This is a genomic window from Magnetospirillum sulfuroxidans (assembly GCF_018224925.1).
GTDB lineage: Bacteria > Pseudomonadota > Alphaproteobacteria > Rhodospirillales > Magnetospirillaceae > Magnetospirillum > Magnetospirillum sulfuroxidans.
The window spans coordinates 1-47,126 of record NZ_JAGTUF010000026.1; the positions used below are offsets into that span (position 1 = coordinate 1).

Here is a 47,126-nt window from a genome sequence, read left to right on the forward strand (position 1 = left end):
CATTCCTGAACCTGTCATCAGAGTCGTCCTCAAGCAAAGTTAACACCTTTGCTCTCCACTCTTTCCGGGCAAGTCCATTTCTTCGCGAGAGCCGAAGTGAGCTTCCAGACGTTTCATCGCCTCTTGCGGGGTGATGTCCACGCTCATGCCCGTTCTCTGTTGTTTAATCTGCCCTGAGGGGATTTCGTCCCGGGTTTCCTGCGCTCATCAGGAACAAAGGAAAACCGCTCAATGGTTTAGTCCAGCACAGATCGTTGTTCTCTGTCAACATTCTGAGCCCGTACCGTTAGGCGGCAGTCAATAGCTCGCGGAGAATACGGGGCAGAGAGAAGAGAAAATTGGCCGAAATTCTGTCGCCACAAGACTACACGGTCAACAGCTACTGGCCGCGAACGGCGCAGAGCCTTGGGCCTTCGCCCAAGGCTCTATGCGTCAGAGAATCTATTCTTTAGAAGTAGTGGCGGAGGGAGAGGAATCCGCTGTTATGATTGCAGAGAACCTTCTGTGGTTGCCACTGTCCTCCATAACAAACTGATTATACGTAATTTTTGCTTCCTGACGTATTCCGACGTCCACCGATATCCGTTAGAATCCTCGTGTCGATTGGGGGTTGGTTTGGGGGTTGGAGGTGATCATGGCGCGAACGTCGAATAGATTGACGGCGATGACGGTTCAGAAAGCGAAAGAACCGGGGCGCTACGCCGATGGAGGCGGCCTTTATCTACAGATCGGACCAACAGGGGGGAAAAGCTGGCTGTTCCGCTACACCCGCCAGGGTAAGGCCCGTGAAATGGGGCTGGGAGCCCTGAACGTATTATCCTTGGCAGAGGCAAGGGAGGCCGCTGCATCCGTGCGTCGGACTTTGGCCGCCGGACATGATCCCCTTGACGTGCGGAAAGCCGAGCGACAGCAGCAGGAGACCCAAGCGTCCAACGGAATGACTTTTTCTGAATGCGCTTCCGCCTACATCGAGGCCCACAAATCCGGATGGCGGAACGAAAAACATGTCGCTCAATGGTCCTCTACCATCAAGACCTACGCAGCCCCCATCTTCGGCACGCTGCCCGTACAGGCGATCAATTTGGAGATGGTTCTGAAGGTGTTGGAGCCGATTTGGCACACCAAACCAGAAACCGCGGCTCGTTTGCGGGGGCGTATAGAAGCCGTCTTGGACTGGGCGGCGGTTCGGGGGCATCGCTCCTCCGATAACCCAGCTCGTTGGAAAGGACACCTCGACAAACTGTTACCCCCAAGGTCCAAGGTGCAGAGTGTTCAACACCACCCAGCACTGCCTTACGAGGAGATCGGCGCCTTTATGTCTGAGCTTCGGCAGCGGGAGGAAGGGGCTGCGCGGGCACTGGAATTCACCATCCTGACGGCTTCCCGGACCAGTGAAGCGTTAAATGCTCGATGGGATGAGTTCGACCTGAATGCCAAAGTATGGCGTATTCCGGGTAAGCGAATGAAAGCAGGAAAGGATCATCGGATTCCCTTGTCGGAGGCGGCAATGACCATCCTGACCAGGACGGCCGAAATCAGACAATCCGCCTTTGTGTTCCCCGGCCAGAGGAAAGAACGCCCCTTATCCAACATGGTGTTCCTCCAGTTACTGAAACGAATGAAGCGACCTGACCTCACAACCCACGGCTTCCGTTCGACCTTCAGGGATTGGGCTGCCGAACGGACAGCCTTTTCCCGCGAGGTGGCGGAAATGGCGCTCGCCCACACCATTGGCGACAAGGTGGAGGCGGCTTACCGTCGGGGTGACTTATTCGAAAAACGCCGAGAGTTGATGGCCTCATGGGCCGATTTCTGCTCTATCGGGGATTGACGGCACTATCTCCTGGCCACGAACATAACAACCAATGAGGGGTGATATCCCAAATTGGGAACCAATCCTCAGGTGACATTCCCAAGGGAAAGTGCCATCTTTGCGATGGGATTTTGTAGCTTAAAAAGGTAAGTAACGATGGGCGCCAGCAGGAAGCGTCACGTCCTGGGTGGCACACGAGTGTCGGCAGTCGGTCTCGACAAAGCATCAGACTTGGCTATCGAGGTGGTCAGATGACCGACCCCAAGACTGGTCAATTGAAAGTGACCTGCGTTCATCCCGTCATATCGAGCGGTTCCGACGAAACGTCCATTCAATCGGATGTTTCATTGAATGATGCGACATGTGAAGCCCTGCTTGAACGACGCTGGCCCCAGAACGCGCTTAACTGCGTAGATCTCTTCGCTGGCGCAGGCGGCTTCTCACTTGCAGCGCGAAGAGCTGAGTTGACGGTCAGGTTGGCTGTCGAACTCAAAAAACATGCCGCATCAACCTACCGTGACAATCTGTGCAAAGTCGAGCCGAAGCCCTATCTGGCCGAAGGTGACATTCGGGTGCTCGATCCAGTCACGCTTTCGAGGGCGGCATTCGCGGATGGGCAGCCCTGCGATCTCATTCTTGGTGGCCCCCCCTGTCAAGGTTTCTCGTCACATCGTTTGAACGACTCCGGTGTCGGAGATGCCCGCAACGATCTGATCCATATTTACTTCGATTTCGTGCGTGCGTTTTCCCCGGCGGCTTTCCTTATGGAGAACGTTCCTGGCATGCTCTGGCCACGCCACAAACCGGCGCTCGACCGCTTTTATCGGGAAGGCCGTGAAGCGGGCTATGACGTAAAAGCCGCTGTCGTCCTCGACGCTCGGGATTATGGAGTGCCTCAGCGACGCAAGCGCGTGTTCATTTTGGGGTGCCGGCGCGACCTTAACCCTGTCCTGACATGGCCTCCCGCACCGACGCATGGCAGTGAGGGGAAGCGTCGTGAAAATCCTGCACTTTCGTCCTGGGTGAATTGCAAGGATGTTTTCGGAGCTGCACCGAAAAACGATCCCAACGACACTCACATGTCTCATACGGAAGAGCTTGTGCGCACCTTCGAACGGACGCCTCCCAACGGCGGGAGTCGGCACCAGTCGGGACGCACGCTGAAATGCCATGAAAAACACGACGGTCATAAAGATGTCTATGGTCGTATCAACCCTGATGAGCCGGCCCCGACCATGACGACCGCCTGCATCAATCCCTCAAAAGGACGCTTCGTCCACCCGACCCTCCACCACGGCATCACCGTCAGGCAGGCCGCACGCATCCAGACTTTCCCAGACGATTTCATCTTCTCCGGCGGTCTGATGGCGGCGGGTGAGCAGGTCGGGAACGCCGTCCCGGTGGCGTTGGCGCAGCTGCTGATCGAGCACATCAAGCCGATACTTAGTGCCGGTCGGGCACAAGCGGCAGATATCTCACCACCGGCGAGGCGGGCGAACGGATGATCGGTGCCGCATCATTCCAGACAAAAGCCCGGACCGTCGATCACCTTGGCCGCGAGCAGATCGCGGACTGTCCGACGGCGATTTCTGAATTATGGAAGAACGCATTCGACGCCTATGCACGAAGCGTCTCCCTGGACATCTACGACGGTGACGAACCCGTCGCGGTGATCAGTGATGACGGGCATGGCATGAACCGCGCCGAATTCGAGAATCGCTGGCTTGTCGTCGGTACCGAATCCAAGGCGACAGAAGACCGCACGCCGATTGATGATCGTAACGACCTGAAGGTCAGACCCAGGCAGGGGCAGAAGGGTATAGGCCGCCTGTCGTGCGCCAATCTCGGGCCGATACTTCTACTTGTTTCCAAACGAAAAACCGCGCCCTTCGTGGCGGCGATGGTTGACTGGCGACTGTTCGAAAACCCGTTCATCAACTTGGCCGACCTCCGTGTGCCCATTGCCGAGTTTGAGAATAAGGACGCGCTCCTTACGCTCGTTCCCGGCCTCGTCGCTGAGTTGGCATGCAACATTACCGGTGGCGGTGACGCCGCACGAACGGACCGCCTGCGTGCTGCCTGGGCTGCCTATGATCATCTTTTCCATGCCGAGAATGAAGCCGGCGTCAGCAACAAGCTTCGCCCCCCTTCCGAGGAAATTCTCGAAGGATTGGCGAAAATCGAGTTCAAGGAACGGCATCTCGCTCAATGGCCGGTCTGGTCGGATGAGCGGCCACACGGCACGGCGCTGCTGGTCAGCCAAATAAATTACGATCTCCAGGTGGAGCTCGGCGACGACAAAACTGATTCGTCGGCAATTGAGGCCAGAAAGCGCTTTTTTGAAACACTGTCCAGTTTCGTCGATCCATTTTTTGATCCTGCGGACGAGCAATCTACTGCCAGCAGACTCGAATTCTCCTATGCCGTCCGGGCATGGAAAGGCGAAGTGCCGCAGACGATCGTAGGTACGGATAAACAATTCGACCGCCGCCAACTTGATGGCATGGAGCATCTCCTAGCCGGCTCGATTGATCGAGATGGCGTTTTCCGGGGACGGGTCAAAGCATTCGGCCAATGGATTCCGGAAGAGTGCGTCATTGCACCACCGAAAGACCTTCATATCCCGCGAAGAGCGGATTCCGAAGTCGGCCAACTCGACCTTTACATTGCCTCGATGGAGTTCGAGTCGATAAATTCGACGCTTCCGCGTCTTGAGTTTCAGCGATTCGAGGAGCTTGCTCGTCTTTACGCGGGTTTTATGATTTTCCGGGATGGCCTGCGGGTATTACCTTATGGTCGCACCGATAACGATTTCTTCGAGATCGAATCCCGACGCAGCAAGCACGCTGGCCGAGAGTTCTGGAATCATCGGCAAATGTTCGGACGCCTCTCGATCACGCGAGCTGCGAACCCAAACCTTAAAGATAAAGCCGGTCGCGAGGGCTTGCTTGACAATCGAGCCGCGAAGACCCTAAAGGGGATCGTCTCCAATATCCTTAAGCAGTCGGCACGGCGATATTTCGGCTACGATTCGGAAATTCGCCGCACGGTTTTGCCCGGCATTAAGGCGTCTAACAAGGAAGAGCGTGCGAATGAGGCGCGCAACAAACTCCGGAAGAAGCAACGCAAAGAATTTCGGACGAAACTACAGGTTTTTACTAAAACCCTCCCGCCTTTTGTAAAAGAAGTCGAAGAATTCGCTCGCACGCTCTCTGTTCGAGATGAGGCGGAAATCGCAGCGACCCAGCAACACCTTGAAGAATATCGGGAAAGGGCCTCCGAATTCCGATTGCCGGGTGCGCCAACGTCCTTGGGACCGCTGGAGACGCCCTACGCCGATTTCCGAGAGAATATACGTGATCTGAGCGCACTCCTGGGGGCTGCTGCTGCCGATCTAGAAATACAGATCGAGCGCATCAATCCGAAGAAGCCGCGTGAACTGCTCGAAAAGCAGATCGCACGGAACGCCGCTCAAATTCACCATCGTATCCAACAATGGAAGCGGACGATCGACATCCTTCAGAAAAGCGAATTCGAGCGGATCAGGGACGTTGTCGGTCAGCGGAATAAAGTTTTTCACGCCGAAGCGATACCTGTGGTCGCAAGGTTTGATCGCGGTGAAGTGACCTACTCCGAAGCTGTAAAACTATTGGAGCGGCTGAAAGAAGAGACGGACACCCAAAACGCAGAGCTCTTCGTTCCCTACATCGGTGCGCTGGAAAGCCTGAAAGAGAGCATTGACCTCGATCATTTGGCTTCGTTCGGTATGGAAGAACTCGGGGACATGCGGGCCGAACTGGACCGCCTCAATGCGTTAGCGCAACTCGGCATCGCCGTAGAAATCGTCGGCCACGAGTTGCAAGCCTATGACGATATTATCGGTTCCGCCATTAAACGACTTCCGGAAGAGGTCCGACAAAGCAAGGCCGTCCACGATATCGAGTTCGGCTATGATGGGCTTACCGACCAGCTCCGGTTTCTGTCTCCGCTGCGACTGGCGGGCCAACGCATCCAACGTTGGATTACCGGCGGCGAGATCGCTGACTACCTAGCTGAGTTTTTCAAGCTGAACCTTTCACGTGCTGAGATCATATTTGATGTTGATCCTCGGTTCCGGGCCATGCGAATTTACGACCAACAGTCGCGCCTCTATCCCGTGTTTATCAACCTTATGAACAACAGCATCTATTGGGTCGGCACACGCCGTGACGGTGAGCGGCGGATAGCGCTCGCGGTGGTGGGGGATGAAGTCATGGTCTCCGACAACGGCCCCGGTGTCGATGCCGAAGACATCGACAGCCTGTTCAGTCTGTTTTTCACGAAAAAGGCACATGGGGGACGTGGCGTCGGTCTCTACCTTTCCAAGGCGAACCTTGCGGCAGGGGGGCATCGTATTCGCTACGTTTCGAAGGGCGAAGGTCTGCCGCTGCCGGGGGCGAACTTCGCTATTACGTTCCGGGGGGCTGAGTTCGATGTCGGGTGAGCATTATTCGGCGTTCATCAAAGAGGCATTCATCGATCCGATCCGGTCGGTCCTGATCGTCGATGACGACTACCCGACCTTTGACGAAGTGCTTGACGCGCAACTGAGTTCCTCCCAAGGCGGTGCAAAACCGAGCGCAAAAGCGTGGTCGAAGAACCCTGAGCGTATCAAGAAGGTGATCGCCCGTTTCCGCGATCCGAAACACCCCTTGCTGGTCGATATTCACGACGGTACGAACGTCCCGGCAGGTGCCGAGAGCAAGATCGCCGCACATCTGCACCAGTCGGACCTTCTCGTCCTCGATTACCAGCTCGATAAGTCGAAGCCCAATGACGGTTCGATGGCGTTCGAGATCATCCGAAGCTTGATGCGCAACGATCATTTCAATCTGGTAGCAGTGCATACGAGCGAGGATATCGATCAGGTTTTCCGGAATACTCTGATTGCCGCGCTCCCTCCTAGCGGGTGCGTGCAGGCCGATGCAGATGCTGTGAAGGCGAATGAGCTGCTTGCCGAGTGTGAAGACACGATTGAAGGCAGCTATGATCGTATTCGAGCGAGCATCGATGTCGATGCCTATCTCTTTGCGCGTCAGAATCCGGACAAATACATGCGGGCGATAGGTAAAGGGCAAGCGCCCTTCACCGCTTTTAAAGATGCATGTGATGCGCTTGAATGGCCCAATCCTGATCGGAAGATCGTGGTCGCATACCTCCTTGCCGAGGTCGAGAGCCGACTGATGCCGCGCATGAACCCGAATCCGGCACCTGGCCTCGTCTGGAGTGATGGGCCTGTGAAATACATAAAGTCGGACTCTGTGTTTGTATCTTTCTCGGCCAAGGGTGATGAAGGCAACCTACTTGAGGACCTCCTTCTGGCGCTGAGCACATGGTGTCCACGCCCTTCTCGCCTCTTTCTGGCGAAGCTTCGCGCCGAAATGGATGAATATGGCGCGATAGCGCAGGGTGCGGCGCTCGAGAGTCGCTTCGCGCTTGCTCACTGGTACCGGCGCCTCCTCAGCTCCGAGGGAAGCGAGCGCCAGTGGTATATCGACGACAGCGTTGCCCGTCACTCAGAGCAACTGATGAACGGCATCCTTCCACGTGTGGCAGCCTTTGCGAAACGCCTCGTTGAGACCGAGGCAAAGCTTGCTTCGGCGGACGAGACCACCAAGGCGCATTTCGGCGTCGATTTCCAGAAACTCGACGAAATGTTGCGGGCAGAGCGCGAGCATAATGCCCTCGTCAGTACCACGACACCCACAGGTTGGCACCTGACGACCGGGCACGTTTTCGAGGTCGAGAATAAAATCTGGGTGTGCGTCTCTCCCGCATGCGACATGGTGCCGGGCCAACTTTCATCCTCACGCCGTGAAGCCTTTGGCGAGCGATTGCCTTTCATGGCTGTTTGCCTCACAGAAACGAAGAAAGGTAAGATTCTTGATGCCCAATCGAATCGTTACCTCTTCCTCCCGCTCAATGGGACGGTGACAAGCTTCTGTTTCAATGATCCCAGCGATGATGCGTCCGCTCCGGTCTGGCACACGCTGTATGCAGAAAAAAGGGGCGTATTTGAGGCTGACGGGCTCGGCTTCACGGTCTGCATGACGGAGTGCGATGGCGATGCCCTTGTGCAGAAAAATCGCCCGGCCCGCGTCGTCGCACAACTGAGGTACGAGTACGCGCTGAACTTCGTCCAGAAACTCGGAGGGTCTATGACGCGCATCGGGCTGGATTTTGTCGGTCGCAAGGAAAAATAGCGATAGTGGGGTCGGACTTTTCCGCTGTGTCAGAAACTCGAAGCCGCAATATGAGTGCGGTGCGAGGCAAGAACACGGAACCTGAGATGAGGGTACGGCGTCTCCTCCACGCCAAAGGATATCGATTCCGGCTGCACCGCAGTGATCTGCCCGGCACACCCGACATCGTTCTCCCTCGCCACCGTACCGTGATTTTCGTCCACGGTTGCTTTTGGCACCGCCATACAGGCTGCAAAAGGGCCACAACGCCCAAGACACGCGTCGCGTTCTGGACGGAAAAATTCGAGCGCAATGTCGCACGTGACCGACTGAAGGAAACCGCTCTCCGCGAAATGGGGTGGCAGGTAATCGTGGTGTGGGAATGCGAGACCAAGGCGACCGAAATACTCGCTGCGAAATTGGTTGCAGCCCTTACAAACAGCTCTTACCCATCAGAATCCGGTACGTCTGAGGTTGACCATCGTGGGGAGTAACCCTGAAACACCCGCGGTTCGGATTGCCGACCATCATCATCCAAGACGATCATCATTCCGCTAGGTAACAGTGGAATATCACCCAGCGCAAACCCATTCGCCTCAGCGACAGCACGGCGCAACTGCTTCTCAGGCTCCGCCAGAATCAGGTATGCCTGCTCAAGACGGGAGCCTGGAAAGTGCGTATTTGCGCCATAACCTTGCATGCCCCTGAACGTCTCAAGGGCTTCATCGCTGAGAAAGTAGAAGTCCTCGCGCATCAATCCGCGCTCGACAGCATCATCCACCAGAATGCTGTATAAGCGCTCCATGAGGGCAAGCTTTTCACCGCCTTGGGCATCCACCGGCAATGACATGTCCGGGCGTCCATTGAAACCCGCATGAACTTCTCGGTGGCACTCGCGGCAAAGCGTGATGCCGTTTCCCGTATCGAATTGGGCCGTCATGAATAAGGATTTCCGGCAGATGTGATGCGCGAAAAGCCGGCCCTGCGAGTGGCAATCGACGCACCTGTGCCCGTCGCGCTCTCTTATGAACTCGCTCCAACGCTGAAGACAGGTGACGCGTGACCGGCCTGCGCTCAACGCCTCGTGCAGTTTCGTCAGGCGGTGGGAAATCGCTTCAAAATCTGGGGCGGCGACGGAAAGTGCATCTGATGTCACCACTGGACTTCCGTAGCGAGATACTCCGACAGGATGGACCGAACTCGGAGCCCCTCGGTTTGCTGGACTGCGTAACGATAGGTTCCTTCCTGCACCACGACCCAACCGTAGGCCATGTCTTCTCCGGTCAAGACTCGCGTCATCATCCGGCTGCCGACTTCCGGCCATGCGACAAGCTCGCCTCCGCTATCCAGGCATTCGAAGTTCGCCCGCTGGCTTTCAGATAAACACTCCAAGGGGGACGCCCAGACATGGACGGGCGGTTCCATCATCGGTTCACCATATTCGAAATAGGCGTGGCCTCGCGCATTTTTAAGGACTATCCGGTGGATGCGGTTCATATCTGGTTTCCAGACGACACGCGTGTCACCGCCGAGCGTCTGGTATTCGGTCTTCGTTCGCTCGATCATGGCGCGAAAAGCGGAACTCTCACTCAGTGCACGGGCGGCACTCGGGTTTTCTTGCTTTTCCGGATCAGTCGATCCGGCAAGGACGCAACTCAGAAAGGTGACGACATATTGTTCGTCCCGAGAGAAACCGTTATTGCATTCGCGGCAGATGGTGACGACCGGCAGGTGATGCGGGCGCGGTTTGAGAATCAGACTCTTCGTCGGAACATGATCTTCGTTCGTTTCAAGACCGATGAGCGGTCGGGTGCAGTGGATACACCAAGATTTCTGCCGCCCATCGACGAATTCTTCGATCCGTTCCAATGTCCCCTCCGATCACCCCAAAGCAGATGTCTTATTGAGCATCAAATCTCCGCGACTCATCATGTTTCTTCTAATGTGGAATGGCAGGAATTCTACTGATTAATGTACATTGACTTCAATTTCGCCAGATCTTCAAAAAATGCGCTTCCTAGCCTTTTAAACTCTGAATTAGCCGTTTGTATGGCAATATTGACTCTATCTTCTGGTAAATTTCCTGTACGCAGCCCATCAAATGACTTTCCCATGATTTCCAGAGCCTTAAGCCTCTGCTCCAAACCAGAGATCACGAGCTTGAGCTGATTTAAATGTTGCTCTTTATAAAAAATTTTCGCTCCGAACGCATCCAGCTGGATTATTTTTACGTCAACCAGTTCTACAAGTTTTGCCGTCTCAAGAACTGCCGATGTCAGATCAGCATCGTTTCCTTTTGCTGCATACTTAAGCAGCAGGTCTCTGCCTTGATCAATAACCCTGTTGGTTGTCATGGCGTCATTAATAAACTTTTGCAGATATTCCTCTCTATTCTCATCCTTTCCGGCTGATCGGACTTGCCTGCCTGCATTCATCTCCGGATTACGTGGAACACTGATTTCAGTTTCCTTCTTGGCATCAATGACGATCAACCCAATGCCCATCCCCAGCATGACGATGACGGCACCGGCGAACTTGTACCAGGGCATCGTTCGCGCCGCAGGTCTGAACGCATAGGCGGCTAGGCCGAGAACGGCCAAGGTGATAGACGCATACCCCAACAAGGTTTTCATATTTCCCTCCTCTGCCCTATTTCGGCGGCGACAGCCAAAAAATACGAATATGGTTTCGTTCTATCGATAGACGACACAATTGCATTCGATGGTCAAGTCGCTTCGCCCCAAACGACAATCGGGGGCATGACGATGGACCTGAAACAGTATGTCGGGGTGCAGGTGAGAGCGGCGCGGCAGAAGCGTCGGCTGACCCAGGAGCGCCTTGGCGAGATGGTGGGTAAAACCGCTGAGAGCATCAGCAATATCGAGCGAGGCCAAGTCCTTCCGCCGCTGGATACGCTCTATGACATTGCTCGGCAGCTTGACGTCCCGATGGGATTCTTTTTCGAAGAAATGGACCGCCCCCGCACCATCGCTCGTAATCGGATGGAGCTTGAACACCGTTTGCGGGCGCTGGCGGAAGATTTGGGCGATGGCGAACTACGGTTGGCCGTGGCAGTGGTTGAGGCAATCGCGGCGCAAAAACACTAAAACACGATCTATATGCGCATCCAAATCAACTATTCGCTATAAATAAGGAGGCGCAGGTGCCTGATACGGTCAATCCTCAGCGACAGGCTTGGATTACGTTGCCTCAGGCGCTCCGTTGGGTCATGGCCGGCGAGATGCCCACCCTCGAAAACAGGGAAACCTTACCCTCTTGTCCATCCGAGCACACGTCTCGGGCGAATCTGTTTAGTTTCTGGATTGATGGTCGTCTCAAGCTTTACGGTCTAGAAGGGTACGATCCCAACAGGCCATGGACCCCTTTGCAATCCTCGCTTACCTATGAATACGATTGTTGGGAGGGCACGGACCTTGTTTGGATTCGCCCCCAGGTTATTAAGCAGGCCAATTTCGATTCCATCGACTGGGAGCATGGCACTCTTGGCCGCTTCCACCTCCTTAAAGATGAGGTCGATTCCCACCCTTATTTCATCGATCTTCGCGTCCGCTGGAATGATCTTTACGCGATAACGACTGGGAAAGAAGCGCCAGCCTACGAAAAAAAATCGCACGGTGGTTTGGTCGTGGAGACGCCCAAAAGGCGAGGGGGACGAAAGCCACGGAAGGACTGGCCCTTACTCGCGGCTTTGTCAATTATGGTTGGTGATCGCAACCCTAATTTTTGGGCGGTTAGCACAGATGATAAGCTCGGAATCCTTCGTCCTATTCTTGAAGCAGGCCATCATGTTAGCCCCAACAACAACACCCTCCCTGGACGGAGCCAGTTCGATAAAATCGCATTGCCTTACATGAAGGTTGCGAATGAATTGCTCGCCGAGCGGCGTTCACTTGGCCTTCCCCTTATGCAGGACATGCTTCCATTCGTGGCCGCGCTGGTGGCCATCATTCGGGAGCATGATCGTGAACCTGGAGAAGTCTCGTGTGAAAGCAAAATGACCGAACAGGTCAAGTATCTGCTCAGTGCGACCGCTGATCTGGAGGGGAGCAATTTTCTCGGTTCATCGGACATTGGTCTTTATAAAAAGGCGCAAGCTGTCACGAAATATGCCAACGAAGCCCATAAAGAATTTTGCTGTAAACCACACCTAAGGCCCATTTGAATTTTCGGCAGTTTCCGGCAACTCCCAACAGCAGGGCTTTAAAATCAGCATTTCCGCCAATTTTAACTAACCACAACCACCAAAGAATGACGGCAGACTTCGGCAGACTTCGGTAATACAAACCGGGTTTTGGCCGCGATAATGGCCGATGTCAGGACGCGATATGACGCACTGCATCGGAGATTTAAAATGAATGTTGTTAATAATGTTAACCGTTTGACGCACTCTGTTTCAGAGGCGTGCCGCATCATTGGTGTTGGACGAAGCTCTTTCTATAAAGCCGTAAAGAAAGGGCAAATCACAATCCTGAAATGTGGGCGCCGGACTTTGGTTCCGACCGGCGAGTGCGAGGCCTTCCTGAGTCGTCTGGCTGAGGAGAGCGGCAAATGAGACACGACCGCCGTTCCAACCTATGCGCCAGGATCGCCTCCGCTGCACGCCAGCAGATGCCCGTCCTGGCATCGCAACTGTTTCCCAGAGGGCACACCGAAGGAAGGGAATGGGCCGTCGGAAACCTGAAAGGGGAACCCGGCAATTCACTCAAGATCGTTCTGGTCGGCCCCAAAGCCGGACTTTGGAAGGACTTCGCCACGGGCGAAGGTGGACGCGACGCGGTATCGCTTGTAGCCGCCGTGGAGGGCATCGGCCAAGCCGAGGCCGCTCGCCATTTGGCTAAGATGATGGGGGTGTTCCATGAATAACATACCCCCTCCCGATACCTCTCATCAAAGCAGGAACGGGCAGCTTGTGTCCCCCGTGCCTTTTTGGGACACCCAAATTCCCTTTCCCGCATCTTGGGGGGCACCGTCAAACTATTGGGCTTATCGAAACGAGCATGGCCACATTCTCGTTTTAGTCTGCCGGTTCGACGATGAAAACGGCAAGGCAATCCGGCCGCTGACCTTGTGGATGAAACCTAACGGGGAGACGGTCTGGAAGTGGGAAGGACTACCGACTCCCCGTCCGCTGTATAACCTTGATTGGCTGGCGGCGAATCCAAGCGCCTGGGTGCTGGTTGTGGAAGGTGAAAAAACGGCAGACGCGGCGAGATCACTTTTTCCTGCCTTCGTGGTCACCACCAGTCCCAATGGCGCCAACGCGGCCAACAAGGCCGATTGGTCTTGGCTGAAAGGCCGCCAGATCGTCATTTGGCCCGATAACGACAAACCCGGCCGCACGTATGCTGCGAACGTGTTCCGGTTGGCTAAGGAAGCGGGCGGCAGCCGGATTGCGGTCGTGAAGGTACCTGTCGACTTCCCGCCGAATTGGGACTTGGCAGATTCTCTACCTGAAGGATACGTGATTGACGATCTGCGGCGATTGATCAACGAGGCCCAGGAACCCTCGAGCGATCAACTGGAAACAGTGACTGCTATTCCGGTCACATGGATTCAGTACATCAGACCGATGGTTGGCGGCATTGATCTTGTGGACGGTTTTATTGGTGTCGGACAGTCATCTGTCATCTATGGCGCATCCAACTCCAGCAAGACATTTCTTGCCCTTGATCTTGCCTTGCATATTGCTTCCGGGCGTTCATGGTTCAGTCGTCAAGTCGAGCCCGGTGGCGTGATCTTTGTCGCTGCCGAGGGCAGCTTCGGTATCAGCAATCGGGTCGAGGCCTTCCGCAGATACCATGGCATAAGACCTGACGTGGCATTGCCCTTTGCCATCGCCACTAGCAGCATTAACTTGTGCTACCCTCCGAACGATACCGATGCCTTGATTTGCACCATCAAGGACGCCGCCGCCGAAATAGATGGTCCGGTGCGGCTGGTCGTTATCGACACACTTTCCCGCGCCTTGGCTGGCGGCAACGAAAACAGCAGCGACGACATGGGGGCGATCGTCGCCAATGCCGACAGAATACGCGAAGAGACGGGTGCCCACGTGATGTTCATCCACCACAGCGGCAAGGACGCGACCCGTGGGGCGCGTGGCCATAGCCTTCTAAGGGCCGCAATCGATACCGAAATCGAGGTCATCCGTGACCAATCCAGAGGCATTTCATTCGCCAGAGTTACCAAGCAACGCGAACTTCCCGTCGAGGATGAACTCGCCTACCGTCTGGAGGTCATCGAACTCGGGACCAACCCACGCGGCAGGCCGGTCACAAGTTGCGTGGTGCTCCCGGTGAATGATGAGATCAAGAAGCCTCGGGCCGAACAGGAGCAAACGCTCCCGGCCAGTGTTGAGCGTGCGCACAAGATATTGGTTGATTGCATCGCCAAACACGGCCGTATCATGGAGGGGGAGCCTGCGATTCCACCGTTTCCGGCGGTAAAACAACAGGAATGGCATGAGGAACTGAGGAAGGCAGGTCTCACTGAAGAAGGTAAACCGGATAGTGAGCGATCCCTGCGGAGCCGTTACCGGAAGGAACTTGCAGAGCGCGGGATTATTGGGATTTTTGGTGATTTCGTTTGGCTCAATGGGCCGGGTGGGGTGAAACGAGACGAGACTCCCCCTACAGGGGGAGTCTCGTCTCGGGTCTCGCTTGCCACAGGCGTGGGGGCTATTCACTCGCTTTCGCAGCCACCGACAGCGACGGTATCGCAAGTCTCCAATCCGCATATGCCGTCCCCGGCACAGTTCCTACCATCCTTGACGCGATGGACGGGGCCTCCCGAGCATGGCGTATCCCTGAACCCCATGGCGGCAGATACACCTCCATCCACCATGCCGAAGTCCGCAGAAAACCTGCCCCTTAGTGAAATAGTGAGTGAATCGGTGGATACTGAAGACGATATCCAACTGTGATCTCATTGCCCATGCTTCCGTCACCGTCGCCCGTCCGGGCAGCGGCGGCGGGGCATGAGTAATAAAATTCACAGCTATACATCAAATTTTAAATGTATATTTTGAAAGAAATTCAATTTTTACTGGAAATTTTCCGTGGTTTTCCATATAATATTTTATGTATTAAATGGAGGGCAAATTGGATATTTGCACAGTTTCATTTAAATTTGATTCTGAAAATAAAAATATCACCGCACACTATATTGACTGGCTCATTGAGGCTGTCCGCAAATGCGAGGGCCGAGAAGGGCGCTTGCCGGAACTGGTATTATCGGCTGGCTACACGTGCGTTGATCGCACTGGATTGGTCGTGTTGGAGCATGAATTCGGCAACAAACAGATAACGCTCGCCGTGGAGATGCTCAATCCGACCGACAATCCATTGACCGGCCCAGAAAGTCCTGCGGATTGCGGTCAATTCTATATCGTCGGCAGAGGAAGTGGGATGCAGCTCGAGCCGAGGCAGCAGTTCAGCTCAACCGGCAATGTTTCAGATGAGCGGGTTCAAGCGGTTGTTGATGCTCTCGTTCCGAACGGAAGCAGACGATTCTCCATCCAATCCGCTCAAGTCGGTTGGCTCGAATGCGGCGAGATCAATGTGCTGTGTTGCCAGAATGATGAACAGAAAACTGGCGTCCGCGTTCGATACGAGGCACATGAACAGCGCTTTTTCGAGGCGGTCACGTCTCTCGACATAATTCTTAACCCGCAACACACGCGCATGAGCCGGCTCCATCTGCTTCGAAGGAAGATTGAAGCGCTTTCCGCTGGCACGATCCTTCGGGCTCCATCGGGGAAGCGTTGGCCTATCTATGTCGGGACGGCGAACTGGAACCATGCCCGTCAACGTAGATCGCAAAGCAACCTTCAGTGCGTCATGCGCGACGGGTTGCGAGTGCCGCCACGAGATGTAATCGAGACGGAAAACTACATCCTGTCCACTTTCTCGGTGGAAATGCCGCAGCGATAAGGCTGATGCAGCCACAACGCGGCCTTTCTTCAAGCACCCCCGTCCATTCGCTTCCCGCCGACCATCCTCGTGGTCGTGCGGTTCTTCGAGTTCGGCGAATTGCCATCACCACAAGGAGATTTCGATGATGAGTGTTCGGCTGAGTGAGATCCTGGTTGCCGTGCAGGAAACTGTAGCGATGCCGACTTTAACTCCCGAAGATACCGGACTGCCTATGGCAGTGTGTCTCTTGGGGCGCGACGGCAGCCCCTACGGGCCGAAGATCGGCGTATCGCCTAAGCATGGAAAGCGGCTGACCATGAACACAATGGTCTCCATATCCATATCGAACGATCCCAAAATCGTCGGCGGAGGATGGCTGCCGAACCCGGACCTCAGATTGGTGCGGGCGTGGGTGCTGCTGAATATGGATGTGCTGCTTCGGCATTGGAGGCATGAATTGCCGTCAACCGACATGTTGGCGGCGCTTCGACTGCTTGGGGAGGTGAGGGGGCGAAAATAATCTACCCCTCACAGTTCCGGGGACAGTCCCGCCGGAATGTGGAGCATGCGATCAACGACCCAGGGCATCCAAGCCGACTTTGGGGTGTCTGTCTGCCCAAGTGCGCGACAGTCCACGAGCGGAATGGGGGTTGGTTTGGGGGTTGGCGTTTTACCGCTGATAACAAATCACCTATCTTCAAATGGTTAGAAGACAGGTCTGGCGGAGGGAGAGGGATTCGAACCCTCGATACGCTTTTGACGTATACACACTTTCCAGGCGTGCGCCTTCGACCGCTCGGCCATCCCTCCGCATCACCGGTCCGGGCAAGCCCGGTCCAGAGAAGGCGGGAAAATACACGGAAGAGGGGGGGGGTGCAAGTCCAAAGGCGCGGTCGGGTAAAAACCCGAGGCTGATGCGGAAAACCGTTGAATTTTGGTCCTCTAAGGTGCAAACCTTGCGGTCTGACTTCAAAAGCAGAAAATCGTTGCGGGGGCATCATGTTGCTGGGCCGTGTCGTTGGGTGGTTCCTGATCGCGATTACCGTGATCATGGCGTCGGGGGACGTCGTGCTGGCTCTGGGGCCGGCAGATTATTCCGGCATTCTGACTGCAGATGTGATTACCCTGCTGCTTGGCGCTGCGCCCGAGCCGATACCGGAGCAGAGTTTGGCCGCCGCCGCCGAGGCCGTCATCATGGATTTGCCGGCCTGGGTCGTGGTCGGTTTTGCCGGCATCGCCTTGCTGGTGGCCAGCCGCAAACGCAATAAGCGGTTTCGCTTCCGTCGCTCCTGATTTCTTCCATCACCATATGGCGCTGATGGCGCCTGTCTGTTTGCCGTAGCGGCCGCTCAACAAGGCTCGGTCAGCGGCTTTTTCGGCAGACTGAAGAAGAAGGTGGTGCCCTGGCCCACCTCGGATTCGACCCAGATATCGCCGCCGTGTCGGTGGACGATCTTGCGGCACAGCGCCAGACCGATGCCGGTGCCGCCGAATTTTTCCCGCGTGTGCAGACGTTGGAAGACCAGGAAAATCCGATCGAAATATTGCGGCTCGATGCCGATGCCGTTATCGGCGACGGCAATCACCCAGCGCTCGGGCTCCTCGACAGCCCAGACGCGGATCTGGGGGGCGACATCCTGGCGCCGGTATTTCAAGGCATTGCCCATCAAGTTTTGCAACAAGCTGACCATCTGCACCTGATCGGCCATGACCTGGGGCAGCTTCTCGCTGCTGAGTGTGGCCGCCGAATCGGCGATGGCGCTGGTCAGGTTGACCTGGGCGATGGCGAAGGCCTTGTCCATGTCGGTCGGCGCGAAGGGGCGGCCGCGGGTGCCGACACGGGAATATTCCAGCAGGTCTTGGATCATCGCCTGCTGGCGCGCGGCGGCATCGACGGCAAAGCTGATGAATTCGCGGCCATCGGCATCAAGTTTGTCGGTATACCGGCGTTCCAGCAATTGCAGGAAGCTGGAGATGGTGCGCAAGGGCTCTTGCAGGTCGTGCGAGGCGACATAGGAAAACTGTTCAAGCTCGGCATTGGACGCCTCGAGCTTGGCTGATTTTTCCATCAGTTCGGCCTGATAGCGTTCGCGGTCGGTAACGTCATGGACAATGACGTGGACATATTGGCGGCCATGCATGCGCACCGGTCCCATATGCACCTCGACTTCGCGGACTTCACCGGAAGCCAGGCGATGGCGTGAACGGAAGAATTGCTGTTCGCCGTTGGCGCTGCGGCGCATGACCGCGCTTAACGGCTCTGCTTCCATCAGCGAGACCTGTTGGATCCCTGGGGCGGCTGCCTTATCAAAGCAATAGCCGTAATATGCTTGGGCGGCGGCATTGGCATCGACGACGCGGCCGTTTTCCGGATCAATCAGCACCTTGACGGCGCTGGAGCGTTCGAACATCTCGCGATAGGTCTGTTCCCGTTCGGCCAGTTCGCGCTGGACATCTTTTTGGTCGGTAATATCGACGAAGATGCCGTTCAGCGCGGTGGCGCCGTCTTCCCCGACCGCGGCGGCGGCGCTGCCCTTCCACCAGTGAGTTTCTCCGCCAAAGGGGTGATAGCGGCCCTCCATCTGCCAAGAATCGGAGCTGAGGGCGGCCTTGGCCATGGCCTGGGCCCAATGCTCAAGATCCTCGGGGGCAAAAGGCAGGTTCCGCCAATCCGCGATCAAATCCTCGGGGGGGATGCCGAACATCAAGGTTGATTGGGGCGAGACAAAAGAAAATCCGGGCGGCGCGTCGGGGGGTTGCAGCCACTGGAACACCGTACCGGGAGCCGAGGCGGTGACGCCGGCAAGGGTGCGTTCGGTCCGGCTGAGTTGGCCCATGGCCTGGGTGGCCAATTCCCGGCTTTGTTCCCGCGAGATCAGCAGCAGCAAGGCGGCGGCGGTCAGCGCCAGACTCAGCGCGACGCAGATCCCCAGCAGGGTCAGCGGCGCGGCGCCAAACCACAGGGCCGAACGCGGCAGATGGTGGTGAGCGCGCAAGGTCCAGCGGGTGCCGGCAAAGTCCAGAATCCGAAGGGTGGTGAATGCGGCGGAACCGGGAGTTCCAAGCCTGTCGACACCATAGATCTGATTGCTGTCGGTGACGGCGCCGGCATAGACCTGGATGTCGAGCAACGGATCCTTGACCTTGTCGACCAGATTGCCGATCAGGGTCGGCGCATGCAGGCCCAACAATAACCAACCGAACAGGGCCTTCCGTCGCTGATCGACGGTTGCGGTGGGGAAATCCGAGCGATAGATCGGATGAACCAGCAGGAACGAGCGGCTTTCGCCATTGGTGACCAGCAGGGTCAAAGGCGCGCTGAGGGTGCTTTGACCGCTGTCGCGCGCCACTTGCGCCGCCAGCCAGCGGGCGGGATGCGAGGCGATGTCAAAGCCGATGGCGGTGCCGGAGCGCGCCAGCGGGGCGATATGGGTAATGATCGCGGCCGGATCGCGGATGCCATCCGGGCGAACGGTAAAATCACGCCACAGGCGACGACGGATATCGGCGACAAAGGCTTGATGCTGATTTTCCGCCACCGCGACGGCCACGGCCAGCCCATCGACACCGGGATATCCGGCATCGAGCAACGAGCGTTGGACGAAGGTGTTCCATTCGTTGGCGCTCATTTCCGGGTGCTCGGCCCAGGTGCCGGCCCCGGCGCGCAAAACCGCCTGGAACGTATCCAGGCGGGCGGACAAGGCGTTGAACACCTGATCGGTGTTGCGCTCGAAATCAGCTTGGGCGGTGGCTTCTTCACGCTGCACTTCGGCCCACCAGATAAAGGTGGAGACAGCCAGCGCCAGCGTTAGCAAGGTGGCCAAAAAGCTGATCTGCCCGACCCGCAGGCGGCGTAATAATTGGCTAGGGTTCATGACGTTGTCGTCCGCGCAGTATCAGCAAGGTGATGGCCCAGAGCGTGACCACCAGTAAAATCGCGATCGGGAGGATGAAGCGCCACCCCGTCCCCCAAGAACCTTTGTTGAGGTCGGCGGCAGGTTCGCCGGCTTCCGCCATGGCCGCGACCACCCAATTGAAGGTGGGTTCCGTCTGCGCCCAGGCCAGCCAGGTCTGTGGCCGGCCGGTGTCATTGAGCGCCATGGCGAAACGGGTGGCGCCGGCCCCCTGTTTGCCGGCCTGCCAGATTGCCTGCAACGCCTCTGTTTCGGGGGCGTTGGCGAGATTGCTGATCTTGGTGCCTTCAAGGGTGGGGGAATCGGGGAACAGGCGGATGACCCCGTCTTGATCCAGCACCACCAGCCGACCGCCACGGGTCAGGCGCACGGCGCGCAGTCGTTCCAGAGCGTCGGCCTTGAGGCCGTCTTCGACCGCCGAGATGTAATCGCCGGTCCCGATCAGCCAGTTGAAGGGTTTGAACAGCCGGGCATAGGCGATTTTATCGTCCATGCGATCACTGACATTGGGCGGGTACCAGCTATAGCGGACATAGCCGGCATCGCCGGGAGTGCCGACGGCGCGGATCAGTTCGCGCATGATATAGCGCCCGGCGTCGTCACGGTTTTCAAGCAACGAGGTGCCTTCCAGGCGTGGGACGGTGGGCAGCAAGATGCAGGCGCCGTCGATGCTGTCGATGAAATAATAGCCGCGTCCGCTAAAAAAGCGGGGTGAACGCAAGCTTTCGCGAATGAGTGATTGCAACGCGGCAGCGGGCATACTGCCGGCGGCTTGGGCGTGGATGGCTTCGGCGACGGCGATGGCTTCGTCCACCCGATCGCGGATGCGTTCCTTCAGCACCACTTCGGCCTGAGATTTGACGATGGCCAAGTGACGCTGGGCGCTTTCCGTTTCATGGCGCAATACGGTGGTCAATTCCCGGCTGGGATCCAGTGCGGCGCGTTCCAGCAGAGCGCTGCGTTCGGCGCCGTATTGCCCGATCATCCAGAGAATCTGGGCGCAGGCAACCAAGGCCAGCGCGAATACGGGCAGGCGGAAGCTCCTTGCGGCTGGTGATTGTTCCGTCACGCGACGCCCCCTCGGATTATTCTTTTTCAAGAAATCCTATACCAACGGAGGTGGGTTGATCCATGCCTGACTGGGGAATGGGGGTTACAAAGGCAATAAGCCTTTGCGGGCGGCGGCCAGAATGGTCTGCGCCTTGGTGGCGGAGCCCAATTTGCGGCCGCAATTGGCCAAATGGAATTCCACCGTTTTCGACGAGATGCCGAGGATCGTCGAGGTTTCCCAGGCGGTCTTGCCCTGTGCGGCCCACAGCAGCACTTCACGCTCGCGCGCGGTGAGGGCGGGGACGATATCGTCCCCGCCGCGGCCGGCGGATACCTTGGTGAAGACCTTGACGATGCCGCCATCGGCCATGATTGCGGAACGGATGCGAATCAAGGTGCCATCGGGGCGGCGGCGGGAATAGGAATCGGTCAGGCTGGCTAGGCGTTGGCTGACGATCAGCCGGCGTTCGCCGGCGCCATGTTCCCCCCGACTGACATTGAATTCGACAAAGGTCAGGAACGGCGTTCCCACCTGCATCAGCTCGGCGGGAAAGCCCATGATGTCGATAACCGCCCGGTTCCAGGCCAGCAAACGCAGGTCGGCGTCAAAGCGAATCACGCCGTCTTCCAGGGCGTCAAGGGTCTGTTGCAGGACGGTGGCGGCGGTGGTGTTCATGGCAGCATCCTACGGGGTAACCAAGACGTCACCAACACTTCACTTCGCAAGTGCAAGCCTGCGGTTCATAACCAAGCAAAGCTCGGGGGGGCCGTTCCACCAGACGGAGGTAGGCATGCTCGACAACCCCTTCAACGTCTTGTTCATTTGCCGGCATAATACCGCCCGCAGCCAGATGGCCGAAGCATTGCTGTCGTCCATCAGCCGCCGCCGGTTCATTGCTTATTCGGCCGGGATCGAACCCAGGGCGGAAATTCACCCGTTGACGCTGGAAACCATTAGGAATGCCGGGTTGCGGACCGATGGCCTGACGCCCAAGGGGACAGAGATGTTCCGGGGTCCCGAGGCGCCGGCCTTGGATTTCGCCTTTACCCTGTGTGACGGCAACGAAAGCTGTCCGTCGGCCCTGGCGGGGGCGCCCATGCTGGCCCATTGGCCGTTTCCCGATCCGCTGGAGGCCGAAGGCACCCACGCGGAAAAAGCGGCGGTGTTCGCCGAGGTTTTCCGCATGATCCGTCGCCGGCTGGAATTGTTCGTGGAATTGCCGATGGAACGGCTTGACCGCCTGACCTTGCAGCGTCATGTGGATGGGATCGGCCAAAGCCCGAGCGGCGTCTGAGCCGCCCGGCACGGGCGTGCCACAGGCCAAAGCCCGAGCGGCGTCTGAGCCGCCCGGCACGGGCGTGCCACAGGCCAAAGCCCGAGCGGCACGGGCGGGGCCAACCCTATTCCAGCATCTTGAGGATGGCGGCGACGACGGCGCGGGCGCCGTCGTCGATCTGCGAGATGGTGGCGTCAAGCATGTAACACGGCGTCGTCACCAGCTTGTTGGCGCTATCGATCACCGTCTGGCCATGGCTGGCGATGACATGGGTGGCGCCGGTTGCCCGGACCGCGTCGGCGGTGCCGGCATCCGAACCGATCGTCACGGTGACCGCGCCCAGAACCTTGGCGATCAGGGCCGGCGCGATACACAAGGCGCCGATGGGCTTGGCGGCGGCGTGGGCGGCCGTGATGACGCGTTCGGTCTGCGGCTCGACCGTGCAATCGGCGCCGGCGACGGCGAAGGTGCACAAATTCTTGGCGGCGCCAAAGCCGCCGGGCAGCAGGACGGCGTCGAAATCGGCGATGTTCAGCTCTGACAGCGGCTTGATCGCGCCGCGCGCGATACGGGCGGCTTCGACCAAAACATTCCGGCTTTCGGTGCTGGGTTGGCCGGTCAGATGGTTGACCACATGCATCTGGGCGATGTCGGGGGCAAAGCATTGATAGCTGGCCCCGGCGCGGTCGATGGCCAGCAGACTGAGCACGGCTTCGTGGATTTCCGCGCCGTCATAGACGCCGCACCCGGACAAGACGACCGCGAATTTAGCCTGAGCCATGGCTGCCCCCTGATGATTTGGCTTGAACGGTCCCCATATTAGCGGGAAAACCCATTGCCCCGCCAGACCGTCACAGGAGTTTTCATGCCCCGCGCCTATGATCAGTTGGAAGCCCGCTTCAAGAAGGCCAGCGTGTTGGGCGACGCTTTGTCGGTGTTGCATTGGGACATGGCCACCATGATGCCCGATGGCGGCGCCGAAGCGCGGGCCGAACAAGTGGCGTTGTTGAAGACGCTGGCCCATCAGGCGGTGACCGGCGACGACATGGCCGATTTGCTGGCGGCGGCGGAAACCGAGGTGACCGGCGATTGGGAGCGGGCCAATCTGCGCGAAATGCGCCGTGACTGGGTGCACGCGGCCGCCGTTCCCGCCGGTTTGGTCGATGCCATGGCCAAGGCTGAATCGGCTTGCGAAATGGTGTGGCGTCAGGCGCGGCCCAATGCCGATTTCGCCGCCGTGCTGCCGTCCTTGCGCGAAATCCTTTCCCTGACCATTCAGGCCGGCCAAGCCAAGGCCGAGGCCCTGGGGGTGGGTATTTACGACGCGCTGCTCGATCAATACGAGCCCGATGGCCGGTCCGCCGACATCGACGCGGTGTTCGCCGATCTGGAAGGGTTCTTGCCCGATTTCATCGCCCAGGCACTGGACGTCCAGGCGGCCCGGCCGCCGGCGCGGTTGCCGGCCGGGCCGTTTCCGATCGAACGGCAAAAAGAGCTGGGGCAACGGGTCATGGCCACTTTGGGCTTTGATTTCCATTGCGGTCGGCAAGATGTCAGCGCCCACCCGTTCTGCGGCGGCTATCCCGAGGACGTTCGCATCACCACCCGGTACAACGTCGATGATTTTGCCTCGGCGTTGATGGGGGTGATCCACGAAACCGGCCATGCGCTTTATGATTTCGGCCTGCCCGGCGGCCGCTGGCGGACCCAGCCGGTGGGACGGGCGCGCGGCATGCAGATGCATGAAAGCCAAAGCCTGCTGATGGAAATGCAGGCCTGCCGTTCCCCCGGTTTCCTGCGTTATGCCGCCCCCTTGATGCAGGAAGCTTTCGATGGCGACGGCCCCGACTGGGGCACCGACAACCTGTATCGCCTCAGCACCCAGGTCAAGCGCGGCTTTATTCGCGTCGATGCCGACGAATGCACCTATCCCGCCCATGTCATCATCCGCTATGGCCTGGAAAAATCCCTGATCGAAGGCCGCATGGATCTGGCCGATTTGCCCGAGGCCTGGAACGACGGCTATCGCCGCTTGCTCGGCATCACCCCGCCCGACGACCGCGTCGGCTGCTTGCAAGATATCCACTGGTACGGCGGCTCATGGGGGTATTTCCCCACCTATACCTTGGGGGCGATGACTGCCGCTCAATTGTTCGGCGCCGCCAAGGCCGCCGACCCGGATATCGAACCGGGCATCGCCCGCGGTGATTTCGCCCCGCTGCTGGCGTGGCTGCGCGCCAACGTCCACGGCAAGGCCTCGAGCTTGTCGACGCGTGAGATTTTGATCGCGGCGACCGGCAAACCCCTGGATTCCGCGGTGTTCAAGGCGCATCTGCAAAGACGGTACTTGGACTGAGGTGCAAGTGCCGCTAATGTTGCCCGTTTTTCCGTGCCAGAGCAGGTAAATCCGTGAAGTATGTGAGCACCCGGGGCAGCGCGCCCGTTTTGTCCTTTGATGATGTGCTGTTGGCTGGCCTTGCCCGCGACGGCGGTTTGTACGTGCCGCAAAGCTGGCCGCACTTTTCCGCCGCCGAGATCCGGGCCATGCGCGGGCTGTCCTATGCCGAGATCGCCGTCACGGTGATGGCGCCGTTCGTCGAAGGCTGCCTGACCCGCGACGAATTGACGGCCTTGGTCAACGACACCTATGCCGGTTTCACCCATCCGGCGGTGGCGCCGCTGCGTCAGGTGGGCGCCAATCAGTGGGTGCTGGAGCTGTTCCACGGCCCGACCATCGCCTTCAAGGATTACGCCCTGCAACTGGTCGGCCGGCTGTTCGATCATGTCTTGAAGAAGCGCGGCCAGCGGGTGACCATCGTCGGCGCCACTTCGGGCGATACCGGCTCGGCCGCCATCGAGGCCTGCCGCGACCGTGCCGCCATCGACATCGTCATCTTGCATCCGCAGGGCCGCACGTCGGAAGTGCAGCGCAAGCAGATGACCACGGTGCTGGCGTCGAACGTGCGCAATCTGGCGGTCGAGGGAACTTTTGACGATTGTCAGGATATGGTCAAGGCGCTGTTCAACGATCACGCCTTCCGCGACACCTATAATCTGTCGGCGGTCAATTCCATCAACTGGGCCAGGGTCATGGCCCAGATCGTCTATTACTTCGCTTCCGCCGTGGCCGTGGGCGCGCCCGATGTGCCGATGACGTTCTCGGTCCCCACCGGCAATTTCGGCAACGTCTTCGCCGGCTTTTGCGCCAAGCAGATGGGGTTGCCGGTGGAAAAGTTCATCGTCGGCTCCAACAGCAACGACATCCTGACCCGCTTTTTCGAAACCGGGGTGATGAGTGCCGATGGCGTCGTTCCGACCCTGTCGCCCAGCATGGACATTCAGGTGTCGTCCAATTTCGAGCGTCTGGTGTTCCATTATCTCGGCAATGATGGCGCCGCCGTCGCCACGCTGATGGATGAATTCCGCACCACCGGCCGCATGGACATGCCCCAGGGCGCCTATGGCGCCATGCGGACTTTGTTTGAAGGCCATCGTTACAATGACCAGGAAACCTTGGCGGTGATGAAGACGATGAGGCAAACCGCCGGTGAGATGTTGGATCCCCATTCGGCCATCGGCGTGGCGGCGGGGATCAAGGGGCATGACCACAAGGCCTCGCCCCTGGTGGCCCTGGCCACCGCCCATCCGGCCAAATTCCCCGATGCGGTGGAAAAGGCCACCGGCATTCGTCCGCCGTTGCCCGATCATATGGCCGATCTGTTCGACCGTCCCGAACGCTTTGACGTCATCGCCAACGATCTGGCGGCGGTGCGCGATTATGTCGTCACTTTCGCAGGGCGGGCACGGGCATGAATAACGTTCGCGTCACCACTCTGCCCAGCGGTCTGCGCGTCCTCACCGATCCCATGGCCACGGTGGAAAGTGCGTCGTTGGGGCTGTGGGTCGATGCCGGCACCCGACACGAGCCGGCCGAGATCAACGGGATCTCGCATTTGCTGGAACACATGGCGTTCAAGGGCACCGAACGGCGTTCGGCCCGTGCGATCGCCGAGGAAATGGACGCGGTGGGCGGGCATCTGAACGCCTATACCGCCCGGGATCACACCGCCTATTACGCCAAGGTGTTGAAGGAAGATTCGGCCCTGGCGCTGGATATCTTGGCCGATATCTTGCAGCACTCGACGCTTGACGCCGAGGAACTGGCGCGCGAGCAGGCGGTGGTGGTTCAAGAAATCAACCAATCCTTCGATACCCCCGACGACATCATTTTCGATCATTTCCAGGCGGTGGCCTTTCCCGAACAGCCGCTGGGACGGCCGGTTCTGGGCACCGAGGAACTGGTCCGGGCCATGAGCCGCGACACCGTGCGCGATTACATGAGCACCCATTACTCGGCCCCGCGCATGGTGCTGTCGGCGGCCGGCCGCATCGATCACGACCAATTGGTCGAAGCCGCCGGCAACGCCTTTGCCGGTCTGCCGACCAGCGCCGACGTGATCCCGGCCCCGGCCGTGTATCGGGGCGGTCAATACCGTGAAGAACGCGATATCGAACAGGTCAATCTGGTGGTCGGCTATGGGGGCGTCAGCTATGACGACCCCGATTATTACGCCGCCTCGGTGCTGTCGACCTTGCTGGGTGGCGGCATGAGTTCGCGCCTGTTCCAGGAAATCCGCGAAAAGCGGGGTCTGGTTTATTCCATCTATTCCTTCGCCTCGTCCTATGCCGATGGCGGCCTGTTCGGCATCTATGCCGGGACCGGCGAGGATGAGGTCGAGGAACTGGTTCCGGTGCTGTGCGACGAGGTGGTCAAGATCACCCATGGCGTCGATTCCGACGAATTGCAGCGGGCGCGGGCGCAGCTTAAGGCGTCGATTCTGATGAGCTTGGAAAGCACGTCGTCGCGCTGCGAGCAACTGGCCCGGCAGGTGCTGGTTTACGGCCGGCCGATTCCGACGCAAGAAGTGGTTGATAAGGTCGAGGCCATTGATGGCGCGCAAATCGCCCGCGTCGCCCACCGGCTGTTTGCCACGGCTCCGACCATCGCCGCCATTGGTCCGCTTTCCAAGCTGGAAAGCCATGAATCCATGGTGGCGCGGCTCAAGCTGTAATGTTTTTGTCACCCTCTGCGCCTTGCCCGTTTCGGCTGTGTTGGGCCAAGATGCGCGCGTGATCGGGTGGGGGCGTCATGCGGGTTTCGGTTTGGGTCGCGGTGGTTTGTCCCGGTACCTCGCGGGTGCTGCTGGCCAAGCGCGGCCCAACCACCCGCAATGCCGGGCGCTGGAATTTCTTTGGCGGCGGCATCGACGACGGCGAGCACCCGGAACAGACCGCCCTGCGCGAGCTGGGGGAGGAGGCCGGCATCCACTCTTGCCGCGACGATCTGATCTATCTGGGCGAATGCGCCAGCGCTTCCAAGCGCAACCTGCTGTTCGTGGTCACCGCCGAGGCCGAATTCGAACCGATCATCAATCACGAAAGCCAGGATTGGTGCTGGATCGCCATCAGCGACCTGCTGTCCGTTCGACGGTTGCACGGACCGACGCAAAAGCTGTCGCCTTTGGTGCGGCGCTGGGTGGCGACCTTGCCGCCGGCGCCACCCGAGCCCGAATTGCCGCCGTTCAGCCGGTGGGAATGGTTGAAACGTCAGGTTGGACGGCACTGGCCGGTCTGAGCGAAGATCGGTCCCGATCAGCTTAGCGCTTTTGCGCGGCTTCCGCCGCCGCGAACATGGTGATGACGAAATCGGAGATCTGCTTCAAATCGCTTTTTTGGCCGATATTGGCGGCCTTGGCCCGTTGCACGATCTTGCCGATATAATCGGGGCGTCCGGGGATGCCGAAAGCCTTGAGGAACCGATCTTCGCCCAGGGCGCCATGGGCGGCCATGACGAACACCGCCAATTGATCGGTGCGTAAGCCCAAATCGCCGACCAGCATCTTGCCGACCAAGCCGTTGACCGTGCCGAAGATGCTGGTGACCCGGACCGTCTGTTCGGAATTGGGGAGCAGGCTGCGAACCTTGGGGTCCAGCAAGGCTATGGTGAAGGCGTTGGCTTTCAGGCGCTTGCCGTCGCCGGTCAGGATATCGGCCAGGCGGGCGCGCTCGTCCTTTTCGGTGGTCTTGACGATGTCGCCCAACAGTGGCGCCATGCCGTCGCTAAGGCGCTTGTCGGCGGTGGTGATCGGTGTCGGCATGCCCTTGCGGCCGGTTTCCAGCACATCGGGCAATTGATAGATCGGCTTGCCGTCGCCGTCCTCGGGGACCTCGATGACCGGGGTGGGCGGCGGCGGATTGTCGGGGTCGGCGCGTAAGCGGCGGATGTCTTCGGCCAGCCGGTAATCCAGAATGCGTGGGCCGAGACGGCGGACCATGCCCGGACTCATCAGGCAATATTCAGGAATGATCGGCACTTGCCAATCATGCAGCAGGTAATCCTGGAACGCGGCATAAAGGAGTTCGGCGCGGGACCTGGCGGTCTTGCGGACCGGTTGTGGGCTGGCGCTCAGCAGGGCGCGCAGGCGCGCCAGCAATCCTTGCCGATCCTGGCGGCGGGGGCGTTTGCGCAGGCTTTTGTTGGTGCCGTCAAGGCGCAGGCGGAAATGCCGTTTGGCGGCGGTGCGCACCACCATGGCGATCACCTGTTCGAGCGAACGCCCGCATTCAAGCAAGGCTTCGGCGTCATCGACCTCCACTTTGTGACGATCAATCAGCAAATGACGGAATTGTTCGGGGTTGGCGCGAAAGGCCTGGAAACAACGGTCCAGCAATTCGACGTTGTCAAGAATGGCTTCCAGGGCGCCGCGCTTGGGCAGGCGGCGGACTTCCGGGATCAGTTCGCCAAGAACATCGACGACCGGTCCTTGCAAGGTGGCGTTGATCCTGCGGACAACCGACATATGGTCGATCGCGGCCGTCGATCGCATGGCTATCCCTTAAAACCATTGCCGTTGGCACATGGGTGCATGTTCCATCATCACCGCAAGCGGTTAGGGAATTCCTAACAGCGAAATCAGGCGGGATCGGGGCGTTTGAACAAGTGGCGGACGAAATCGGCGCATTGCGCCAGATTGGACGTCTGGGTCAAGCCGGACTGACGGGCCCGTTGGGTCATGCGGATAACGACGGCGGCATCGGCGGTGGGGCCGAAAAAGCGGGCGAAAGCCTCGGGGCCGATGGTTTCATGGGCGACCAGCAGCACCGTCGCCACCTGATCCAATCGCAAGCCCAACTCGGCCACCAGCAGTTTCGCCGCCATGGTGCCGGTTTCGCGCAGGGGCGCGCTCAGGGGGACGTCGGCGGGGCGCGGGCGCAGTTGGGCGCGCAGCTCGGCTTGCTGCAACACCTTGGCGAAGGCTTCGATCTTCAGGCCGCCGCCGGGGGCCAAGATATCGGCCAGGCGGGCGCGTTCATCCCGGCGTGGGGCGGTGTCGGGGGGCGGCGCTTGCTGCTGTTCGGGGGTTTCGAACAGCTTGGCCGCTTCTTCGGGGTCATTGACCACCCGGCGCAGCATGGCGATGTCGGTGAGTTCCAGCAGCTTATCGCCGAGCGAACGGGCCAGGTTGGGCGACATTTCGGCGTAAGTGGGCACCAGCGGCACCTGCCATTCATGCAGCAGATTGGCTTTCAGCGCGTCATATAATTCGTCGGCGCGGCCGCGCATGGGGGTGGTGTGCATGGGCGGCGGCGGCGTCTTGAACAATTTTGTCAGGCGTTGGTGCAAGCGTTCATGCGCGGCCTTGGCTTGGGGGCGAAGAGGATTGTGGCGGCGGCGGAAATGACGCTTGGCGGCGGTGCGCACGATCATCGCCACCACCTGTTCCAGCGAGCGGCCGCAGGCCAGCGTGGTCGAATCGTCGGTTACCGGCTGTTGTGTTTCATCGACCAGCACGGTTTGGAATTTGTCGCGCTGGCTGCGAAAGACCTTGAAGCAGCGTTCCAGCAAGGGAATGTCGTCCAGGGTCTTTTCATAAGCGCGTCCGGCCGGCAGCTTTTTCAGCTCCGGCAAAAACTGGGACAAAATAGACAAAACCGAACTTTGCAGGGTCTCATTGACCCGGCGCACGGCGTTGCCGCCGCTTCCCGCCACTTCACTCGCCGCCATTTGGCACCCGGACCTTTCCCGATGCGCCCATCCCCCCGTGCCGGTATTTTTATTGTAGGATCCCGACCGGACAATGAAGCGGGCAAGCGTCGGCTGATGTCAACAGGCGGTAAATGAGCTCCTACTCATAGGGGGGCTGGTGCCACCCTTTCGGGGAGGCGGTGAAGATCTCGCAGCCGGTGGCGGTGACGCCAATGGAATGCTCGAACTGCGCCGACAGCGATTTGTCCTTGGTCACCGCGGTCCAGCCATCGGACAGGATCTTGGTTTCAAACCGGCCCGAATTGACCATGGGTTCGATGGTGAAGAACATGCCTTCCTTGAGCGTCATCCCCTGACCGGGATTGCCGAAATGCATGACGTTGGGCGGCTCGTGGAAAATGCGGCCAAGACCATGGCCACAGAAATCGCGGACCACGGAAAAGCGATGCTTTTCAACGAAGCTTTGAATGGCCCAACCGATATCGCCCAAGGTGGCGCCGGGCTTGACCACCTCGATGCCGCGCATCAGCGCTTCATAGGTGACTTCGATCAGCTTGCGGGCTTTGACGCCGATCTTGCCGGCGCAATACATGCGGCTGGAATCGCCGTGCCAGCCATCGACGATGGGGGTGACGTCGATGTTGACGATGTCGCCGTCCAGCAACGCCTTGTCGCCGGGAATGCCGTGGCAGACCACATGGTTGATCGACGTGCAGATGGATTTGGGAAAACCCCGGTAATTAAGCGGGGCCGAAATGCCGCCGCGTTCGGCGATGAATGCGGCGCACAGCCGGTCCAGTTCGGCGGTGGTGACGCCGGGTTGGACATAAGGGGTAATGAAATCCAGCGTCTCGGCGGCCAAGCGTCCAGCCTTGTGCATGGCTTCGAAATCGGCGGGGCCGTGCAGGGGCACCCGGTTGGCGTCGCGGTCGCTCAAGAGTTCGTCCTTTAGTTTTTAATCGGCAACGGGGCATCAAGGCTGATGCCATCCAAGCTTATATGGCACGTATAACAGATCGCTTCGACGCCGTCGCCTATGGCGGCACGCAAACCTGCGGCATAGGTCGGATCGATGTCGCCAGCGGTGCGAAAGGCGATGCAATCGCCGCGCTGAACCAGGTACAGCATCACGGCGCGGCAGCCTTGGGCGACCATGGCGCGCAATTCCTGCAAATGCTTGGTCCCGCGCACGGTGACCGCATCGGGAAATTCGGCGTCATCGCCGCGCTTGAGGTGGACGTTCTTGACTTCCACATAGCACGGCGGCCGGTCGGCGGCTTCCAGCAGCAGGTCGATGCGGGAATTGACCCCATATTTGACCTCGCGGCGGATGGTTTCATAGCCGGTCAGTTCGGCGATGGCGCCGGCGGCGATGGCCTCGGCGGCGATGGCGTTCGGGTGGCTGGTGTTGACGCCGACCAGATGGCCATCGACACGCACCAGTTCCCATGAATATTGCAGCTTGCGCTTGGGGTTGGCGGCGGGCGACAGCCACACTTCCATGCCCGGTTCGGCGGTGCCCAGCATGGCGCCGGAATTGGCCAAATGGGCGGTAACCACCTGACCGTCATCCAAGGTCACATCGGCCATGAAGCGCTTGTAGCGCTTGATCAGGGTGGCGTGGATCAAGGGGGCGTGAAAGCGCATGGGCTCAGTCTTTGGCCGGGGCCAGCACGCCGCCGGCGCAGCCGCCACTCAAAATATCGGCCAACGGCACATGACCGGTGCCGGGCGGCAGCGGCTGCGGCTGGCTGTGATGAGGTTTCCAGCCGGTGACGGCGACCAGATGGAAATCGACCGGAATGCGGCCGTCGGCGGTGGCGAACTTGTCTTGATACAGCGCCAGCGCCCGCAACAAGGTGGATCGGCGGGTCAGCGTCTTTCGCTGTTCGGCCACCGCGTTGGTTTCCCCCATGCCGCGCAGATCGGCCAGCAGGCGCATGGCGTCGCCATAGGACACCGAGATGTGATCGGCGTCGGCCACCGGCAGGGAAAAGCCGGCCCGTTGCAGCAACCGGCCCATGTCGCGCACATCGGTCATGGGCGAGATTCGCGGGCTGATTCCGCCTTCTTCGGCCAATTCCGCCTCGTTGAGGCAGTGACGCAGATCGGCCAGGGTCTCGCCGCCCAGCATCAGCCCCAGGAACAGACCGTCGGGCTTGAGGACGCGGCGGATCTGCACCAGGGCGCCGGGCAGGTCGTTGACCCAATGCAGCGACAGGCACGACAGCACCAGGTCAAAGGAATTGTCGGCGAAGGGCAGCCATTCTTCGTCCGCCGCCAGCGTCGGCTGACCATTGGCCGCCGCCTTGGCCGCCATGCGGGGCGACAGGTCGCATTGCACCAAGGTCTTGATGCCGCCGCGGCCATCCAAGGTGTCGGCCAATTCGCCGGTATGGCAGCCCAGATCCAAGGCCAGTGGAAAGGAACGGATGACGTCGCTCAGCCGGTCGGCCAGACGCTCGGCCGCCTCGCGCACCAGGAAATCATGGGCGGCGAAGCCGGCGGCGGCGCGGTCACGGCGCTTGCGCAACAGCGAGCGGTCGAAGATGCTGACAAGATCATTCATGCTTCTTCTATGGCATGGCTCGGGGGGAGGGGGGAAGGGGGGATGTGGCAGGTCAGCCATTGGTTCCGCACAGCCTTGGACGCGGTTCTGCCGCCCTTATGCCTGTGTTGCGGTGCCCAGGTGGCCGAACCGGGGGCGTTATGCGGCCGCTGCTGGGGGAGTTTACGCTTTGTCTCGGCCCCTTTTTGTCAGGCCTGCGGCCATCCCTTCGATGTCGACCCGGGCGGGGCGGAATGCCTGTGCGGACGCTGCATGGCCGAGCCGCCGGCATGGCGGCGGGCGCGGGCGGTGTTTTGCTATGACGACGCTTCGAAACCATTGCTGTTGCGTTTCAAGCATGGCGACCGGCTGGAAGGCGCCCCCGCTTTCGGCCGCTGGATGGCCCGTGCCGGGGCCGAATTGTTGGTTGAATCCGATCTGATCGTGCCGGTGCCGCTGCATCGGTGGCGGCTGTTGGCGCGCCGCTACAATCAGGCGGCCTTGTTGGCGTTGGCGGTGGGGCGCGAAGCCGGCCGGCCGGTGGCCGCCGACGGCTTGCGCCGCCTGCGCCGTACCCCGCCACAAGGCCATTTCAGTCGCGAGGAACGGCGCAAAAACGTAAAGGGCGCCTTTGCCGTGAAACCCGGTCTGGATGTGACCGGTCAAAAAATCGTCCTGATCGACGACGTGTTGACCACCGGCGCCACCTTGGGCGAATGCGCCCGGCTGTTGCTGAAAAACGGCGCCGCGACGGTGGATGTGCTGATCTTGGGGCGGGTGGTGTTGTCGCAACCTTAAGTCTTGCTATATTAAGGCCAATAGAAAGACGGAGTATTCCATGGCCCAGGTTGAAATCTACACCACCCAGACCTGCCCCTATTGCATCCGCGCCAAGCGCTTGCTGACAGCCAAGGGGGTGACGTTCGCGGAATACGACGTCTCCGATGATCCCGCCTTGCGGCGGACGATGACCGAGCGCGCCCATGGCGGGCGGACCGTCCCGCAAATCTTCATCGACGGGGAACATGTGGGCGGCTGCGACGATCTGCATTCGCTGGAGGCGGCGGGCGAGCTGGATGCCATGCTGGCCAAGGTGCCGGCGTGATGATCGGCGATACGTTCAAGGTCGCGTGCTTGCAGGTCAATGCCGGCACCGACATGGCGGAAAATATCGACACCGCCGCCCGGCTGTCGGTGGAGGCCCGCGCCGCCGGGGCCGAGCTGATCATGATGCCGGAAAACGTCGCCATGATGGAATGGGGGCGGACCAATATCGTCATGAAGGCGCAAGCCGAAGCCGAGCATCAGGCCCTGGCCGCCTTTCGCGAACTGGCCAAGGAATTGGGGTGCTGGCTGCACACCGGCACGTTGCATGTGTCGCAGGAGGGCGGCAAGGTCGCCAATCGTTCTTATGTCATCGACAAGAACGGCCTGATTTTGGGGCGTTACGACAAGATCCATATGTTCGATGTCGATCTGGGCGGGGGCGAAGCCTATCGCGAATCGGCGACCTTTACCCCCGGCGATCGGGCAAGCATGGTGCGGTTGCCGTGGGGGCGGCTGGGATTGTCGGTGTGCTATGATTTGCGCTTTCCCCATCTGTACCGTGCCTACGCCAATGCGGGCGCCGATTTCCTGGCCATTCCCGCCGCTTTCACCCGCACCACCGGCAAGGCGCATTGGCATGTGTTGCTGCGGGCGCGGGCGATTGAAACCGGTTGCTATGTCTTTGCCCCGGCGCAATGCGGCAGCCACGCCAACAACCGCGAGACCTATGGTCACGCGCTGATCGTGTCGCCGTGGGGCGAGATTTTGGCCGATGGCCTGGAACGTCCCGGCTTTGTCATGGCCGAGGTTGACGTGCGCAAAGTGGCCGAGGCGCGCAAGATGATTCCCAGTCTTGATCACGACCGGGCCTTCATCGCCCCGGTGCGGGATTAACGGCGACCGGGCCGGGGCCGTTGACGGCGCAGATGCGCTGGATCACGGCGGTTCCGGTGCTGCCATCCTCGTAGGCGACGATGGTCAGGCCGGCGCATTGTTCCAGCAATTCGCCGGGGCGCAGCAAATGCGCGGGATTGCGAGGGCGGCCAAAAGCCTCGTTGCCGGCAGCGAAGGTTTCGTAGATCAGCACGCCGTCGGCGGCCAGGGTTTGGCGGATGGCGGCGAATAACGGGCGCCACAGGTAATTGGTGACGACGATCCCGGCGAAGCGTCGTTCGCCCAGCGGCCAGGGCGCGCCGCCTTCAAGGTCGGCGGCGATCACTTCGGCCCCGGTGGCCAGGGTGCTTTGGACGACGTCTTGGTCAATGGCGGTGACCGGATGGCCGCGATCAAGGAACAGGCGGGAATGGCGGCCGCCGCCGCAAGCCAGATCAAGCACGGCCCCACCGGCCGGCACCAGCGGGGCGAAGCGCCGGACCCAGGCGGAAGCACTGGCGTTAGCGGAATCCTTACCCATATAATCTGCCCCGTAGCAAAGTTGGACGGCCATGATCCTGTTTCAGTTGCGTTGCGGCAAGGACCATCATTTCGACGCTTGGTTCCGCGACAATGCCGCCTTTCACTCCCAATCGGCCGCCGGTCAGATTGTTTGCCCGACCTGCGGTGACGACGGCGTGGAAAAGGCGATCATGGCCCCCCGCCTGAACCGGGCCACCGGCCAAGCCCTGGACGCCCCCGATGTCGCCCGCGCCATGCGCCAAGCATTGGGTGAATTGCGCAAATCCGTGCAAGACAATTGCGATTACGTTGGCGAAAGCTTCCCCGAGGAAGCGCGGAAAATCCATTACGGCGAAGTCGAATCCCGCAACATTTATGGCGAAGCGAGCCGCGAACAGGCCGACGCGCTGGCCGAGGAAGGCATCAGCTTCCTGCCTATCCCCTGGGGCGCGGACGAAAATTAGCGGGCCGGGCGCTTCCCCCGGCTATGCCTCCACCAATTCCGTTTCCAGGCGTTGTTGCAGCAACGCCGCCTCTTGCTGTTTGCGCCACATATCGGCATAGCGGCCATCTTGGGCGATCAGCTCGGCGTGGCGGCCGCGCTCGGCGATGCGGCCCTTGTCGAGCACGATGATTTCATCGGCATCGACCACGGTGGACAGGCGGTGGGCGATGACCAAGGTGGTGCGATCCTTGGAGACTTCGCGCAACGACGCCTGAATTTCCTTTTCCGTATGGGTGTCCAGGGCGCTGGTTGCTTCGTCGAACAGCAAAATCGCCGGGGATTTCAAGATGGTGCGGGCAATGGCGACCCGCTGCTTTTCGCCGCCGGATAGTTTCAGGCCGCGTTCCCCCACCTTGGTGTCATAGCCGTCGGGCAAGGTGTGGACGAAATCATGGATGCGGGCCAGTTTGGCCGCCTGCTCGATTTCGTCTTGGCTGGCGCCGGGGCGGCCATAGGCGATGTTGTAGCGGATGGAATCGTTGAACAGCACGGTGTCTTGCGGGACGATGCCGATGGCGGCGCGCAAGGAATCTTGGGTGACCGCGCGGATATCTTGGCCGTCGATGCTGATGCCGCCGCCGGTAACGTCGTAAAAGCGGAACAACAGGCGCGAGATGGTGCTTTTGCCCGCCCCCGACGGACCGACGATGGCCACGCTTTTTCCCGCCGGCACGGCGAAATCCACCCCTTGCAGGATCGGGCGGGACGGGTCATAGGCAAACAAGACGTTGTCAAAGCGGATCTCGCCGCCGGCCACCACCAAGGGTTTGGCGCTATCGTCATCCTTGATTTCGGCGTTTTCCGATAACAGGCGGAACATGGCCTCCATATCGGTCAGCGATTGCTTGATCTCGCGGTAGACGAAGCCAAGGAAATTGAGCGGCAGGTACAACTGCACCAGATAGGCGTTGACCAGGACGAAATCGCCCAGGGTCAGGGTGCCGTCAACCACTCCTTGCGCCGCCATGACCATGACGATGGTCAGACCGACGGCGATGATGGCGCCTTGGCCCATGTTCAGCAGGGCCAAGGTGACCTTGCTTTTCACCGCCGCCTGTTCATAGCGGGCCAAGGCCTTGTCGTAACGCGCCGCCTCGTGCGTTTCGTTGCCGAAATACTTGACGGTCTCGAAGTTGAGCAGCGAATCGATGGCCTTGGTGCTGGCTTCCGAATCGGTTTCATTCATGGCGCGGCGGTACTTGGTCCGCCATTCGGTCACCGTCAGGGTATAGGCGATGTACAAGGCGATGGTGCCGAAGGTGACCAGGGCGAAGCGGGAATCGTACAGCGTCCACAGCACCACGGTGACCATGCCGATTTCCAAAAGCGTCGGCAGAATGTTGAACAGCATGAAATTCAGCAGGAATTCAATGCCCTTGGTCCCGCGTTCGATGGCGCGTGAGACGCCGCCGGTCTGGCGGTCCAGGTGAAAGCGCAGCGCCAAGCCGTGCAGATGGCGGAAGACGCGCAGGCCAACCGAGCGGATGGCGCGCTGGCCGACGCGGGCAAAGGCGATGTCGCGGGCTTCGGAAAACACCCCGGAAAGGACGCGGGCGCCGCCATAGGTCAGCAATAGCAGCACCGGCACGGCGATCATCGCCTGGGTCGGGGTGATGGTCAGCGCATCCACCGCTTGTTTGTACAAGATCGGCACCAGCACGGTGATGATCTTGGCCAGGGCCAGGAACACCATGGCGGCGCTGACCCTGATGCGCAAATCCTTGGATTCCTTGGGCCAAAGATAGGGCAGCAGGGTGCGGATGGTGTTCAAATCGTTCCGGCGGCCCGTTTGGGCGGTGCGGATGTTGGTGGAGGGTTCTCGGCGTCGCATCGCTTTAAGATGGGGGAAGAAAAAAAATGTGCAACAGCGCGCTAACGCACAGGCGCCGCCGTTGCTCCGCGATTATCGCCTGTTTATTCTGTCGCCATGCGTCATCCCACCATGCTTCAGACCGGCGACATCGATTGGAAGGCTATTCGCGTGCTGTTGTTCAGCGGCGACGATGCGTTCCGCTTTCTCGTGCGGCAAACCTTTCGCAAACTCAATGTGCGGGAAATCCTGTCGACCAGCGTCTCGGCCGATGCGACGCCGATGATGGGGCAGGCTCCCGACATTGCCTTGCTTGATCCCGATGGCGACTTGGCCATGGCCGAGGCTTTCTTGCAGCGGGTCCGCAAAGCCGATGTCGAGATGCCGGTGTTGCTGGTGGGGGCCAGCACCGACAAGCCGATGCTGGCGCGTCTGCTGCCGCTGGGATTAGAGGGAATCGTACCCAAGCGGGTGTCGGGACACGAATTGACCCATCGGGTCGGCGAGACCTTGAAAAAACCCAAGCGCATGGCTGTTCCCGTCGTTCAGCCGGTGTCGCCGCTGGATCTGCCGGTGGTGCAGGCGTCGCCGCCACCACCGCCACCACCAGCGCCAGCGCCGCCGGTTCCCGTCACGGTTGGGACGGTGGAAATTCCCGCTTGTGCCAATCCCGTTTTGCCGGCCGCTTTGGCCCCCGCGGCGCGCTCGGCCGGGTATGTGCCGCCGCCGTCACTGGTGGGGCGGCGGGGCGGCGGCAAGCTTGACGATGGCGATATCGTCGCCGGTCAAGCCTCGGTCAAACGCGATTACGCCCTGGTTGACGACGAAGACGATGCAGCCCGGCGTTTGGCGGAAAAGCGCAAGGCGCGGTGGTTGGAGGAATTGGCGCGGCAAGGCAAGACGCCGAAAAAAGGCAAGGATGTCGCCGCCTTGGATGTGTCCGCCATTGTCGCCGCCCATGCCTTGTGGCTGGTCAGCCAGGGGGGGGACGGACAACGGGCGGTGTTCAACACGATGGATTTGGGCGGGGCTGATTTATCGGGGGCGGTGCTGGCCAACGCGTCATTCCGCCAGACCGATCTGTCCGATGCATATCTCGCCCAATCGCGCCTGGATGGGGCCGATTTCCGCTATGCGGTATTGGCGGCGGCGCAGATAAGCGGGGCCAATCTGGGGGTGGCGCAATTGCGCCATGCCGATCTGCGGCTGGCCAATCTGGAAGGGGCTTCCTTGCGCGGCGCCGATTTATCGGGTGGGCGGCTGGCGGGGGCCAAACTGGCCGGCGCCGATTTTGCCGGGGCGGTTTTGATGGGCTGCGATCTGCGCGCGGCGGATCTGTCCAAGGTGGAAAACCTGACCCAAGGACAAGTGGAAAAGACCTTGTGCGATCTGGAAACAAGATTGCCTCCAGGTCTCATCCGCCCGGTTAAGGATACCTGAAAATCCCATAATATATCTGTCCAAATCTCCAGATCTTCCGCGTATGCTGTGCCTAACGGAGAGCGGTTTTTTTGGGGGATTTGATTGGCACCAGTGGACGCCGAGCGTCTGCGTCGGGTGATCGTGACCTATGCCACCTTGGCCATGGTGACGATTGGCGTCGTCGTTGCGGGATTGGCTATCACGCCGTTGGCGCTGCGCCTGCGCGAGGATGCGCTGGCGGCCTTGCGGCATGAGTTGACGCTTAAGGTCATGGCTGGCGGCGAAGTGGTCAGCCGCGCCGCCAATCTGGCCCAGCAAGTGACCAGCCGCACGGTGATCCGGCAAAAGCTGGAAAGCTATAACCAGGGCGATGTCGGGCTTGAGGAATTGCGGGAATTCACCGGCGACAAGCTGGCCGACGCTCTTAATCTGTCGCCCGATCTGATCGGGATTGTCCGTATCGCCGCCGATGGTCAGCGCGTCGCCGTATTGGGCAAGGTCGCCGGAGCAGAGACGTTGTCGCCGCTGACCGTGCCGCGGCTGACCATCGCCTTGGCCCGTGGCGAGGCAGGCCCGGTGCTGGTGGTGGCGGCCCCCATCGTTGGCCGTGGCGGCACTTTGGCTGGCACCGATCTGGTGGTTGTGTCCGCCGCGTCGCTGCATGCCATCGTGGACGAAGTCCGGGCCTTGCGCGGCCGCACCCAGGCGGCGCTGATCGATCTGGCGGCGCCAAGCCGGGTGGCCTTGGCCTCGGACGACAATTTCACGCTTGATGATGCCGACGTGGTTCTGATCGGACAGGCGCTGGATGGCCAACAGGTTGTCATGGGCGAACATGGCAGCCTGATCGCCACCGCCGCCGCCTTGCCCGGCACCCGCTGGGCCTTGCTGTTGCGCATGCCGGCGCGGGAAGCGACCTCGGCGGTGGATAATCTGCTGATCTGGGTGACGCTGGCGGCCCTGGTGGTCATTGGCTTGGGGGTATTGGGGCTGCGGAAGGTGTTGCAGCCCTTGACCGGGGTCTTCATCGTCCAATCCGCCGACATGAGCCGGCAAATCGCCGAATTGCGCCAAATTCAGGCCGATTTGGCGACAAAAAGCCATGATCTCGCCCTTTCGAATGCCGAATTGCAGGAATATGCCTATGCGGCGTCGCACGATCTGCAAGAACCGGTGCGCACCATCATCGGTTTCGCCCAATTGCTGTCGCGGCGCTATCGCACGCAGATGGGGCCGGAAGCCGACGAATTCATCGATTTCATCGTTGAAGGGGCAGAGCGCATGCGCCGACAGATCAACGATCTGTTGGCCTATGCCCGGTTAGGCCGCAGCGATCCGGTGTTCGAGCCGGTGGACATGAACAAGGTGGCGGCAGAGGTGCGTCATGCTTTGCTGGGGGCGATCGAAGCCAGCGGCGCGGTCATCGAAGTGGCTTCATTGCCGACGGTCAAGGGCGGGCACGAGGCATTGTCGCGGCTGTTGCAGAATCTGATCGGCAATGCGTTGAAATTCAGCCAGCCCGGTCAGCCCCCCCATATCGAGATCAGCGCCAGTGTCGATGCTCATTGGGCGGAATTTCGGGTTCGCGATCACGGGATCGGCATCGCCCCGGAATATCACGACCGCATTTTCCGCATGTTCGAGCGTCTGCATCCGCGCGGTCAGTACGAGGGCAGCGGTATCGGTCTGGCCATCTGCCGCAAGGTGGTGGATTTGCATGGTGGCCGTATCTGGCTGGAATCCAATCCGGGCGAAGGCTGCACCTTCCATTTCCTGCTGCCCTTGGCGCAACAGCGGCCATGATCCCGGCCCCCCTTGGGGGATCGGCGCGCCCGCATCAGGCCTCGATGCGGGTTGGGCCGGTGTCGTCGGTGCGGATGTCAATCCAGCGACCGCCGGATTGAAAGGCGACGGTGCCCTTGGTGCCGACCATGTCGCTGGCCTGGGTAAAGATGGACATGATGTCCATGCGCACGGCTTGCGGCAGCGGCGCGCCGGTGCGGATGATCAGATCGAACAATTTGTCTTCGCGCCGGACCAGCCCGTCCAGTTGCAGCCGGCCCAGGTTGGACAGGTTGAAATCCAAGATAAAGCGGCGATCATTGCCGGTGCCGCCGGCCTTGCGCTTTTGTTCGTCGGTGCCGGCGCCGCGCACGAACAGGCGGATGGGGTCGATATGAGCGCCGTGGGAAAACGGCATGGTGTGCAAACGCCACTCGCCGCCGCCGACAGGGCGACCGGCATCTTCGGCCAGGGATGACAGATCCGATTTCAGCCGATCGACCAGATCGCGGCGGCCGGCCTTGTCCAAGGCCTTTGACGGGCCATCGCCGATAATCGCCTTGGTGTCGTTGCTGCGCATGGCGCCGGTAAAGGCGACCATGGCGGCGGCCAGACGCGGCCCCGCCGCCGGAATGGTCCGCATCATCAGGTCCAGCGCTTGGCGATCATTGGCGGCCAGGGTGTCCATGGCCTCGGTCAGGGCTGGCCAGCCCTGCGGGGTCAGCCCTTCGGGCCGCGTATTGGGCAAGGTTGGCGGCGTGGTCGGCGTGGATGGCGGGGCCACCACTTCCAGTCTGATGACGCTGCCTACCGGCACCGCTCCGGCGGTGGGCAAGGCGATGGTGCCGATCGGGGTGGTCAGCACCGCTTGGCCGCCGGGCGGATGCGAGGCGACGGTGCCGTTAAGCAAGGTGGTCGGGGCGGTGGCGGCCGGCGCGCTGATGGGCAGCGGTGGCGCCGCCGTTCCCGTCGGCAAGGGCGCGGTCGGCACCGGATTGCCGAGTTTATGCGCCGCCATTTGCTGCGCCGCATTGGCCCCGACAGCGGATGGTCCGACCGGATTCGGCGGCGTGGTGGGAAGGGCTGGCTCGATGCCGGCGATGCGCACCGTCAATTGGGTGCCGGGGGGCAGATTGGCGGGCAGGGCGGAAGTGCCGGCCATGCCCGCGCTGGGGGCTTGCCCCGGAAGCTGGGCCGGACGGATGATGGTGGCGACAATGCCGGGCGGTCCGGGAATGGCCTGGGTCGTGGGCGCGGCGGCGTGGCCGATGCCGGTCTGGCCACCGGGATGGGCGGCGGCCCCGCCCGCCCCTGGTGACGCGGCGCCAAGGCCGGGATTGCCCAAAATAGGCCCCCCCAGAATCGCCCCCCCCAGAATAGGCCCCCCCAAAACACCGCTGCCGGTCATGCCGGGGAAGGTCACGCCGGCCAGGGGGCGGCCGTTGATGGATAACAGATTAAGGGCGGGGCCGGTGGCGGTGCCGCCAACCTGGAGCAACAGACGCGCGCCTTCGGGGATTGGCGGCAAGGTGGCTGGGGGCAGCACCTTTAATTGCAGCGGACCGCTGGCGGTCATCACTTCCAGCACGCCCTTATTCGCCCGCGCCTGGGCCACCGCCTCGATCATGCTGCCCAGGGGCAAGTCTTGCAGGGCCTTGACGTCGGCCACCGCCGTCACCACCACCGCGCCGCCGCCGCTGGATTGCGGCATGGGCGGGGCCGAGGGAGGGACGACGCTGGACATGGGTCAGGACCGCAGCAGACGCTCGACGATGGCTTCCACGTCGGCGGCGGCTTCGGAATTGGGGGATCGGATCAGGATCGGCGTCTGATTGCGGATGGCTTCGCGCACTTTCAGGTCGCGGCGGATGACCCCGGCCAAGGCCGGGCTGATCTTTAGGAAGCCTTCGCAGGCCTTGAGCAAGGTGTTGTAGATGCGTTCGCCTTCCCGCGTTGAATTGGCCATGTTGACGACGATGCGCATATCGGTGCCCGGCCGCTCCAATTGCGTGACCTTGATGAAGGCATAGGCGTCGGTCAACGAGGTCGGCTCGTCGGTGGTGACCACCAAGATGGTGCCGGCCTGATTGGCGAAATTGCGGGTGGTCTTTTCCACGCCGGCACCGAGATCGACGATGACCTTGTCATAGGAATTGGACAAGACGACCAGATCGTCGCCCAGCATTTGCAGCCGCGACAACGGAATATTGGCCAAGGTGCCGCTGCCCGAACGCCCGGCAAGGATGTCGAAACCGCCCTCGGTAAAGGGGACGCAGGCCTGGTTCAAGGTCATGCGACCGGCGACGACACTGCCCAGATCGCTTTTCGGCATCTGCCCGAGCTGGATATCGACATTGGCCAATCCCAGATCGCCGTCGAACAGCAGAACCTTGCGCCCGGCCCGCGCCAGCGCGTGCGCCAGGGTGATGGAAAACCAGGTCTTGCCGACGCCGCCCTTGCCCGAGGCGACGGCCATGATGTTGCGGCCCTTGGCGCGCGGCGCGGGACGGGGCGCCAAGGAAGGGATATCGCTCATGATGCGGGTGCCTCGTCGGTCAAAAAGGTTTCGCCGTGTTTTTCGGGGATGGCCGCTTGCGGAATCAGCAGGCGGGCCAGGGAAATGGGGGAAATCGAGGACAGGCCGCTGGCCACGTGGGGGCTGGCCGAAACATCGCACAGGGCCAATTGTCCCGCCTCGGCCGCCGCCAACATCGACCCCAGGCGTCGGGTGGTGTCGAGCCGGGTGGTAAACAAGCGGGTGGCGCCGATGGAAGCGAAAGCCTCGGCCATCTCGGCTGCTTCGAACGGATCGCCGCCACTGGCCATGACCAGCAAGGGCTCAACATCGGCGGCTTCGATCAGCGCTTGCAGGAATTCAAGATCGGACTGGCGGAAGGGATTAAGGCCGGGGCTGTCGATGACGATCAGGTCGAACATGCCGGTGGCGTTCTCGACCGCCTTGCGCAGGGCATCGGGGCCACGGGCGCGGACCAGCTCGATTTCCATGATGCGGGTGAAGGCGGCTAATTGTTCGACCGCGCCGGCCCGCATGTTGTCGCAGGTAATAAGGCCAACATGGCGTTGCTTGAGCACCGACCGCGCCGCCAGTTTGGCGGCGGCGATGGATTTGCCCGAACCGGGCGGGCCGATCAGCATGAACGGCCTGGGCGCCGAATGCTCGGGCAGCGGGGCAAAGGTGAAGCCGGCTTCCAGGGCGGCGACGCAGGCCAAGGTCGGATCGGTGATATCCGACGTGCGCGCGGCGTTGACCAGCCGCTCCAGCAGGCGTGGCGGCAGATTATGGTTTTCCAAGGCCGCCTTGACCGCATCGGCGGCCGAGGATTGGCTGGATTCCTCCAGCATTTCCGCGATCGCCAAATCGGCGTCGGCGGGTTCCAGGGCGGCGGTAATGCGCACGCCCTTGGAGCCGGCGGCCCGTTGGGTCGAGACGATGATCGCCTCGTCGCCCAGTTCCAGGCGGACCATCTCCATGGCCTCGGCCATGGTGGGCGCGGTGAATGATTTGAGCTTCATGGTTTAAGCCCGCCCCCCGATCATATTTGCCCCAAGGTCTTGATTTTGGCCTTCGGGTGGATTTCCGCCTGGCTCATCACCACGGTAATCGGGCGGAAGCGTTCGATGATCGAGCGCACATAGGGCCGGACCATCGGACTGGTCAGCAAGACCGGGGTTTCCCCCTGCATGGCGAAGCGCTCAAAGGTCTGACGGGTGCGGGTGATGAAATCCTGCAATTGCGATGGCGACATGGATAATTGCTTTTCCTCGCCCTGACCGACCAAGGCTTCGGCGAAGGCCTGTTCCCATTCCGGTGACAGCGTCACCAGCGGGATAAAGCCTTGATGGCCGGTGTTAAGGTCGGAAATCTGGCGGGCTAGGCGCGATCGCACATGTTCGGTGATCATGGTGACGTTGCGGGTGTGGCCGCAGGCCTCGGCGATGCCTTCTAAAATGGTCGACAGGTCGCGGATGGAAATGCGTTCATTCAGCAGGTTCTGCAACACGCGCTGCAAGCCGCCGATGGTGATCTGCGCCGGAATCAGTTCGGCCACCAGCTTTTGGTGTTCCTTGTCCAATTCGTCCAACAGCTTTTGCGTTTCGGCATGGGACAACAATTCCGACATGTTGTCCTTGATCACTTCGGTCAGATGGGTGGTGATGACGGTGGGCGGGTCGACCACGGTATAGCCGCGGAACAAGGCTTCCTCGCGGTTGGTCGGGTCCACCCACATGGCCGGCAATCCAAAGGTGGGTTCCTTGGTTTTTTCGCCGGGAAGGGTAATCTCGTCGCCGCGTGGATCCATGATCAGCAATTGGTTGGGGCGCAGATCGCCGCGTCCCGATTCCACTTCCTTGATGTAGATCACATAGGTGTTGGCGGCGAGCTGCATGTTGTCTTGGATGCGCACCGATGGCATGACGAAGCCGACTTCGCCGGCCATGGCCCGGCGCAGGCTTTTGATCTGGTCGGTCAGCTTCACCCCCTTGGGGTTGTTGATCAGCTGCAACAGGCCATAGCCCAGTTCCAGGCGAACCAGATCGATGCGCAGGGCGGTGGAAATGGGTTCTTCCGCCACGGGTGCGGTCTGGCGGGCTTTTTCCTCGGCGGCGACGGATTCGCGCTCGGTCTTGGCCCGCTGCGTCTTGTCGAGGAAATAGGCCCCCACCGCCATGCCGCCGCCTAAAAGGGCGAAGGGGGTGAACGGCATGTTCGGCACCAGCGCCAGCAAGAACACCAGACCGGCGGCGGTGCCCACCGCGCGGGGATAACCGGCTAATTGACCGTACAGGGCTTTATCGACGGTGTCTTGGACGCCGGCCTTGGTCACCAGCATGCCGGCGGCCACCGACACCAACAGCGCCGGCACCTGGCTGACCAGGCCGTCACCGGCGGTCAGCTTGGTATAGACGTCGGCGGCCTGGGAAAAGCTGAGGCCGTTTTGGGCCATGCCGATGATCATGCCGGCGACGACGTTGATGCCGGTGATCAACAGACCGGCGACGGCGTCGCCGCGCACGAATTTCGAGGCGCCGTCCATGGCGCCGAAGAACTGGCTTTCCTGTTCCAGCTCGGATCGGCGTTTCTTGGCGTCGGCTTCGTCGATCAGGCCGGCGGACAGATCGGCATCGATGGCCATCTGTTTGCCGGGCATGGCGTCCAAGGTGAAGCGCGCCGCCACTTCGGCGATACGGCCGGAACCTTTGGTGATGACGACGAAATTGACGATGACCAGGATGGCGAAAACGATGATGCCGATGACGAAACTGCCGCCCATGATGAATTCGGCGAAGGCGGCAATGACCATGCCGGCGCCTTCCAGCCCTTCATGGCCGTGGCCGAGAATCAGACGGGTCGACGCCAGATTGAGGGCCAGGCGGATCAGGGTGGCCAGCAGCAGAACGGTGGGGAACGAGGAAAATTGCAGCGGCTTCTCGATGAAGATCGACACCATCAAGATCAGCACGGAAAACGTCAGCGAAAAGGCCAGCCCCAGATCCAGCAGCCACGGCGGCATGGGCAGGATCAGCACCGCCAGAATGGCGACGACGCCGACCGCCAACGCCACGTCGCCACGACGGGCGGCGGTGCCTAGACGTCCCCAGGCGGCGCGGGCTTCGCCGGCCGCGGCCATGCCGTTGCTTTGTCCCTGACCATCAGCCATGGATCATCGTCTCCGAAGACATCAATATGCCGGTTCACCGCCGGAAGGCGGCGGAACGCTGAGCCCTTCCTCGGAATATTGCTTCAGCTTGTTGCGCAAGGTGCGAATGGAAATGCCCAGGATATTGGCGGCATGGGTGCGATTGCCCAGGCAATGGGACAAGGTGTCGATGATCAGCTCACGCTCGACCTCGGCCACGGTTTTTCCAACCAGACCGCTGGCCGCCCCGCCCATGACCGATTGCGCCACTTGGGCGACCTGGGCCACCACCGGATCTTGACCGCCGCCCATGGGGGCGCCGCTCAACAAAATGGCCTCGGCGCCGATTTCATTGCCCACCGCCAACAGCACGGCGCGGTGCATGGTGTTTTCCAACTCGCGCACATTGCCGCGCCAGGAATGGCGGACCAACATGTGGCGGGCCTCGGCGGTGATCGGGCGCACCGGCATGCCGTTGATCTCGGCGTATTTGCGGCCGAAATGCTCGGCCAGGACGGGAATGTCCAGCGGCCGTTCGCGCAAGGACGGCAAGATCAGGTTGACCACGTTCAGGCGGTAATACAGATCCTCGCGAAAGCCGCCTTGGCGGACGTATTCCTCTAGCAGGCTGCGGAAAAACCCTTTCATCTGAGGCTGCATCGTGATTCGCTTCTCCTGCTGAGTTCGGAGGGGGGGGCGCG

42 protein-coding genes, 1 tRNA gene and 1 pseudogene are annotated in these 47,126 nt (G+C 60.4%); 24 read left to right on the forward strand and 20 right to left on the reverse strand.

All coding sequences use genetic code 11. The features are described 5' to 3' along the window. Window positions 1-634: 634 nt before the first annotated feature. The 5 genes from KEC16_RS17735 (at window position 635) to KEC16_RS17755 (ending at window position 8,528) form a co-directional block, all read left to right on the forward strand. On the forward strand, window positions 635-1,831 hold the full coding sequence (locus KEC16_RS17735; protein WP_211551433.1) for a tyrosine-type recombinase/integrase: 1,197 nt from the start codon (window positions 635-637) through the stop codon (window positions 1,829-1,831). Window positions 1,832-2,064: 233 nt separating this feature from the next. Then, the gene (locus KEC16_RS17740) at window positions 2,065-3,318 is read left to right on the forward strand and encodes a DNA cytosine methyltransferase (protein WP_211551435.1); all 1,254 of its coding nucleotides are present in this window, start codon (window positions 2,065-2,067) and stop codon (window positions 3,316-3,318) included. Beyond that, window positions 3,315-6,296: an ATP-binding protein gene (locus tag KEC16_RS17745; protein WP_211551437.1), complete on the forward strand. Its 2,982-nt coding sequence runs from the start codon at window positions 3,315-3,317 to the stop codon at window positions 6,294-6,296. The genes KEC16_RS17740 and KEC16_RS17745 overlap by 4 nt, the downstream gene beginning before the upstream one ends. Next, complete coding sequence (locus KEC16_RS17750) at window positions 6,286-8,055, forward strand: response regulator receiver domain (protein ID WP_211551439.1); 1,770 nt, start codon at window positions 6,286-6,288, stop codon at window positions 8,053-8,055. Before KEC16_RS17745 ends, KEC16_RS17750 begins: the two co-directional genes overlap by 11 nt. A 26-nt stretch (window positions 8,056-8,081) precedes the next feature. Continuing rightward, a complete protein-coding gene (locus tag KEC16_RS17755) occupies window positions 8,082-8,528 on the forward strand; it encodes a very short patch repair endonuclease (RefSeq protein WP_346344128.1) in 447 nt (148 codons plus the stop codon). On the opposite strand, the gene KEC16_RS17760 is transcribed toward KEC16_RS17755, so the two are convergent. The 3 genes from KEC16_RS17760 to KEC16_RS17770 form a co-directional block, all read right to left on the reverse strand. Further along, window positions 8,480-9,193, reverse strand: coding sequence for an HNH endonuclease (locus KEC16_RS17760; RefSeq protein ID WP_211551443.1), 714 nt, complete (start codon window positions 9,191-9,193; stop codon window positions 8,480-8,482). The genes KEC16_RS17755 and KEC16_RS17760 overlap by 49 nt on opposite strands. Next, entirely contained in the window at window positions 9,187-9,903 is a 717-nt protein-coding gene (locus KEC16_RS17765; RefSeq protein WP_211551445.1) for a hypothetical protein, read from the reverse strand. Before KEC16_RS17765 ends, KEC16_RS17760 begins: the two co-directional genes overlap by 7 nt. Before the next feature lie 92 nt (window positions 9,904-9,995). After that, complete coding sequence (locus KEC16_RS17770) at window positions 9,996-10,667, reverse strand: hypothetical protein (protein ID WP_211551447.1); 672 nt, start codon at window positions 10,665-10,667, stop codon at window positions 9,996-9,998. A 132-nt stretch (window positions 10,668-10,799) separates the two neighbouring features. Here KEC16_RS17770 and KEC16_RS17775 point away from each other — a divergent pair, with 132 nt between their 5' ends. From KEC16_RS17775 to KEC16_RS17805, 7 genes are all read left to right on the forward strand, one after another. Continuing rightward, the gene (locus KEC16_RS17775) at window positions 10,800-11,141 is read left to right on the forward strand and encodes a helix-turn-helix domain-containing protein (RefSeq protein ID WP_211551449.1); all 342 of its coding nucleotides are present in this window, start codon (window positions 10,800-10,802) and stop codon (window positions 11,139-11,141) included. 56 nt (window positions 11,142-11,197) lie between these two features. Continuing rightward, window positions 11,198-12,217: a hypothetical protein gene (locus KEC16_RS17780; RefSeq protein WP_211551451.1), complete on the forward strand. Its 1,020-nt coding sequence runs from the start codon at window positions 11,198-11,200 to the stop codon at window positions 12,215-12,217. Window positions 12,218-12,406: 189 nt separating this feature from the next. Then, window positions 12,407-12,607 carry a helix-turn-helix domain-containing protein gene (locus tag KEC16_RS20235; RefSeq protein ID WP_211551453.1) on the forward strand — a complete coding sequence of 67 codons (201 nt, stop codon included), beginning with the start codon at window positions 12,407-12,409 and terminating at the stop codon, window positions 12,605-12,607. After that, window positions 12,604-12,918 (forward strand): hypothetical protein, encoded by a 315-nt coding sequence (locus KEC16_RS17790; protein ID WP_211551455.1) that lies wholly within the window; start codon window positions 12,604-12,606, stop codon window positions 12,916-12,918. Before KEC16_RS20235 ends, KEC16_RS17790 begins: the two co-directional genes overlap by 4 nt. Further along, a complete protein-coding gene (locus KEC16_RS17795) occupies window positions 12,911-14,977 on the forward strand; it encodes a helicase RepA family protein (protein ID WP_211551457.1) in 2,067 nt (688 codons plus the stop codon). Before KEC16_RS17790 ends, KEC16_RS17795 begins: the two co-directional genes overlap by 8 nt. A 178-nt stretch (window positions 14,978-15,155) precedes the next feature. Further along, on the forward strand, window positions 15,156-15,986 hold the full coding sequence (locus tag KEC16_RS17800; protein WP_211551459.1) for a hypothetical protein: 831 nt from the start codon (window positions 15,156-15,158) through the stop codon (window positions 15,984-15,986). Between the two features lie 124 nt (window positions 15,987-16,110). Further along, a complete protein-coding gene (locus KEC16_RS17805; RefSeq protein ID WP_211551462.1) occupies window positions 16,111-16,488 on the forward strand; it encodes a DUF4160 domain-containing protein in 378 nt (125 codons plus the stop codon). Window positions 16,489-16,687: 199 nt separating this feature from the next. Here the strand turns inward: KEC16_RS17805 and KEC16_RS17810 are convergent. Then, a tRNA-Ser gene (locus KEC16_RS17810) sits at window positions 16,688-16,778 on the reverse strand. Window positions 16,779-16,967: 189 nt separating this feature from the next. Between KEC16_RS17810 and KEC16_RS17815 the strand changes: the two genes are divergently transcribed. Further along, window positions 16,968-17,261, forward strand: a complete 294-nt coding sequence (locus KEC16_RS17815; RefSeq protein ID WP_211551464.1) for a hypothetical protein — start codon at window positions 16,968-16,970, stop codon at window positions 17,259-17,261. A gap of 56 nt (window positions 17,262-17,317) precedes the next feature. Here the strand turns inward: KEC16_RS17815 and KEC16_RS17820 are convergent, their stop codons facing one another. The 3 genes from KEC16_RS17820 to KEC16_RS20030 form a co-directional block, all read right to left on the reverse strand. Next, a complete protein-coding gene (locus KEC16_RS17820; protein ID WP_211551466.1) occupies window positions 17,318-19,843 on the reverse strand; it encodes a CHASE domain-containing protein in 2,526 nt (841 codons plus the stop codon). Then, a complete protein-coding gene (locus KEC16_RS17825; RefSeq protein WP_211551468.1) occupies window positions 19,833-20,951 on the reverse strand; it encodes a cache domain-containing protein in 1,119 nt (372 codons plus the stop codon). The genes KEC16_RS17820 and KEC16_RS17825 overlap by 11 nt, the downstream gene beginning before the upstream one ends. 84 nt (window positions 20,952-21,035) lie before the next feature. After that, window positions 21,036-21,608, reverse strand: coding sequence for a PAS-domain containing protein (locus tag KEC16_RS20030; protein ID WP_283091937.1), 573 nt, complete (start codon window positions 21,606-21,608; stop codon window positions 21,036-21,038). Between the two features lie 115 nt (window positions 21,609-21,723). On the opposite strand from KEC16_RS20030, the gene KEC16_RS17835 reads away from it, so the two are divergent. After that, window positions 21,724-22,227: an arsenate reductase ArsC gene (locus KEC16_RS17835; protein WP_211551470.1), complete on the forward strand. Its 504-nt coding sequence runs from the start codon at window positions 21,724-21,726 to the stop codon at window positions 22,225-22,227. A 106-nt stretch (window positions 22,228-22,333) separates the two neighbouring features. Here KEC16_RS17835 and elbB read toward each other — a convergent pair whose 3' ends face one another. After that, window positions 22,334-22,990, reverse strand: coding sequence for an isoprenoid biosynthesis glyoxalase ElbB (gene elbB / locus KEC16_RS17840; RefSeq protein WP_211551472.1), 657 nt, complete (start codon window positions 22,988-22,990; stop codon window positions 22,334-22,336). A gap of 84 nt (window positions 22,991-23,074) precedes the next feature. Here elbB and KEC16_RS17845 point away from each other — a divergent pair, with 84 nt between their 5' ends. The 4 genes from KEC16_RS17845 (at window position 23,075) to KEC16_RS17860 (ending at window position 27,844) form a co-directional block, all read left to right on the forward strand. Beyond that, window positions 23,075-24,565 (forward strand): carboxypeptidase M32, encoded by a 1,491-nt coding sequence (locus KEC16_RS17845; RefSeq protein WP_211551474.1) that lies wholly within the window; start codon window positions 23,075-23,077, stop codon window positions 24,563-24,565. Between the two features lie 53 nt (window positions 24,566-24,618). Next, on the forward strand, window positions 24,619-26,022 hold the full coding sequence (gene thrC, locus KEC16_RS17850; RefSeq protein WP_211551476.1) for a threonine synthase: 1,404 nt from the start codon (window positions 24,619-24,621) through the stop codon (window positions 26,020-26,022). Beyond that, complete coding sequence (locus KEC16_RS17855; RefSeq protein ID WP_211551478.1) at window positions 26,019-27,281, forward strand: M16 family metallopeptidase; 1,263 nt, start codon at window positions 26,019-26,021, stop codon at window positions 27,279-27,281. The genes thrC and KEC16_RS17855 overlap by 4 nt, the downstream gene beginning before the upstream one ends. Window positions 27,282-27,358: 77 nt before the next feature. Further along, a complete protein-coding gene (locus KEC16_RS17860) occupies window positions 27,359-27,844 on the forward strand; it encodes an NUDIX hydrolase (RefSeq protein WP_211551480.1) in 486 nt (161 codons plus the stop codon). Between the two features lie 22 nt (window positions 27,845-27,866). Here KEC16_RS17860 and KEC16_RS17865 read toward each other — a convergent pair whose 3' ends face one another. The 5 genes from KEC16_RS17865 to KEC16_RS17885 all read right to left on the reverse strand — a co-directional run bounded on the left by KEC16_RS17865 (window position 27,867) and on the right by KEC16_RS17885 (window position 32,825). Continuing rightward, window positions 27,867-29,096: a hypothetical protein gene (locus KEC16_RS17865; protein WP_211551482.1), complete on the reverse strand. Its 1,230-nt coding sequence runs from the start codon at window positions 29,094-29,096 to the stop codon at window positions 27,867-27,869. Window positions 29,097-29,182: 86 nt separating this feature from the next. Continuing rightward, window positions 29,183-30,274: a hypothetical protein gene (locus KEC16_RS17870; RefSeq protein ID WP_211551483.1), complete on the reverse strand. Its 1,092-nt coding sequence runs from the start codon at window positions 30,272-30,274 to the stop codon at window positions 29,183-29,185. 121 nt (window positions 30,275-30,395) lie between these two features. Beyond that, the gene (map, locus tag KEC16_RS17875) at window positions 30,396-31,193 is read right to left on the reverse strand and encodes a type I methionyl aminopeptidase (protein WP_283091938.1); all 798 of its coding nucleotides are present in this window, start codon (window positions 31,191-31,193) and stop codon (window positions 30,396-30,398) included. 11 nt (window positions 31,194-31,204) lie between these two features. Continuing rightward, window positions 31,205-31,903 (reverse strand): DNA/RNA nuclease SfsA, encoded by a 699-nt coding sequence (gene sfsA / locus KEC16_RS17880; protein WP_211551485.1) that lies wholly within the window; start codon window positions 31,901-31,903, stop codon window positions 31,205-31,207. Window positions 31,904-31,907: 4 nt separating this feature from the next. Then, window positions 31,908-32,825, reverse strand: a complete 918-nt coding sequence (locus tag KEC16_RS17885; protein WP_211551487.1) for a methyltransferase domain-containing protein — start codon at window positions 32,823-32,825, stop codon at window positions 31,908-31,910. Between the two features lie 42 nt (window positions 32,826-32,867). Here KEC16_RS17885 and KEC16_RS17890 point away from each other — a divergent pair, with 42 nt between their 5' ends. Genes KEC16_RS17890 through KEC16_RS17900 form a run of 3 tightly spaced genes read left to right on the forward strand, consistent with a single transcriptional unit; the run spans window position 32,868 to window position 34,745 of the window. Further along, a complete protein-coding gene (locus tag KEC16_RS17890; RefSeq protein ID WP_211551489.1) occupies window positions 32,868-33,602 on the forward strand; it encodes a ComF family protein in 735 nt (244 codons plus the stop codon). Between the two features lie 40 nt (window positions 33,603-33,642). Then, entirely contained in the window at window positions 33,643-33,909 is a 267-nt protein-coding gene (grxC, locus tag KEC16_RS17895; protein WP_211551491.1) for a glutaredoxin 3, read from the forward strand. Beyond that, window positions 33,909-34,745 (forward strand): carbon-nitrogen hydrolase family protein, encoded by an 837-nt coding sequence (locus KEC16_RS17900; protein WP_211551493.1) that lies wholly within the window; start codon window positions 33,909-33,911, stop codon window positions 34,743-34,745. The genes grxC and KEC16_RS17900 overlap by 1 nt, the downstream gene beginning before the upstream one ends. Here the strand turns inward: KEC16_RS17900 and KEC16_RS17905 are convergent. Continuing rightward, window positions 34,723-35,265 (reverse strand): class I SAM-dependent methyltransferase, encoded by a 543-nt coding sequence (locus tag KEC16_RS17905; RefSeq protein ID WP_211551495.1) that lies wholly within the window; start codon window positions 35,263-35,265, stop codon window positions 34,723-34,725. The two genes, KEC16_RS17900 and KEC16_RS17905, sit on opposite strands and share 23 nt — an antisense overlap. Before the next feature lie 31 nt (window positions 35,266-35,296). Here KEC16_RS17905 and KEC16_RS17910 point away from each other — a divergent pair, with 31 nt between their 5' ends. Beyond that, window positions 35,297-35,710, forward strand: a complete 414-nt coding sequence (locus KEC16_RS17910; protein WP_211551497.1) for a DUF1178 family protein — start codon at window positions 35,297-35,299, stop codon at window positions 35,708-35,710. Window positions 35,711-35,731: 21 nt separating this feature from the next. On the opposite strand, the gene KEC16_RS17915 is transcribed toward KEC16_RS17910, so the two are convergent. After that, entirely contained in the window at window positions 35,732-37,582 is a 1,851-nt protein-coding gene (locus KEC16_RS17915; RefSeq protein WP_211551499.1) for an ABCB family ABC transporter ATP-binding protein/permease, read from the reverse strand. 111 nt (window positions 37,583-37,693) lie between these two features. Between KEC16_RS17915 and KEC16_RS17920 the strand changes: the two genes are divergently transcribed. Both KEC16_RS17920 and KEC16_RS17925 read left to right on the forward strand, forming a co-directional pair. Further along, window positions 37,694-39,001 carry a pentapeptide repeat-containing protein gene (locus tag KEC16_RS17920; RefSeq protein ID WP_249209302.1) on the forward strand — a complete coding sequence of 436 codons (1,308 nt, stop codon included), beginning with the start codon at window positions 37,694-37,696 and terminating at the stop codon, window positions 38,999-39,001. Between the two features lie 93 nt (window positions 39,002-39,094). Beyond that, on the forward strand, window positions 39,095-40,786 hold the full coding sequence (locus KEC16_RS17925; RefSeq protein ID WP_346344129.1) for a sensor histidine kinase: 1,692 nt from the start codon (window positions 39,095-39,097) through the stop codon (window positions 40,784-40,786). Between the two features lie 34 nt (window positions 40,787-40,820). On the opposite strand, the gene KEC16_RS17930 is transcribed toward KEC16_RS17925, so the two are convergent. The 5 genes and pseudogenes from KEC16_RS17930 to KEC16_RS17950 all read right to left on the reverse strand — a co-directional run. After that, the gene (locus KEC16_RS17930; protein ID WP_211551505.1) at window positions 40,821-42,509 is read right to left on the reverse strand and encodes a DNA polymerase III; all 1,689 of its coding nucleotides are present in this window, start codon (window positions 42,507-42,509) and stop codon (window positions 40,821-40,823) included. Window positions 42,510-42,512: 3 nt separating this feature from the next. After that, on the reverse strand, window positions 42,513-43,301 hold the full coding sequence (locus KEC16_RS17935) for a MinD/ParA family protein (protein ID WP_211551507.1): 789 nt from the start codon (window positions 43,299-43,301) through the stop codon (window positions 42,513-42,515). After that, window positions 43,298-44,299 (reverse strand): flagellar biosynthesis protein FlhF, encoded by a 1,002-nt coding sequence (locus tag KEC16_RS17940; RefSeq protein ID WP_211551510.1) that lies wholly within the window; start codon window positions 44,297-44,299, stop codon window positions 43,298-43,300. The genes KEC16_RS17935 and KEC16_RS17940 overlap by 4 nt, the downstream gene beginning before the upstream one ends. Before the next feature lie 20 nt (window positions 44,300-44,319). Further along, window positions 44,320-46,446 carry a flagellar biosynthesis protein FlhA gene (gene flhA, locus KEC16_RS17945; RefSeq protein WP_211551511.1) on the reverse strand — a complete coding sequence of 709 codons (2,127 nt, stop codon included), beginning with the start codon at window positions 46,444-46,446 and terminating at the stop codon, window positions 44,320-44,322. A gap of 21 nt (window positions 46,447-46,467) precedes the next feature. Continuing rightward, window positions 46,468-47,049: pseudogene (locus KEC16_RS17950) on the reverse strand (AAA-type ATPase lid domain-containing protein); the annotation flags it as partial. Window positions 47,050-47,126: the final 77 nt, after the last annotated feature.

Bases quoted from the DNA above. Each gene is read 5' to 3' on its own strand.
- KEC16_RS17735 (WP_211551433.1), top strand. From the start codon at position 635: ATGGCGCGAACGTCGAATAGATTGACGGCGATGACGGTTCAGAAAGCG.
- KEC16_RS17740 (WP_211551435.1), top strand. From the start codon at position 2,065: ATGACCGACCCCAAGACTGGTCAATTGAAAGTGACCTGCGTTCATCCC.
- KEC16_RS17745 (WP_211551437.1), top strand. From the start codon at position 3,315: ATGATCGGTGCCGCATCATTCCAGACAAAAGCCCGGACCGTCGATCAC.
- KEC16_RS17750 (WP_211551439.1), top strand. From the start codon at position 6,286: ATGTCGGGTGAGCATTATTCGGCGTTCATCAAAGAGGCATTCATCGAT.
- KEC16_RS17770 (WP_211551447.1), bottom strand. From the start codon at position 10,667: ATGAAAACCTTGTTGGGGTATGCGTCTATCACCTTGGCCGTTCTCGGC.
- KEC16_RS17775 (WP_211551449.1), top strand. From the start codon at position 10,800: ATGGACCTGAAACAGTATGTCGGGGTGCAGGTGAGAGCGGCGCGGCAG.
- KEC16_RS20235 (WP_211551453.1), top strand. From the start codon at position 12,407: ATGAATGTTGTTAATAATGTTAACCGTTTGACGCACTCTGTTTCAGAG.
- KEC16_RS17790 (WP_211551455.1), top strand. From the start codon at position 12,604: ATGAGACACGACCGCCGTTCCAACCTATGCGCCAGGATCGCCTCCGCT.
- KEC16_RS17795 (WP_211551457.1), top strand. From the start codon at position 12,911: ATGAATAACATACCCCCTCCCGATACCTCTCATCAAAGCAGGAACGGG.
- KEC16_RS17805 (WP_211551462.1), top strand. From the start codon at position 16,111: ATGATGAGTGTTCGGCTGAGTGAGATCCTGGTTGCCGTGCAGGAAACT.
- KEC16_RS17815 (WP_211551464.1), top strand. From the start codon at position 16,968: ATGTTGCTGGGCCGTGTCGTTGGGTGGTTCCTGATCGCGATTACCGTG.
- KEC16_RS17820 (WP_211551466.1), bottom strand. From the start codon at position 19,843: ATGAACCCTAGCCAATTATTACGCCGCCTGCGGGTCGGGCAGATCAGC.
- KEC16_RS20030 (WP_283091937.1), bottom strand. From the start codon at position 21,608: ATGAACACCACCGCCGCCACCGTCCTGCAACAGACCCTTGACGCCCTG.
- KEC16_RS17835 (WP_211551470.1), top strand. From the start codon at position 21,724: ATGCTCGACAACCCCTTCAACGTCTTGTTCATTTGCCGGCATAATACC.
- elbB (WP_211551472.1), bottom strand. From the start codon at position 22,990: ATGGCTCAGGCTAAATTCGCGGTCGTCTTGTCCGGGTGCGGCGTCTAT.
- KEC16_RS17845 (WP_211551474.1), top strand. From the start codon at position 23,075: ATGCCCCGCGCCTATGATCAGTTGGAAGCCCGCTTCAAGAAGGCCAGC.
- KEC16_RS17855 (WP_211551478.1), top strand. From the start codon at position 26,019: ATGAATAACGTTCGCGTCACCACTCTGCCCAGCGGTCTGCGCGTCCTC.
- KEC16_RS17860 (WP_211551480.1), top strand. From the start codon at position 27,359: ATGCGGGTTTCGGTTTGGGTCGCGGTGGTTTGTCCCGGTACCTCGCGG.
- KEC16_RS17865 (WP_211551482.1), bottom strand. From the start codon at position 29,096: ATGCGATCGACGGCCGCGATCGACCATATGTCGGTTGTCCGCAGGATC.
- KEC16_RS17870 (WP_211551483.1), bottom strand. From the start codon at position 30,274: ATGGCGGCGAGTGAAGTGGCGGGAAGCGGCGGCAACGCCGTGCGCCGG.
- sfsA (WP_211551485.1), bottom strand. From the start codon at position 31,903: ATGCGCTTTCACGCCCCCTTGATCCACGCCACCCTGATCAAGCGCTAC.
- KEC16_RS17885 (WP_211551487.1), bottom strand. From the start codon at position 32,825: ATGAATGATCTTGTCAGCATCTTCGACCGCTCGCTGTTGCGCAAGCGC.
- KEC16_RS17890 (WP_211551489.1), top strand. From the start codon at position 32,868: ATGTGGCAGGTCAGCCATTGGTTCCGCACAGCCTTGGACGCGGTTCTG.
- grxC (WP_211551491.1), top strand. From the start codon at position 33,643: ATGGCCCAGGTTGAAATCTACACCACCCAGACCTGCCCCTATTGCATC.
- KEC16_RS17900 (WP_211551493.1), top strand. From the start codon at position 33,909: ATGATCGGCGATACGTTCAAGGTCGCGTGCTTGCAGGTCAATGCCGGC.
- KEC16_RS17905 (WP_211551495.1), bottom strand. From the start codon at position 35,265: ATGGGTAAGGATTCCGCTAACGCCAGTGCTTCCGCCTGGGTCCGGCGC.
- KEC16_RS17910 (WP_211551497.1), top strand. From the start codon at position 35,297: ATGATCCTGTTTCAGTTGCGTTGCGGCAAGGACCATCATTTCGACGCT.
- KEC16_RS17915 (WP_211551499.1), bottom strand. From the start codon at position 37,582: ATGCGACGCCGAGAACCCTCCACCAACATCCGCACCGCCCAAACGGGC.
- KEC16_RS17920 (WP_249209302.1), top strand. From the start codon at position 37,694: ATGCTTCAGACCGGCGACATCGATTGGAAGGCTATTCGCGTGCTGTTG.
- KEC16_RS17930 (WP_211551505.1), bottom strand. From the start codon at position 42,509: ATGTCCAGCGTCGTCCCTCCCTCGGCCCCGCCCATGCCGCAATCCAGC.
- KEC16_RS17935 (WP_211551507.1), bottom strand. From the start codon at position 43,301: ATGAGCGATATCCCTTCCTTGGCGCCCCGTCCCGCGCCGCGCGCCAAG.
- KEC16_RS17940 (WP_211551510.1), bottom strand. From the start codon at position 44,299: ATGAAGCTCAAATCATTCACCGCGCCCACCATGGCCGAGGCCATGGAG.
- flhA (WP_211551511.1), bottom strand. From the start codon at position 46,446: ATGGCTGATGGTCAGGGACAAAGCAACGGCATGGCCGCGGCCGGCGAA.